The 51,422-nt window shown below is 65.2% G+C and carries 70 protein-coding genes and 2 pseudogenes (2 of these 72 only partly in view); 26 read left to right on the top strand and 46 right to left on the bottom strand.

Translation table 11 applies throughout. The annotated features are described in order from the left end of the window. The 25 genes from KYC_RS17270 to KYC_RS17155 all read right to left on the bottom strand — a co-directional run. A protein-coding gene (locus tag KYC_RS17270; RefSeq protein ID WP_008164667.1) for a hypothetical protein crosses the window boundary here: on the bottom strand, positions 1–794 show its 5' portion. Its footprint begins 250 nt before the window's first position; the window shows 794 of its 1,044 coding nt (coding positions 1–794); it begins with the start codon at positions 792–794; its stop codon lies beyond the left edge, outside the window. A gap of 3 nt (positions 795–797) precedes the next feature. Then, entirely contained in the window at positions 798–1,460 is a 663-nt protein-coding gene (locus KYC_RS17265) for a baseplate wedge 1 family protein (protein WP_008164666.1), read from the bottom strand. Beyond that, a complete protein-coding gene (locus KYC_RS17260) occupies positions 1,460–2,911 on the bottom strand; it encodes a hypothetical protein (RefSeq protein WP_008164665.1) in 1,452 nt (483 codons plus the stop codon). The genes KYC_RS17265 and KYC_RS17260 overlap by 1 nt, the downstream gene beginning before the upstream one ends. 25 nt (positions 2,912–2,936) lie before the next feature. Then, positions 2,937–3,305, bottom strand: coding sequence for a contractile injection system sheath initiator (locus KYC_RS17255; RefSeq protein ID WP_008164663.1), 369 nt, complete (start codon positions 3,303–3,305; stop codon positions 2,937–2,939). Next, on the bottom strand, positions 3,305–4,009 hold the full coding sequence (locus KYC_RS17250) for a Gp138 family membrane-puncturing spike protein (RefSeq protein WP_008164662.1): 705 nt from the start codon (positions 4,007–4,009) through the stop codon (positions 3,305–3,307). The genes KYC_RS17255 and KYC_RS17250 overlap by 1 nt, the downstream gene beginning before the upstream one ends. Beyond that, a complete protein-coding gene (locus KYC_RS17245) occupies positions 4,006–4,923 on the bottom strand; it encodes a phage protein (protein ID WP_008164661.1) in 918 nt (305 codons plus the stop codon). Before KYC_RS17245 ends, KYC_RS17250 begins: the two co-directional genes overlap by 4 nt. Next, the gene (locus tag KYC_RS17240) at positions 4,910–5,242 is read right to left on the bottom strand and encodes a phage baseplate plug family protein (protein ID WP_008164660.1); all 333 of its coding nucleotides are present in this window, start codon (positions 5,240–5,242) and stop codon (positions 4,910–4,912) included. The genes KYC_RS17245 and KYC_RS17240 overlap by 14 nt, the downstream gene beginning before the upstream one ends. A 4-nt stretch (positions 5,243–5,246) precedes the next feature. Beyond that, on the bottom strand, positions 5,247–5,864 hold the full coding sequence (locus KYC_RS17235) for a phage baseplate protein (protein WP_238531949.1): 618 nt from the start codon (positions 5,862–5,864) through the stop codon (positions 5,247–5,249). A gap of 5 nt (positions 5,865–5,869) precedes the next feature. Continuing rightward, positions 5,870–8,218 (bottom strand): tape measure protein, encoded by a 2,349-nt coding sequence (locus tag KYC_RS17230; RefSeq protein ID WP_008164658.1) that lies wholly within the window; start codon positions 8,216–8,218, stop codon positions 5,870–5,872. Continuing rightward, the gene (locus KYC_RS30070; protein ID WP_008164657.1) at positions 8,215–8,349 is read right to left on the bottom strand and encodes a hypothetical protein; all 135 of its coding nucleotides are present in this window, start codon (positions 8,347–8,349) and stop codon (positions 8,215–8,217) included. The genes KYC_RS17230 and KYC_RS30070 overlap by 4 nt, the downstream gene beginning before the upstream one ends. 14 nt (positions 8,350–8,363) lie before the next feature. Then, complete coding sequence (locus tag KYC_RS17225; RefSeq protein WP_008164656.1) at positions 8,364–8,846, bottom strand: phage tail assembly chaperone; 483 nt, start codon at positions 8,844–8,846, stop codon at positions 8,364–8,366. Continuing rightward, positions 8,846–9,274: a phage structural protein gene (locus tag KYC_RS17220; RefSeq protein WP_008164655.1), complete on the bottom strand. Its 429-nt coding sequence runs from the start codon at positions 9,272–9,274 to the stop codon at positions 8,846–8,848. The genes KYC_RS17225 and KYC_RS17220 overlap by 1 nt, the downstream gene beginning before the upstream one ends. A gap of 10 nt (positions 9,275–9,284) precedes the next feature. Next, entirely contained in the window at positions 9,285–10,643 is a 1,359-nt protein-coding gene (locus KYC_RS17215; protein WP_008164654.1) for a DUF3383 family protein, read from the bottom strand. Positions 10,644–10,700: 57 nt separating this feature from the next. Next, a complete protein-coding gene (locus KYC_RS17210; protein WP_008164653.1) occupies positions 10,701–11,225 on the bottom strand; it encodes a phage neck terminator protein in 525 nt (174 codons plus the stop codon). 167 nt (positions 11,226–11,392) lie between these two features. Then, a complete protein-coding gene (locus KYC_RS17205) occupies positions 11,393–11,758 on the bottom strand; it encodes a hypothetical protein (protein ID WP_008164652.1) in 366 nt (121 codons plus the stop codon). Between the two features lie 3 nt (positions 11,759–11,761). Beyond that, positions 11,762–12,214 carry a hypothetical protein gene (locus KYC_RS17200; RefSeq protein ID WP_008164647.1) on the bottom strand — a complete coding sequence of 151 codons (453 nt, stop codon included), beginning with the start codon at positions 12,212–12,214 and terminating at the stop codon, positions 11,762–11,764. Next, the gene (locus tag KYC_RS17195; protein WP_008164644.1) at positions 12,204–12,578 is read right to left on the bottom strand and encodes a DUF4054 domain-containing protein; all 375 of its coding nucleotides are present in this window, start codon (positions 12,576–12,578) and stop codon (positions 12,204–12,206) included. The genes KYC_RS17200 and KYC_RS17195 overlap by 11 nt, the downstream gene beginning before the upstream one ends. 2 nt (positions 12,579–12,580) lie before the next feature. Further along, complete coding sequence (locus KYC_RS17190) at positions 12,581–12,919, bottom strand: hypothetical protein (RefSeq protein ID WP_008164642.1); 339 nt, start codon at positions 12,917–12,919, stop codon at positions 12,581–12,583. Next, the gene (locus KYC_RS17185) at positions 12,919–13,878 is read right to left on the bottom strand and encodes a DUF2184 domain-containing protein (RefSeq protein ID WP_008164640.1); all 960 of its coding nucleotides are present in this window, start codon (positions 13,876–13,878) and stop codon (positions 12,919–12,921) included. Before KYC_RS17185 ends, KYC_RS17190 begins: the two co-directional genes overlap by 1 nt. Positions 13,879–13,937: 59 nt before the next feature. Then, the gene (locus KYC_RS17180; protein ID WP_008164634.1) at positions 13,938–14,393 is read right to left on the bottom strand and encodes a structural cement protein Gp24; all 456 of its coding nucleotides are present in this window, start codon (positions 14,391–14,393) and stop codon (positions 13,938–13,940) included. Further along, complete coding sequence (locus KYC_RS17175) at positions 14,393–15,472, bottom strand: DUF2213 domain-containing protein (RefSeq protein WP_008164633.1); 1,080 nt, start codon at positions 15,470–15,472, stop codon at positions 14,393–14,395. The genes KYC_RS17180 and KYC_RS17175 overlap by 1 nt, the downstream gene beginning before the upstream one ends. Before the next feature lie 16 nt (positions 15,473–15,488). Continuing rightward, the gene (locus KYC_RS17170) at positions 15,489–16,232 is read right to left on the bottom strand and encodes a phage head morphogenesis protein (protein WP_008164632.1); all 744 of its coding nucleotides are present in this window, start codon (positions 16,230–16,232) and stop codon (positions 15,489–15,491) included. A gap of 37 nt (positions 16,233–16,269) precedes the next feature. Continuing rightward, positions 16,270–17,553: a phage portal protein gene (locus tag KYC_RS17165; protein ID WP_238531948.1), complete on the bottom strand. Its 1,284-nt coding sequence runs from the start codon at positions 17,551–17,553 to the stop codon at positions 16,270–16,272. Beyond that, complete coding sequence (gene terL, locus KYC_RS17160) at positions 17,550–19,133, bottom strand: phage terminase large subunit (RefSeq protein WP_043518703.1); 1,584 nt, start codon at positions 19,131–19,133, stop codon at positions 17,550–17,552. The genes KYC_RS17165 and terL overlap by 4 nt, the downstream gene beginning before the upstream one ends. Beyond that, a complete protein-coding gene (locus KYC_RS17155) occupies positions 19,084–19,557 on the bottom strand; it encodes a DUF2280 domain-containing protein (protein WP_043518701.1) in 474 nt (157 codons plus the stop codon). The genes terL and KYC_RS17155 overlap by 50 nt, the downstream gene beginning before the upstream one ends. Positions 19,558–19,607: 50 nt before the next feature. Between KYC_RS17155 and KYC_RS17150 the strand changes: the two genes are divergently transcribed. After that, a complete protein-coding gene (locus KYC_RS17150) occupies positions 19,608–20,153 on the top strand; it encodes a hypothetical protein (protein WP_008164628.1) in 546 nt (181 codons plus the stop codon). 17 nt (positions 20,154–20,170) lie between these two features. Here KYC_RS17150 and KYC_RS17145 read toward each other — a convergent pair whose 3' ends face one another. Genes KYC_RS17145 through KYC_RS28855 form a run of 5 tightly spaced genes read right to left on the bottom strand, consistent with a single transcriptional unit; the run spans position 20,171 to position 22,899 of the window. After that, positions 20,171–20,803 (bottom strand): putative metallopeptidase, encoded by a 633-nt coding sequence (locus KYC_RS17145; RefSeq protein WP_050814899.1) that lies wholly within the window; start codon positions 20,801–20,803, stop codon positions 20,171–20,173. Positions 20,804–20,809: 6 nt separating this feature from the next. Further along, the gene (locus KYC_RS17140) at positions 20,810–21,430 is read right to left on the bottom strand and encodes a formyltransferase family protein (RefSeq protein ID WP_008164626.1); all 621 of its coding nucleotides are present in this window, start codon (positions 21,428–21,430) and stop codon (positions 20,810–20,812) included. Continuing rightward, positions 21,421–22,542, bottom strand: coding sequence for a GNAT family N-acetyltransferase (locus KYC_RS17135; protein WP_008164625.1), 1,122 nt, complete (start codon positions 22,540–22,542; stop codon positions 21,421–21,423). Before KYC_RS17135 ends, KYC_RS17140 begins: the two co-directional genes overlap by 10 nt. After that, positions 22,539–22,715, bottom strand: coding sequence for a hypothetical protein (locus tag KYC_RS29680; protein ID WP_008164624.1), 177 nt, complete (start codon positions 22,713–22,715; stop codon positions 22,539–22,541). Before KYC_RS29680 ends, KYC_RS17135 begins: the two co-directional genes overlap by 4 nt. Further along, positions 22,696–22,899 carry a Com family DNA-binding transcriptional regulator gene (locus KYC_RS28855; RefSeq protein WP_081478054.1) on the bottom strand — a complete coding sequence of 68 codons (204 nt, stop codon included), beginning with the start codon at positions 22,897–22,899 and terminating at the stop codon, positions 22,696–22,698. The genes KYC_RS29680 and KYC_RS28855 overlap by 20 nt, the downstream gene beginning before the upstream one ends. 154 nt (positions 22,900–23,053) lie before the next feature. Here KYC_RS28855 and KYC_RS17130 point away from each other — a divergent pair, with 154 nt between their 5' ends. Continuing rightward, positions 23,054–23,503, top strand: coding sequence for a hypothetical protein (locus KYC_RS17130; protein WP_008164622.1), 450 nt, complete (start codon positions 23,054–23,056; stop codon positions 23,501–23,503). Positions 23,504–23,537: 34 nt separating this feature from the next. Here KYC_RS17130 and KYC_RS17125 read toward each other — a convergent pair whose 3' ends face one another. From KYC_RS17125 to KYC_RS17105, 5 genes are read right to left on the bottom strand one after another with little or no spacing between them, the layout of a single operon-like run. Continuing rightward, the gene (locus tag KYC_RS17125; protein WP_008164620.1) at positions 23,538–24,167 is read right to left on the bottom strand and encodes a hypothetical protein; all 630 of its coding nucleotides are present in this window, start codon (positions 24,165–24,167) and stop codon (positions 23,538–23,540) included. Then, positions 24,157–24,654 carry a RusA family crossover junction endodeoxyribonuclease gene (locus tag KYC_RS17120; RefSeq protein ID WP_008164618.1) on the bottom strand — a complete coding sequence of 166 codons (498 nt, stop codon included), beginning with the start codon at positions 24,652–24,654 and terminating at the stop codon, positions 24,157–24,159. Before KYC_RS17120 ends, KYC_RS17125 begins: the two co-directional genes overlap by 11 nt. Further along, the gene (locus tag KYC_RS17115; RefSeq protein ID WP_008164617.1) at positions 24,651–24,875 is read right to left on the bottom strand and encodes a hypothetical protein; all 225 of its coding nucleotides are present in this window, start codon (positions 24,873–24,875) and stop codon (positions 24,651–24,653) included. Before KYC_RS17115 ends, KYC_RS17120 begins: the two co-directional genes overlap by 4 nt. Continuing rightward, positions 24,872–26,041 (bottom strand): DUF1376 domain-containing protein, encoded by a 1,170-nt coding sequence (locus KYC_RS17110; RefSeq protein WP_008164616.1) that lies wholly within the window; start codon positions 26,039–26,041, stop codon positions 24,872–24,874. Before KYC_RS17110 ends, KYC_RS17115 begins: the two co-directional genes overlap by 4 nt. Beyond that, positions 26,038–26,646, bottom strand: coding sequence for a hypothetical protein (locus KYC_RS17105; RefSeq protein WP_008164615.1), 609 nt, complete (start codon positions 26,644–26,646; stop codon positions 26,038–26,040). Before KYC_RS17105 ends, KYC_RS17110 begins: the two co-directional genes overlap by 4 nt. A 50-nt stretch (positions 26,647–26,696) precedes the next feature. Between KYC_RS17105 and KYC_RS17100 the strand changes: the two genes are divergently transcribed. Continuing rightward, positions 26,697–27,353 carry a hypothetical protein gene (locus KYC_RS17100; protein WP_008164614.1) on the top strand — a complete coding sequence of 219 codons (657 nt, stop codon included), beginning with the start codon at positions 26,697–26,699 and terminating at the stop codon, positions 27,351–27,353. Here KYC_RS17100 and KYC_RS17095 read toward each other — a convergent pair. Both KYC_RS17095 and KYC_RS17090 read right to left on the bottom strand, forming a co-directional pair. Then, a pseudogene (locus KYC_RS17095) lies at positions 27,346–27,870 on the bottom strand (DNA cytosine methyltransferase); the annotation flags it as partial. The gene KYC_RS17100 and the pseudogene KYC_RS17095 overlap by 8 nt on opposite strands. A 128-nt stretch (positions 27,871–27,998) precedes the next feature. Further along, entirely contained in the window at positions 27,999–28,598 is a 600-nt protein-coding gene (locus KYC_RS17090; RefSeq protein ID WP_008164605.1) for a hypothetical protein, read from the bottom strand. 59 nt (positions 28,599–28,657) lie between these two features. Between KYC_RS17090 and KYC_RS17085 the strand changes: the two genes are divergently transcribed. Then, positions 28,658–28,852 carry a hypothetical protein gene (locus KYC_RS17085; RefSeq protein ID WP_008164604.1) on the top strand — a complete coding sequence of 65 codons (195 nt, stop codon included), beginning with the start codon at positions 28,658–28,660 and terminating at the stop codon, positions 28,850–28,852. A gap of 52 nt (positions 28,853–28,904) precedes the next feature. Here KYC_RS17085 and KYC_RS17080 read toward each other — a convergent pair whose 3' ends face one another. After that, positions 28,905–29,186, bottom strand: a complete 282-nt coding sequence (locus tag KYC_RS17080) for a helix-turn-helix domain-containing protein (protein ID WP_050814898.1) — start codon at positions 29,184–29,186, stop codon at positions 28,905–28,907. Between the two features lie 102 nt (positions 29,187–29,288). Here KYC_RS17080 and KYC_RS17075 point away from each other — a divergent pair, with 102 nt between their 5' ends. The 19 genes and pseudogenes from KYC_RS17075 to KYC_RS16990 all read left to right on the top strand — a co-directional run bounded on the left by KYC_RS17075 (position 29,289) and on the right by KYC_RS16990 (position 40,202). Further along, positions 29,289–29,945, top strand: coding sequence for a LexA family protein (locus KYC_RS17075; protein WP_043518752.1), 657 nt, complete (start codon positions 29,289–29,291; stop codon positions 29,943–29,945). A 30-nt stretch (positions 29,946–29,975) separates the two neighbouring features. Next, complete coding sequence (locus tag KYC_RS17070; RefSeq protein ID WP_100148332.1) at positions 29,976–30,362, top strand: hypothetical protein; 387 nt, start codon at positions 29,976–29,978, stop codon at positions 30,360–30,362. A 144-nt stretch (positions 30,363–30,506) separates the two neighbouring features. Then, entirely contained in the window at positions 30,507–30,887 is a 381-nt protein-coding gene (locus KYC_RS17065; RefSeq protein WP_238531947.1) for a hypothetical protein, read from the top strand. 189 nt (positions 30,888–31,076) lie between these two features. Continuing rightward, positions 31,077–31,286, top strand: coding sequence for a hypothetical protein (locus tag KYC_RS17060; RefSeq protein WP_008164591.1), 210 nt, complete (start codon positions 31,077–31,079; stop codon positions 31,284–31,286). Further along, positions 31,283–31,639, top strand: a complete 357-nt coding sequence (locus KYC_RS17055; RefSeq protein ID WP_043518694.1) for a hypothetical protein — start codon at positions 31,283–31,285, stop codon at positions 31,637–31,639. Before KYC_RS17060 ends, KYC_RS17055 begins: the two co-directional genes overlap by 4 nt. Beyond that, positions 31,636–31,920 carry a DUF3846 domain-containing protein gene (locus tag KYC_RS17050; RefSeq protein WP_008164586.1) on the top strand — a complete coding sequence of 95 codons (285 nt, stop codon included), beginning with the start codon at positions 31,636–31,638 and terminating at the stop codon, positions 31,918–31,920. The genes KYC_RS17055 and KYC_RS17050 overlap by 4 nt, the downstream gene beginning before the upstream one ends. Then, entirely contained in the window at positions 31,917–32,132 is a 216-nt protein-coding gene (locus tag KYC_RS17045) for a hypothetical protein (protein WP_008164584.1), read from the top strand. The genes KYC_RS17050 and KYC_RS17045 overlap by 4 nt, the downstream gene beginning before the upstream one ends. Positions 32,133–32,148: 16 nt before the next feature. Continuing rightward, positions 32,149–32,949: a RecB family exonuclease gene (locus KYC_RS17040; protein WP_008164581.1), complete on the top strand. Its 801-nt coding sequence runs from the start codon at positions 32,149–32,151 to the stop codon at positions 32,947–32,949. 3 nt (positions 32,950–32,952) lie between these two features. Further along, a complete protein-coding gene (locus KYC_RS17035; RefSeq protein WP_008164579.1) occupies positions 32,953–33,171 on the top strand; it encodes a hypothetical protein in 219 nt (72 codons plus the stop codon). 2 nt (positions 33,172–33,173) lie between these two features. Continuing rightward, positions 33,174–34,361 (top strand): hypothetical protein, encoded by a 1,188-nt coding sequence (locus KYC_RS17030; protein ID WP_008164578.1) that lies wholly within the window; start codon positions 33,174–33,176, stop codon positions 34,359–34,361. A 10-nt stretch (positions 34,362–34,371) separates the two neighbouring features. Then, positions 34,372–35,274, top strand: a pseudogene (locus tag KYC_RS17025) (recombination-associated protein RdgC); the annotation flags it as partial. Between the two features lie 33 nt (positions 35,275–35,307). Then, entirely contained in the window at positions 35,308–35,520 is a 213-nt protein-coding gene (locus KYC_RS29905) for a DNA translocase FtsK (RefSeq protein ID WP_274428603.1), read from the top strand. 9 nt (positions 35,521–35,529) lie between these two features. Beyond that, positions 35,530–37,314 carry an AAA family ATPase gene (locus KYC_RS17020; RefSeq protein WP_008164569.1) on the top strand — a complete coding sequence of 595 codons (1,785 nt, stop codon included), beginning with the start codon at positions 35,530–35,532 and terminating at the stop codon, positions 37,312–37,314. Further along, positions 37,311–37,676: a hypothetical protein gene (locus KYC_RS17015; RefSeq protein WP_008164568.1), complete on the top strand. Its 366-nt coding sequence runs from the start codon at positions 37,311–37,313 to the stop codon at positions 37,674–37,676. The genes KYC_RS17020 and KYC_RS17015 overlap by 4 nt, the downstream gene beginning before the upstream one ends. After that, positions 37,673–38,179, top strand: coding sequence for a hypothetical protein (locus KYC_RS17010; protein WP_008164566.1), 507 nt, complete (start codon positions 37,673–37,675; stop codon positions 38,177–38,179). The genes KYC_RS17015 and KYC_RS17010 overlap by 4 nt, the downstream gene beginning before the upstream one ends. A gap of 7 nt (positions 38,180–38,186) precedes the next feature. Further along, positions 38,187–38,570 (top strand): hypothetical protein, encoded by a 384-nt coding sequence (locus KYC_RS17005; protein ID WP_008164565.1) that lies wholly within the window; start codon positions 38,187–38,189, stop codon positions 38,568–38,570. Beyond that, entirely contained in the window at positions 38,563–38,892 is a 330-nt protein-coding gene (locus tag KYC_RS17000; protein WP_008164564.1) for an ASCH domain-containing protein, read from the top strand. The genes KYC_RS17005 and KYC_RS17000 overlap by 8 nt, the downstream gene beginning before the upstream one ends. Next, positions 38,892–39,152 (top strand): helix-turn-helix domain-containing protein, encoded by a 261-nt coding sequence (locus tag KYC_RS16995; protein ID WP_008164563.1) that lies wholly within the window; start codon positions 38,892–38,894, stop codon positions 39,150–39,152. Before KYC_RS17000 ends, KYC_RS16995 begins: the two co-directional genes overlap by 1 nt. Positions 39,153–39,500: 348 nt before the next feature. Beyond that, complete coding sequence (locus tag KYC_RS16990; protein ID WP_008164562.1) at positions 39,501–40,202, top strand: DUF3053 domain-containing protein; 702 nt, start codon at positions 39,501–39,503, stop codon at positions 40,200–40,202. Between the two features lie 61 nt (positions 40,203–40,263). Here the strand turns inward: KYC_RS16990 and KYC_RS16985 are convergent, their stop codons facing one another. From KYC_RS16985 to msbA, 4 genes are all read right to left on the bottom strand, one after another. Continuing rightward, on the bottom strand, positions 40,264–41,739 hold the full coding sequence (locus KYC_RS16985; protein WP_008164561.1) for a sensor domain-containing diguanylate cyclase: 1,476 nt from the start codon (positions 41,737–41,739) through the stop codon (positions 40,264–40,266). Between the two features lie 227 nt (positions 41,740–41,966). Further along, a complete protein-coding gene (locus KYC_RS28850; protein WP_238531946.1) occupies positions 41,967–42,128 on the bottom strand; it encodes a hypothetical protein in 162 nt (53 codons plus the stop codon). 203 nt (positions 42,129–42,331) lie between these two features. Then, positions 42,332–44,137, bottom strand: a complete 1,806-nt coding sequence (locus KYC_RS16980; protein ID WP_008164560.1) for a monovalent cation:proton antiporter-2 (CPA2) family protein — start codon at positions 44,135–44,137, stop codon at positions 42,332–42,334. Positions 44,138–44,304: 167 nt separating this feature from the next. Then, on the bottom strand, positions 44,305–46,080 hold the full coding sequence (gene msbA, locus KYC_RS16975; protein WP_050814896.1) for a lipid A export permease/ATP-binding protein MsbA: 1,776 nt from the start codon (positions 46,078–46,080) through the stop codon (positions 44,305–44,307). A gap of 100 nt (positions 46,081–46,180) precedes the next feature. On the opposite strand from msbA, the gene KYC_RS16970 reads away from it, so the two are divergent. The 3 genes from KYC_RS16970 to KYC_RS16960 are packed head-to-tail and all read left to right on the top strand — an operon-like array spanning position 46,181 to position 48,211. Continuing rightward, on the top strand, positions 46,181–47,152 hold the full coding sequence (locus KYC_RS16970) for a glycosyltransferase family 9 protein (protein WP_043518691.1): 972 nt from the start codon (positions 46,181–46,183) through the stop codon (positions 47,150–47,152). Positions 47,153–47,168: 16 nt separating this feature from the next. Next, positions 47,169–47,933 carry a YdcF family protein gene (locus KYC_RS16965; RefSeq protein WP_008164557.1) on the top strand — a complete coding sequence of 255 codons (765 nt, stop codon included), beginning with the start codon at positions 47,169–47,171 and terminating at the stop codon, positions 47,931–47,933. Continuing rightward, positions 47,930–48,211, top strand: a complete 282-nt coding sequence (locus KYC_RS16960) for a YkgJ family cysteine cluster protein (RefSeq protein ID WP_420796118.1) — start codon at positions 47,930–47,932, stop codon at positions 48,209–48,211. The genes KYC_RS16965 and KYC_RS16960 overlap by 4 nt, the downstream gene beginning before the upstream one ends. A 27-nt stretch (positions 48,212–48,238) precedes the next feature. On the opposite strand, the gene KYC_RS16955 is transcribed toward KYC_RS16960, so the two are convergent. The 4 genes from KYC_RS16955 to KYC_RS16940 form a co-directional block, all read right to left on the bottom strand. Beyond that, positions 48,239–49,384 (bottom strand): glycosyltransferase family 4 protein, encoded by a 1,146-nt coding sequence (locus tag KYC_RS16955; RefSeq protein WP_008164550.1) that lies wholly within the window; start codon positions 49,382–49,384, stop codon positions 48,239–48,241. Next, a complete protein-coding gene (locus KYC_RS16950; RefSeq protein WP_008164548.1) occupies positions 49,359–50,084 on the bottom strand; it encodes a polysaccharide deacetylase family protein in 726 nt (241 codons plus the stop codon). The genes KYC_RS16955 and KYC_RS16950 overlap by 26 nt, the downstream gene beginning before the upstream one ends. A 129-nt stretch (positions 50,085–50,213) precedes the next feature. Continuing rightward, positions 50,214–51,341 carry a glycosyltransferase gene (locus KYC_RS16945; protein ID WP_008164546.1) on the bottom strand — a complete coding sequence of 376 codons (1,128 nt, stop codon included), beginning with the start codon at positions 51,339–51,341 and terminating at the stop codon, positions 50,214–50,216. 28 nt (positions 51,342–51,369) lie between these two features. Beyond that, positions 51,370–51,422, bottom strand: partial view of a glycosyltransferase family 2 protein gene (locus tag KYC_RS16940; RefSeq protein WP_008164539.1) — the end only. It continues 700 nt past the right edge of the window; only the last 53 of its 753 coding nucleotides appear in the window; its start codon lies beyond the right edge, outside the window; its stop codon occupies positions 51,370–51,372.

Genomic DNA, 51,422 nt, shown 5'->3' with positions numbered 1-51,422 from the left:
GCAGTGTCAGCGTCAGTTCCCGTGAAACGGCGGAACATATTGCGAAGATCCGGCACCCGAAACTGGTTCGCGTCGACGTCCACGAAGTAATGCGCACCCACGTTGGCGGCCCACGTGGCCTGCGTGACCACCAGGTTGTTCTCCTGGGCGTAGCCCCACAGCCGTGCATACGCCGCCTTGGGCAGCAACCCGCCCACGGCGTCCACCTCGCTAGCCAGCGGCGCCAGGGTATGCCCGTCCAAGGGTCGGCCGCAGAGCGGCGACCGGTAGCCGGTGAACGACGCCGAAGCGGACCAGATCCAGACTTCGCTGCATTCCGCCACCACGATAGGGCCAATGTTCGATGAAGGTAGCGCAGTAATTGAGCAGATCTTCGGCGCCGCAAGGATCGCCCGGGCCTCATCCGCAGTCTTGTGCGCATATTTGCCTTCATCGCCACCGACCAGGAACTGGTTTTCCGCCACCGAGCTGAACCCCGTGCCGCCGCGCGATACCGCAAGAGTGCCGGCGGCGGCGCGGTCCATGTCCAGATTTTGAAGTGCGTGAAGCAGGATATCGATAGTGTCAGGCCCCACCGACTGGCCCATGGCATCGGCCACGGATTTCACCTGCTGATACAGCCAGGCCAGCTTCTGATCGTTGAGCTGCTGCACCAGGTTGAACTGCTCCACCGTAGGAGGAATGGAGCCAATGAAGGCCCAACCGGATTTGTACTGAGGCAGGGAGATATCCCCCACGGTGCCGTTTTCGGCCCACAATGCGCCGAACAGCTCGAAAAAGGTAGGAGCAGCCATGTATTAAATCCTTCGCGCCAGCACGCCGACGCCGAAACCATAGAAACCCTGCTCGCGGAAGCCAAAGGGCCTGTCCGTCGAGCCGGAGATAAACTGCACGCCCACGCCCGCGAGTTTGGGAACCCACTTGTATGGGTTGGTCATGAGCGGGTCGTTTGGGCCCGGGATCCGATCGACCCAGATCCGGATCTTCGCGTTTCCCGCGTCCTGAACCAACACTCGCGACACGTCAAAGATGGGTTTCAACGCCGCGGCGATTTCTGGCGCCGTGCCGCGGCCATTGTTCAGGGCGATCTTCCAGTACAGGAGCTTTCTGTATTCCGGATCCAGCAGCGTGGTGGAGCCCCCGACGGCCCGTTCGAAGGCACGGCGCAGCCGCGCCACGCCGAAGCCGCCCACGTTCGGCTGGCCGTCAAAGCCGAAAAACTGGACGTAGACGGTGTCATCGATGGTGCGCGGCAGGCCCACAATCTCGCCGATGCCGTCCAGTTGCTTCCCCTCCGCGGAGTCGAGCCAGCGCTTTTCGTACAAATCGCGCAGCGCGCCCTGCAGGCCATCGGCAGGCTTGAGCAACGCCGTCACCAGCGCGCGCAACCGGGGCTTCGACTGGAACTGGCCGAGCCAGTGTCCCCACGCGATCGCGGCGTGGTTTTGTTGAAGGTCCATCAGGTCACCTTAATGCGGGAGCGATCGAACACCGCCACCTGGGCGTCCAGGATCTCGACGTTATCTTCCGAGAAGTCGGCGGGCCCGGGCACAAAGGCCGGGTCCGTTGAGGAGGCCAGGGCCAGCACCACCGACTTAATCCCCGTCGTCCTGTAGATCGCCCCGAACAGCCGCTGGCGGATGACGTCATCGCCAATCGAGAAGCCGTCACCAGCCGTGGCCAAGTTGTCCGCGACATCGTCCAGCCCCGTCGGCGGAAAAACTTGCTCCGCCGGCGGCAGCAGAGTCAGCTCCGCAGACACCCAGACGTAGACCCGTTCCGGGCGGTCGAACTTGATGGGCTGCTGGGCGCCCTCATCGTCAATGACGACCACCAGACTGCCCCCATTGGTGTCAATCCCCCCACCTTTCGTCCGAAAGATCGCCTCGGCCAGCTCCTCATCGAGGCCGCCGTCCACCACGACGTGGATGGAATGCGGCAGGCGGCCCGCCGCGTCTGGCCCGTCCGTGTCATTTTCGAACACCTTAATGGCCCGAACGCCCGGTACTCGATCTCGAATGTTGGGCGCGATGCTCGGTAGCGTGCCCGCCCCCAGCCTGAACAACCCAGACGGATAGCGGGCGCTCAGTTCAGCATCGTTTTCCGCGAGCCGCCCAGCGGTACCCGCCTGCAGGTTATCGACCCCATCCCAGCCGTCTACGGCCGTTACGATGGCGTTCAGGTCGCCCACTGCGGCAACCTCCTCCGAGGCCTCCTCGGTGACGGCCAGGCCGGGAGAGCCCAGCCGCGCCAACGAAAAATTGGCCGACCAGGCGAATGCGGACGCGACCCGCCCGCCGGTATGCATTCGAATTGACGCGCCATCGCTGGAGACGTCCAGACTGCTGGCGGAAACTGCCGCGACCAGGCCGGCCAGGATGGCGGGCAGGTTCGTCACGGCCCCGGAGGTGTACGAATACGCCTGCCCGTCTACGCTGACGGAGTACAGCGCGTTCGGCTGTACAACGGGCTGCAGCGTCACATCGGCCGCGGCGCCCGGCAGTATTCGCACGTCGCCTTCCAGCCGCCACAAGTTCTGGCTGACTCGGTGGCGGACCTGCGCCCCTTGCGCAACGGTGGTGCCGCTCTGGCCATACACAACGACATAGGCGCGCGCTTGCTCGTCCCCCAGACGCTTCACGCCTGTGAACGAAACAGCGCGATCTAGAGACACGCCATTGGCGGAGCCGGGGTACATGGCCAGATAGACTCCTTCCGCCTGCTCCCACAATGCCGCCTCGCGCTCAGCGAACGTATCGATCAGCAGCCCGGTAATGCTATCCGGCCGGGTCTCCACGGTTTCAGCCACGCCCGCGGCGAGCAGCTTCGCCCGCAGGTCTTCAATAATCTCCTGGCGAATCTCGGGCAGGCGCATGCGCACGAACCCATCCGGTGTCACACCGTAGGCCATAGGTAACCTCTTGAATTTTCTGAATTTAGGGCATGCCGAGCGTCACGATTCCGTCAGCCAGGCCTTCCGTTGTCTCGGCTTCGAACGTCACGCGAAGCGCGCGCGCGGCGCGATCGACTTCCAGGCCAAGGCGCTGGACGGCAGTCACGCTGGGGACGTCCACTATGCGCGCGCGGAGCACAGCCTCGATGGAAGCCCGGTCGGGGTTCTTGACCAGGATGTCTTCGAAATACGGCACGCCGAAGGAAGTGTCGAGAAACCATTCACCCAAGAGCACGCGGAGGGTGATCCCGATCTGCTGGCGGACGCGTTCCGCGCCCCCAACCAGGCGAGTAGCGCCCATCAAGTCCAAGGCGAGGTCGCCATCCATGGAAAGTGCAAGGTCCAGGCTCATCAGATAGGCTCCTCGGTTGTGCCGCCGGCATAAGGATGTTTGTGCGTGCTGCCAACATCCTTGCCGTTGTGGGTCAGCGAGCCGTTGCGGAAGTTCACATCCCCTTCGATGGTGATGGTCGCGCCACCGCCGCCGGCACCTCTGGAACCATGCATGCCCTGGGTATAGGTCAGCAGACCATTGACGGTCAGCGGCCCGTTGAAGGTTCCCTCATCCATGTTGACCTCCCACGTCCGCACGTTCATGGTCAGGTGCCCTTCGGGCGAGAGCTTCAGGGTGCCCGGTCCGTACTGGATGCTGACATTCTCCGTGTCGGCCGCCACGGTGCCGGGTCGCATCACCGGCGTCGCGAACGCATCGGATAGGTCGAACTGCCGAGGATCGTCTGGCGGGCCGTCGCTGCCCGCGAGCCAGTTTTCCAGCGCGCGTGCAGAAAAGGACAGCTTGACCGCGTCACCCGCCTTGAGCGGTACCGAGATCAGGGCCTCTGCACCGTTCACGTCTCCCACGGGCCAGCAGACCGGCACGCGGACGATTTGAGGGGCGCGCAGTACTTCGCCGTTGGCCAGGCGCTTTGCCAGCGCCGGCCGAGCGGTGATGGACTTGCCGTCGTAGGACACCACCACCCCGGGCAGCGTGGTGTATACCTCGGCCAGCTCGCTGGCGATCAGCGCCCTAAGCACTGCAATCGGGTTGCCGTTCATGAATCTGCCTTCTTTTTGGGCGGCGCGTACCTGTCGACCAGTTCGAGCTCAGTCTGCCAATCCCCGCCCGCGCTATCGCCCGTGCTGCGCAGCGCTTCAATTCGAAGGAACGCCTCGACCGTGCGGCTTTCCAGCTTCACCAAATCGCCCGGGTTCAGCGTGGGCAATAGCAAGGACGTGACACGCCAGCCGTCCCGCTGCTGCCGCGCGCTGACAAGGTTCACGTCGTCGCCGGTCGTCTTGTCCCTTACCTTGGCCTTTTCCCGCGCCGCCTCGCGCGTCCGCTCCGGGTACCCCAACAGTCCGGTATCCGCGGCCAGCACCACGGCGCGCCGGCGCGTCGTGCCTTTGCGTGCGATGACCTGCAATTGCTGGTTTTGAATCGACCACTCCAGGCCGGTCCCCTGGGTCACCTTGTGCAGCGCGGTGCGCGCGGCGCCATAGAACGAAAACCCCTGCTGCCAGCGCCGATCCGGCACATCATCGGCCATAACCAAGGAGAGGCCCATCTGGCGCGCTATGTTCTGAATGATGGATGACGCCTGAGCGCCTGGTCCGAGGCCGATAGAAACCGCCGTGTCTCGCACCTCCGCGTAGCCGTCTTTCACAATCAACTCGGTCACCACATCCGGCTGTTCGAACTTGGTATAGGCGAAGACCACACTGCCGGCCGCCAGCAACAGCGGCCCGTCCTCTTCCGCGTATCCCGCATACAGGACGCACATGAGCCCAGGCTCTTCGAGCGCGCGGCGCGTGGGCTCGGCCAGGTTGTAGACGCGGATCACATGCTCGTTCGGCTCTTCGGCGGCGTCCTTGGTGACGTCGAAGGTAATGCGCATGGGCTGAACAATTTCCACCCCCTGCTGGTTCGGCTTGCCCACCAGCAGCCGGTACACACGATCAAACCGCGCCATCAGCTACCTCCGCCGACTCCACATAGATAAGTGCCACCTGGCCGGCGGGCAGCGCCTCGCGGCTGATAGTGTTGCGCCTGTCCGGGGCCAAGGCGACCAGCTCGCCCGGAGGCACGGCCAAATGGCGGTACCAGGCCAGTAGTGGCCGGTCCGGTACGACGGCGATGCCCGAGACAATTACTTCGTTGTAGGCGTTTTCGATTGAAAGCGTCCACTGTTCGGCTTCGCTGTTCCAGGACACCTGGAAAAAATAGGTCAGCCCATCCAGCTCGACCTCGATGAGGCTGTCGTTGGAATCGATAACGGGAATTTTCAGCATTGGGCTACCTCTGGAAAATCGACCCAACCTTGCCCTTCAGCTCCGATTGCTCGCGCGGCGTTGGCTCGGCCCCGTTTGTCTTGCCGGCGTTGGTCTTTGTACCTCCGGCCTTACCGGAAGCGGTGCCGCTGGTCTTCTCGGGCGGGATATCCCCCTGTCGCAACGCCACCTTCCGGATCTTTCGGAATTCGGCCGTGATAGAGAAGCGGTCGCCCGCGTCATTGGAGCGCCCGATCGAGCACCGGGTCATTGCAAAGTCCACGTACACGTCAAGGCCAGTCGTGATGGTGATGGGCAGCCGGTCGGCGTGGATCTTGCGCAGCGCCGCCTTGGCACTAATCAGCTTCTGGCGCCCCGTGCCCAGCGAGTTCGCCCCGCTTGTCCGCTGCCCACCTACTCCCCCCAGCAGGGACGCCTCGGCCGCAGTCACCCAGCCGTCCATCTGCAGACGTTCAGACTCTTGCGCAATGTGGTCCGTCACGGGAGGCCCCTCCTCCACCGCGTAGCTGGTGGCCTGGCTTTCCAGCTCAGTCGCCTCGGTAATGAGCGCATCGAGCGGAATGACGCCGATGCTGCTGCCGCCCCCCAACCGAACAACATCGAAACAAAGCTCATCGCACACCCCCTTTACGGCGCAACTTCGACCCCTGTGGGAGTACCGAGAATGCGCGCCATCTGATCAATGCTGCGGCGCTGCGTGCTTTCCATGCCGCGCCTGGTGGCGCCTGCGACGGCGTTGGGGTCGGCGCCCGGCGCATTGACCGTGACTTCGTTGTGAATATCGACCTGGCCCAGGCCACCGAGCCCGCCCGCGCCCGCTCGAAGTGCGGTGCCGGCCGACACGGAAGGAATGCCCGCACCATATGCGAACGCCTGCCATTGAGGCAGCGCGCCCAGAGCGCCACGCGGGCCGGTCATGAGCGCCTTCTGGTCATCGGTCAGCATTTTTCCGGGGAGCAGGTCTTTCAGCACCTTTGCGGCCGCCTCCACCTTGTCGGTGATCCACTTCCCAATCGCGCTGCCGATTTCCTGGATCTTCGCGATCATCCGCCCGCCGATGTCATCGAAGAAGCCCAGAAGGCCGTCGAGCGCCTCCTTCCCCTTCTTCTTGAACGCGTCCCAGGTTTCACCAAAGAACTTGCTGATGCGGTCCCAGTTCTGCCATACCAGCAGTAGGCCGCCCAGGACGAGGCTGATGATGCGACCTACCGGGTGCGCGGCGAACGCAGCCCACAGCATCGGCACCGCGCGCAAGGCCAGAAAGGTGATCAGCCCGCGAATCGGCGAAAGAATTGCCCATACCCCATAGAGCAAGACAGCGATAGTGCCCCACTTGGTGACCCACGGCCCCAGCGCCTGCCCCGCCCCGCCCAGCATGTCCTTGATCTGGACGAGGAAGTTCTTGACCGCTTCGATCTCCCCCTTCCATTCTCCGACCGGCCCGATCAGGTCGCCGAAAACCGAATCGCCGCCCCGGAACCACACACCGATGTCATCCACCAGCAGGTAGATGGAATACAGGATCGCTGCCATGCGCAGGAGGGGCGCCAGCGAACGATTCCACAAGGTCAGCATGCGCAGCGCACCGGCCGGCCCGCGTCGCAGGGCCATTGCGCTGTCCAGGCCGATGGCTGTCCGAGTGGCCGTGACCATTGAGCGGATCAGGCCGCCGGACTGGACGGTCGCCAAGGCCATCCAGTTGCGCAGCCGGACCAACCCCCAGGCAGCCCCTACGAGCGCCAGCAGCTTGACGACGGCGCCGATGTTATCGGCCAGCAACTCGATGCTCTTCGTCACCCCACCCACCGCCGCCTTCCCGAGCGCCATTTGGCCAAAGAAGCGCTGGAAGGCGTCGCTCCACACCGTCATCGCATCCGCGATCGTGACCGGCATGGATTCGGCCTCAACCCGCATTTTTGCGAGCTGAGTTTGCAGCGCCGGCAAGAACTGGTCCGTTGTAACCTTGCCGGCCTTCACCTGCTCGAGCAGCTTGTCGGTGGTCGTGCCGAGGCCATCGGCCAGGGCCACCTGCAGGCGGGGCGCCGCGCGCATCAGCGTGGCGTATTGCTCCATTCCCAGCTTGCCCTGCATGATGGCGGCCGTCAGGGCAGAAATGACCGATTCCTGGTCCTGGACTTTGGTGCTGGACAGTGCCATGCCCAGCGACAGCCCCTCCGTCACATCAACCGTGTCCTGGGTGGACTTGCCCAGGTCGGACATCGTCCGCCTGGTGCGCACGAACAGCTCTGCATTGTCGGCGTAGGCCTTGTACGTCAGGCGGGAAATCCGCGCCAGGTCCTGATCCACCTCCCCGTATTCCTGTGCCGACGCGGTGACCTGACGCATACGGGCTTCCAATTGCCCCCACGCGTCGATATCCCCCGAAATTCGGTGAAGGATCGACACGCCGAAGACAGCGCTCAGGACGCCCCGCAAGCCGCTGAACGCGCCCGCCTGCTCGCGGGCAAGCCGCGCACCGCGTGCAACGTTGCGATTGAAACCGTCTTGCGCGCCGCGAGCGTCTTGGATGGCCAGGCGGACGCCCTCCCATGCGCCAATCCCGGCCTCACGGACAGTGCGCATGCCAACCCGCGCGCGCGCCATGAGCGCGCCGTAGGCGGCCTGAACTTGCCCGATCCTGGCGCGGCTTTCCCCAACGTCAACGGGGAACGCCGCAGGCCTGCCCACGCCTGCGGCACCGGCGGCCGCTCCGGCGCGCACCGCCAGTGGTTGCGGCGCTGGCAACGGTCCGCCGACCGGCGGCGCCACCGGCGACCGCGGCCCCGCGGCGCGCGATCCCCATGCACCGGGCTGATAGACCGACCCAGTCAGCGCCTGGCGCATGGCCTGCACGGTCTTCGTGCTGGCCTTCTGCAGAGAGTCTTGGGTTGCCTGGTACGTTTCCTGGTACCGCTTTAGGCCCGATTCATCCACCTGATAGCGCAGGAGGGTGACCAGCTCACGGACTATGGTCATTGCGTGTTCTTCCTACTTGCGTGTGCCCGCGCCGCGTCCTGGGCGTCCATCAGTGCATTCAGCTTCATGATGTCCAGCAGGTCGACGTCGGCACGGCGCACGGCGTCCAGGCTGACGTGCCCCGCCAGCACGGGACGCCAGACGATCAGCTCTCGCTCGAAGGCGGGATCAAACTTCCCGACAGCGTCGCCAGCTTCTCGCGGACCGGACCAAAGCGGCCGGCCCATTGAACGAAAGGGCCGGCGAAGTTGTGCTTGAGGATGTGAAACAACAGCTCCAGGATCTGGGAGAAGTCCTCGAAGGCCAGGCCCCGATGCGCCGCGGTCAGTTTCTGCGGGTCGCGGCCCGCCAGTTCGAAGCTCACCAGTTCGGCATCGATCAACTTTTCGGACCACGCTTTCATCGCGGCGCCGCCCAGGCGCGCCGAAAGGTCCTGAAGCGCCAGTCGCATCGCCTGCTCGTCGCGCTCCTGAGCGCCGTCCGCGCTGAACACCGCCGACAGCAGGGCTCCGGCGGCGGGCAGAACTTCCTTCTGCAGGTCACCCAGCAACTCCAGCTGCCGGAAGGCGTCGAACCTGGTGATGTGAAACGTGGTGGTGCCAATCAGCACCTTGAGATTGCGGCTCATCAGCTATTACCCCCAACGACGTTGATGGATTGCCCGGTTTCGATGACCCATTCGCGGTTGCCAACCTTCGCGGCGTAGCCGGCGTCCGGCGTCTTGACGACCCAGGCGGAGTCGGCCGCGTGAAGCGACTTTCCGCGCAGGTCGGTAACCGCCACCGGAACGGCTCCAAGGCCGTCGGTGGACTTGTCGGCTTGATGCAGGGCCGTCAGCAGTGCGTTGCTGGCGCTGGTCTGCAGCAGCGTCACCACGATGCGAAGGCGCGAATCGCGCGACATCGATCGCGCGACTTCGCCGTCGGCGCCGGAGACGGAGGAAATTCCCTCCCCGATCTCGGACACCGTCACGAAAGTGTCTTCGGCCAGGCCGCTCAAGGCGATGGCGCCCATCACGATCTTGATCTGGCCAGGTGCGTAAGTTTTCACGGACATGGTGGCTCCGTTAGATTTGTTGGTAGGTCAGGTTGCCCTTGATCTCGGCAACGTGGATGGCACCGGCCAGGCGCGCGCTGAACTTCAGGTCGCGCAGGATCCGGTTGGCCTTGTCGTTGGCGGAAATGTCCATAGAGCGCGGCGCGGAAATGACAAAGCCCGGGATCCGGATGCCTGCGCTGTCGATCTCGTCCGGTGCGATCAAGCCCCGCGCCTGGCCCAGCAGCAGCGCCTGGCGTACGCCATTGACGATGATCTGAATGCCGTCGTCGGTGTACGGGACTTTGCCGTCGGCATTGATCATTTGCGTGGCGACGTTGATCTTGATCTGCTCCGCCAGCCAGTCTCGTCCACGGATCACGTCAATCCATTCGCCCGCCGCGACCTTGCCGTTCTGCGTGATGGCGAAGTTCCGCATCTGCTCAAACGTGTTGGCGTTCTTGGCATGCGCGGCGAGGGCTTGGCCCTCGGCCAGGTTGTCGTAGGTGATCCCCGACAGCCGGGCATTAGCCCACGTTTCGCCCCCGGGGTAGTAGGTAAAGCGGTTGGCCATCACAGCCGATTCCAGCGCTTCGCTTGCCGCTTTGCTGTGGAACCAGACGTGCGTGCGGAAGTACTGCTTTTGCTGGCACTTGGATGCGACATCCGTATCAATTGCGGCGTCAATGATGCCCGCCTGGGCACTGGACACGCCGAACAGGCAGCCGTTCGATTCCACCCACTCTGCGGCATCCAGCACGTCTGCTTCCACGCGGCTGGCCAGCGCAACGCCGTACCAGTCCGCGCTTTCCCGGCGGCATGCGGTGAGCGCTGCCGTTGGTGTCTCGGAACTGGTCGGAATCGAAATCGAAAGGTTGCCCTTTACAGACACCGCGACCGCCGCGTCGGCGGCGTTCGCCGTAATGGACACTTCGGCGCCGACAGCGGTAGCTTCGACCGGTGCAGCGGTCGCCGCGATGGCCGCCACCAGGCCAGCGGCGATGGTGGTAGTGGTGCTGTCGGCCAAGCCGGAAAAACTCACCTGCGCGGATTGGACACTTCCGTCGGCCGCGCGCCACTGCAGGTTCACGCCGTATGCGGACATGCTCGCGCGCGTGACGGTGACGCGCGAAGTCTCCACATGGCGGCGCCCCACAAAGACGCGTTGTACCGTGGGAATCTGCTTGAACGCGTCCCGGACAGCGACGTAAAGCGGGTCGGATTGGCTGACGCCCAACTCCAGCAGTTCCGACGCTTCGGTGACCACCAGGATGCGGTTGACGGCCACGGAGTGGGCGCCCAGCACCAGGACATCGGAGAAGTTCTGCTCCTTGATGGCCGTGGTGCTCAGGGAGATCGCCACATTGACGATCCGATCGATGTTTGCCATTTGCGGCTCCAAAAGAAAAACCGCCCACAGGCGGCTGGATGGCGAGGGACAGGCGCACTAAGGCGCGGGCGTTGCTGTCACTGTGAAAGAAGTTTCGGGCAGATCCGTCGCGCCCCCGGACGCACTGAATTCCACTTTGACGGCGTCCACCCGGCCAACGGGCGCGGCGAAAGAGCGGGCGTACCGGATGCCCAGCTCCAATACGCCGCGGCGCTCATAGCGCACAGCGTCACGCAGGACCGGGATGTTTTGAAGACGCCCTATCTCGAAGACGGCCAGGCCAAGTGCCTCGGCGCGCTCCTCATAAAGCGCGTGCCTCAGCTTGAGCCCCAACTCGCCCAGGCGTTCAAATGCGGAGGGCCCGTAGGCCTGCAGCTCCACCGAGGCGTCATCGTGCTGGCGCACAGACTGCATGCCGTCATCCAAGACTGGGCCCGCTTCGACGCTGCTGGCTTGATCCCAGCGGACCGCCAGCGCGATGTAGGGCGGGCGCGGACGAGGCCCGTTTTCATCCGCGAAGACCACCAGCACCCCGCCGGCGGCCGCCTCGATCAATTCGAAGATTGCGTCCTGTGGATCCATCCCTACACCTCCTAAATTTCGGGCCGATGGGACATCTACGCGCGCTCGCGCCGACTCGGCACTGCCCTCCCCGGTAGCCTGGAACGCCCAGCCGGGCCTGGTGAGTCCTTCCGGACGTTTTGCCCCGTCCGGCCCCGGTCCAGGCAGCCGGGGAACTCTCGGGCGTACTACTGCTCTGCGTCCGCCAGCAGGACGGCCAGATATCGAAAATGCGGAATCACCCCCGACTGCCAAGGCGCCACGCCCACGAGGAGATACTCGCCGGCCATCGGGCCGGCGCCCCACACCAGGCGGTCCCCGTTGCGCCAATCCTGACCCGCGACATTCATTTGCGCGTTGGTATAAATGCGCACGGCGGCGCGCACACGCCGCCCTTCGGCATGAGCCTGCAGCAGGTCGTAGTCGCCCGCCTTCGCGGGCTGAACCGAAGCGCTGATCGTCAGATCCGGCCCCTGGGCGCCTTCCGCCCACCGACCTCGAACGTGCTGCCCAGGCTCTCGCGTACGGACCACATGCGGCTTACGGAAGCTCATTTCCTAGACCTTTTCGTATCGGATAGCGCCAACCATCAAGCCGTCATCGATCAGAGGCACATCGCTGCCTTTCTTCTTGACCGTGGCGGGGGCATTGGGCTCCGCCCACTTCTTCGACTGCTGCACGTGCGCTTTCTGATGCTTTTCGGCGAACGTGCCCAGCTGGCCCAGCGCGGCATCGATATCCAGGCGCCCGTCTTGAAGGGCTTCGGCCATCCGGCCCATGGCCTGGCCGAGGACATCGGCGTTCTTCTCAGCAAAGTCGCGCATGGCCGGCCGTGCCGGAACACGCTCTGTTCCGAATTCGTTAAAAATCGCGATATCGAGCAGGTCCGCGCCGGATTCGGGGTCCTTTCCGGCGCCCGCCTGGATCCCGAACTTCACGCCCCGCCCGTTGATCGCCTTGGCCAGGCGCACCTGCTCGCCCAGGCCCTTGTCGATGGATTTAACAGACACGCGGCGTACTCCTCACGGTGGCCGCGCCCACCCGGCAGACGCGCGCCAGGCGTTCGTACCTCTCATAGAACCCCGCCGGATCGGCGGCACCCTCCACCTTGCCGTACGTGCGCTGCAGGTCGCCTTCCTTCTCGCTGACAATCCCTGGCCGCACCAGGACTCCGTCTGCCTCGGCCGACCGTTGCTGCTTGATCTGGTAGAGCAGCCAGGCGGCGTACCAAAGCTGGGCCTCGTCCTGCTTTTTGCTGGGTAGGCACAGGGGCCGGTACTCGGCGGCCATGGCCAGGGCCCGGTCCTTGTCGGAACTCGGCATGGAAGCCACCGCCGGCGCCAGAAAGTCCAGATCGTCGACAGTGGCCGCCATGGCTACTGCTCCGCGCTGGCCTTCAAGGCCTCGTACAGCCCCTGCAGCTCGGCCTTGTTGGCGGACGCGTCGTACTGCGCGCCCTGGCCATCGAGCCACTTCTTCAGTTCCACGACCGTCGACGGCTCCTTCTCGTCGGCGGTGCCGTTGCTGGCCTGCCCGCGCTTCTTGCCGGCCGGTCGGCCGTCGGCCGGCACTTCTGCCTCGACCAGCATGCCGCGCTTGATCAGGTCCTGAACGCCGCGCGTTTCCGGATCGACCTGGGCCGACTTGGTCGGCGCGATCACGGTATGGCCGCCGATGTTGATCACGGCCTTGGTGGTGTTGGTGTAGTAAGGCATCAGATTTCCCCCTTCGCCAGCGACAGCGGGTAATAAACGACCACCCCACCGGCACGCGCCAGGCAGGGAACCACCAGCTCGAGGCCACGCGCCTGCGCGGCCAGCTGGTTGAACGGCATGGGCAGCTCCATGGCCAGGTTTTCCTCGCTGTATTCGTAGGCCAGGATCAGATCTTTGCCGCCGGCGCCCGCGCCCTTGAATTCAGCCGCGCCCATGATCTGCAGGCCCGGATGCTTGTCCTGGAAGAACTGCCCCACCGTTTTGCCGTTGGTGTCAGGCACGCGGAGCGAAAAGATGCGGCTGCGGTGGTCCGTCGACATGACGACGCGTGTGGGCGTGTGCACGTCCTTGGACTGGTTGACCACCCCGTCGTAAATCATGTCCAGGTCGGCCAGGATCTGATCAGCGGTCGTCGTTGGATTCAGCCAATCGCCATGCAGGCCGACCACCAGCGGGACGTTGGGGTGATTCACCAGGCCGTACAGGCCATATTTGGTGTCGCCGATCAGCGCCATCTGGTTCAACTTGATCTCGACAGCCTTGCGGGCCGCCATCGACTTGCGTGTGGGCAGGTCGGTACGGTTGGCCGCCGCCGCGCGCAGTTCCATCACGCTGTAGCCGTAGGAGTCGCCGATGTTCTTGATCTGGGCGACCTTCTCTTCGCCCTTGACATCGGCGCGCGGCAGATCGTCGGCATAGTTCGCCACGATCTTCGCCATGCCGACCTCGTCGTACATGAAGTACGTGAAGGTCTCGGCCCACTCGGGCACTTCGGTGGAAATCGGCACCAATTGCAGACCGACCATCGGCGGCAGCTTCTTGTCGTACGTGCGCGTCTTGACGTAGTCCAGCTGGCGAGCGGTGAAGAGGCCTTCATCCTCGCGCATGCCAGCCAGCGCCACGACAATCTTCTTGACGGCCGGCAGATCGGCCTCGTCGTAATGCTCGTGTTGGTCCATGGTTTTCCCAATGAAAAAGGCCCCTCCGGGGCCTTGGGTTGATCAGTCGTCGCGGACGATTAGGGAGTAGCGGGGGCTTGCGCGAACGGCGCGTGCAGTTCGATCAGCGCGATCTTGCCGCCGGCCACGTCGACCACGCCCGAGCGGAAGACGGCATTCGGCACCGCCGTGGCGCCGGCGTCCGACACCGTGCCGTCGGCCGCGCACTTCACCGGGCCGTCCTTGGTGACGGCGCCGCCGCTGGTGACCAGCGCCCAGCCGCGGCGCACGCGCAGCACGCTGACGGCGTCGAACTCGCGGTAGCCGCCGTCGCGGGGGATGGTGTGCGTGTGCAGGGCCAGGCCGCGGATGCGGGAGCCAGGCCCTGCAACGATGCGCTCGTTCGTCGTGTCGCCCACGATCACGCCCGGCGGGATGGCGCCGGCGGCGGCGCAAGTTTCAACGTCGTCGTAGCCAAGGTCCGCCTTCATGCCGGCGTAGGCAACGTCCATGCGGTCGTCATAAACGGGGGGCATTATTCGCCTCCTTGCTTCAGGTTCGAAAGATAGGATTGGCGGGCCGAGCGGGCCGAGGTCGGCGGCTCGACGCCGTCAGCGCGTTCCTTGCCGGTGGGCGCCGGCTTTTGGCCACCGCCCAGCTCGCGGCGCTGATTCGCGACGGCATCCTGGCGGGCCTGGGCGTCGTTGACGGCCAGGTCAAAGGCCGCCTCCACGTAGCCGTCGGACTTGCCAGCCATGTCGAAGGAATCGCCGCGGATGGCCTTGATGACGCCCTCGCGCAGCACGCGGTCGGCAGTGCCCGCCTTGAATTCCACCTTATGCTGGGCGGCGGTGGCTTCCAGCTTCACACGCGCCAAGGCCGCGCCCTGCGCATCCTCGCGGGCCTTGGCGATGCCCGCCTCAGCCGCGTCGGCACGCGCCTTTTCACTGTCTGCCCGCGCGGCTTCGGTGTCCACCTTGGCAGTGGTTGCCTTCAGCTCGGTACGCAGGCGGTTCAACTCCTGCTCGACTTCCGGCGCGGCGTCATACGACAGGCCGGAATCGAGGCGGATCTTGACCATGCTCATGTCATTTTCCTCTTCGGTTTTCGTTACGGCGTCTGCCGCGTCAAGGTTGAGCCGCGCGTTGCCGGCGCGGCCACGTTTCACCACCGCCAGGTGGTTGTATCGGATGTTTCGCTGGACGGCGTCGTAGCGCTCACCGTTGGGCGAGACGCCGGGCGTTTCGTCCAGCTCGAGCTCGTAGCCGAGCGACAATTCCTTGTTTCCCGCGTCCACCGGAGCGGTGTCGAAGATGTGGATATCTCCAACCATGTCATCGCCGTCCTGGCGCCCCCCGGAAAGCGCGGTCCCGACGATATGCTGACGCACGTTCTTGGCGGTCACCTTGCCCGGGTGGCCGTCCGTGACCGGCTTGCCGCGCAGGCTGGCCATGGAATCGGCGTTGAAAACTTCATCAGGGGGCCGGTACTCGCGCCGGGTTCTCCCTCCGCCATCGCGGTATTCGAAAACGCCCGTGCGGGTCAGCACCGGCGTATCAACGAGGTAGCCCTCGTCTGTGCGGGTGGCCTTCAAAGGCGCCCGGTCGTATCGCATAACCATGGTTCTATCCTCAGTGGACTATCAGCCCGTCCAGGTCATCTAGCGCGGGCAAGACCGCCTCAGCCCAACACCGGCAGCGGATCGGCTTGCCCGGGTGCCCGTCGGGCGGCGGCTTGTCCCATTCGAATTCTTGCCCCTCGCGCGCAATGTGCTCGTCGCGCTCACGCTCGTCCAGCACGCCGCGCCAGCGGTATTTCTTGACGCCGATGTTGGTCTGCCGGTACTCGGTAAGATCCCCGTTCAGCTTGCCGATCTGGTCCCGGGCGATCAGCTCGGCGCGCTTGCGTGGCAGATCGTAGGTCTGCCGAACTTCTCGGGACATGTCGCGCAGGGACGTACCTTTGCGCACCGCCGCCACCACGCGCCCGTGGAGAGTGTCCAGATACTGCTCAGGAATGGACTTGATCAGACCGATGTTTTCGGATTCCCACGGGCGCAGTACCTTAGCCAAGCCAGGTTCGGCCTTGAACACGTCGACACCGTACGCGCGGCGCAGCAGCCTGTGGTACTGCTCCTTGTTGTACTTCTCGACCCGCTGGGCGACCATCGCCGCAAGGCCCTGCGCGTTCCCGTCATCGACAGCCGCGGCGCCCAGCGCTTCCATGAAGGCACGGCGCAGTGACTCAAACCACCCGTCGTCGCCTGCGGGCGTGTTGCGAAGATCGTCCTCGCGCAACACGCGAGGCAGAACCGGCAGCACGTGGCGTTCGACGGCCAGGATGGTCGCCTCCGCCAGCGTGCGCAACGCGCGCATGTAGTCGCGCTCGTTGCCCAGGGGAAACCGCCATTGCTTAGGTTTCCGCGGCGTACGACTTCGCCGACTGGCCGCTGGGATTGGGGATGAGGCCATAGCGCCCGTTCTCCTTCATGTACGCAAACGCCTGCTCCGGGCTCAGACCGTTGTCCACCGCCGCGCTCAGCGCGTCCATTTCCCGGGCTTCAGCTTCGGCGTTGACCTTCCGGACTTCCGCCGTCTCCTTCGCCGTGGCTGGTTTGAGGGCCGGCCAGGAGATGGACCAGGCCTCTCCCTGGCCCTTGCCTTGGCGTTCCAGGCCCCTCTGCGCGCGTATCAACGACACCACGCGCTCAAGGGCGGGGTTGATCTTCACTTCGCGGCCCATGGCCACAGTGTTGTAAAAGCCCTCGAGGTCGCCGTCCCCTGTGGCGTTCAACCCCGCGGCAGACCGCCCAAAAAGCGAAGTCACCGGGTACCCGCTTTCCGAGGCCACCGCGACCTGGAACTCCGCCAGCGCGTCCTTCACCCCGCTCATGTCCGTACTCAGGACCTGGTAATCATCCTCGGAGTCCACGGCCACGCCATTGAGCGCGTTGCGGACGGCATCGACCATTTCCACGCGCTTTCGAACCACATCCTCCAGCTGCGCCTCGATCGCTTCAGCCAGGCCTTTCATCTTGTGCACTGCCTGCTGCTTTTTCTCCAACAGGCGCAGCGACCAGCGCAGACCTTCGCCGTAGCGTCGAATCGCGCGAAAGGCCCGGGTGACGGCGGGCCGCCCCGCCCAGGGGATTCCTTTGCGGTTGAGCTTCGCCGGCAGCGGATCCCCTGGAACCTCGATCAGCCGGCTTTCGTGGACCAGGAATTCGGCGGAGGGCACGCCGGCGGCCTGGGTGCGCACGCGGTAAAGTTCCGGCATGCCATAGTTGGCCTCGTTCGGGTCGGAATAACGCTTCTCGGTCGCCGACACGTCGTCCAGGGTGAACACCTTCAGCTCCAGCAGCTGCACCAACCCTTCCAGGTCCAGCGGCTCACGCAGAGAGCGCCCGTCCTTGGCTACGATCACGATCGCCCCGCCTCCGGTCAAACGCGCCCAGCGCCAAGCGTCGGCGAGCGCCGGCAGCGCCTTCAGGCGGTCCAACTCCCCGCGCACGCGGTCATCGCCCGTGATTTCCACGCCGCGCGACACCGCCGTGTCCGGGATCATGTCCACCACGCGCGCCGGCAGGCCGCCCTCGGCGTACATCGCCAGGTCATCCAGCCCACTCAAGCCCGCGGCGCCTGCGTCGAGCATCGCAGATCCCAGCACCGCGCTGAGGTAGCCGTCTTCGTTCATCATTTGCTTGCCAGCGCCTGGAAGCGCCCTAGGTTGCTGCCCGCCGTGGCGAGCATGTCGTTGATGGCATCGACCATCGGGTCGACCTGATCGTCGTGCGCGTGCGTGTCATCCGCCGTGAAGGCCTCGCACTCGGCCACGAAGTCGGCCACCCAAGGCGCCTCTTCCGGGATGCAGACCAGGCCCGCCTCGATGTAGCTCTGCACGTCCATGAGCCGCGTTAGCTTGTCCCGGTCGCGCTGCACGCCCTTGACGGGGATCTTGCCGTCCGCGCCCACGTCCTGAATCAGACCGGTCCCGCTTGACTTGTCCTCGATGACGAGCTGGCGCAGCGGCGCCGACAGCTTCGGGTTGAACGGCTTGTTCTTGACCCAGAAGTCCACGGCGCGCCGCTTGAGTTCCGGCGCCTGCCATTTCCCACGCAGCAGGTCCAGCAGGTAGATCTTGCCGTCGTCACCCAGGCCCCAGCATTCGAAAACGCTGTAGTCATTCCGTTCGGCCGTTTTCTGGGCCGTGTCGGCGAACACCTTGCGGGCCGTGAGCCTCGGCGCCACGATGTACCGCCCGAACCAGGCGCCCTGGATCAAATCGCCGCCTAGCGGCGCCGGGCGCTGCTGATACTGCGCCGAGAAGACGTAGCGACTGATGCGCCCGCCTTCCTTGTCGGCGCCCGCGCCCGCCTCCATGGCGAGCAGCTCCGCCAGCGGCTCCTTGTAGGGCCAGTAGCTGAACCGCCCCTTTTCATCCCGGGCGCTGCTGTCGACCTTCGCCTGCAGCTCGGCCGGCAAGCCGGTCACATACGCGTCGTCGATGAGCGCCGGGATGACGACCTGTTCCCAGTCCGGCCCGAGGTTCCCGGCCTCAATGAAGCCAGTCACATCCTCCTGCGCCAGGCGCTGCATGATCACGATGATCGGCGTGTCGGGGTTCGCCCGACGGCTTTTCACCGTTGCGATCAGATCGCGGTTTGCCTTGGCCCGGCGCGGCTTGCTGTAGGCGTCGCCGACCTTGAGCGGATCGTCGATGACGATGGCGCCCTGCCAGCCTTCCGCCATGTGGCCGGCGCGAAAGCCGGTAATCTGGCCGCCAAGCGACACCGCGTAGACGCCGCCGGCCTTCCGGCCGTTGACCTCGATGTTCCAGCGTTTCTTGCTCTTCGCGTCCGCGGCGACCTTCAGCGGCCACAGTTCCTGGAACTCCTCAGACTGGACCAGCTCCTTGGCCGTCTGCGAGTTCAGCAGCGCCAGATCGTCGGAGTAGCTGATGTGCAGGAACCGAGCGCGCGGGTTCAGCGCCAGGCCGCGCGCCATCAGGTTGATGGCGACCAGCTCGGTCTTCGACGAGCCCGGGGGCACGTTGATGACCAGGTTCTTAATACGGCCGTCGATGACCGCCTGCACCTTCTCGGCGATCAGTTCGTGGTGCCAGTTGACCCGGAACTTGATGGCCTGGCGGTGCTTGAAGAAATACCGACTGAAGAACAGGTGGTCCTGCTCGCACATGGCCTTTGCCGTGGCGCGCAGGACAGCGGGGTCAATAGTCGCGGTTGAGCTCGGCGACGGCGGCGGCGACTTCTTTTCCATCGACCACCACCGCTTTCTGTTCTATGGGGCCGCCGCCGGCGCCCGTGTGCTCCCGCCTGTTCGTGAATGCGCCGCCCACCTCCTTGGCGGCCTGCTCCAGCACGCCGGCCGCGCCGACGACGTTGCCCCGGCTGATATGCCGTTCGTAGATCTTGCCGAGGGCGCGAAGCCGGAAGGCCTGGTCCGCGATGGGAATCTCGGCCACCTCCTCCCGGAAGCGCTTGCGCGTCGCTTCGAACAGGTCCGCCCACTTCTTCGCCAGTTTCTGGCCGGCGACCTTCGTCGGGTCGTACTGTGCGACCTGCATGCGAGGGACGTCCAGGCCGAATTCCTCCCTGACTGCTTCCGAAACCTGCGACGGTGTGTCGTAACATGCCAAGGCTTGCACAATGAAGCGCTTGGCTGGTTCGGAAAGCGTTGTCATTGCGCAAGGTCCTAGATGCAGCCAAGTTTTTGGGCGGAGGAGACAAAATTATGGACACCGTCTGGGTGAGCCTTGCAGGCGCCGCGTTTGGCGGCATCATCGCGGCGGGCAGCGCGTGGTTGACTAATTCGGGGCATACGCGTCGGTTGAGAATTCAACTCGAACATGACCGCGAGAAGTTAGCGCGCGAGCTTCGGCGCACCTGCGGGGAGGATCTCTATCAACTGGTGGACGCGTGGCAGAGGAACGTTACCCAATACCATTTAGTTCATTGGCGCGTCCTAGCAGGAAAGCTAACGCCGGACGATGCGCACGAACTCCTGCGCGACGAACTCAAATCGAGTCCTAGCAATCTCGGTCGTATTGAGATGCTGATCAAGGTGTACTTCCCAATGGTCGAACCCGCATACACGGCAACCCTATCCGCTCGGGGGGCAATCAATGACGTGATTTTCGCCTTCGAGCGCAGTTTCAAGGCCACGGGGAAAGCGTCACGAGAGCACTTTGAAAACCTGGAAAGATTGCAGCCTGGGTATGACGCCGCGGTCAATCAATTGAATAAGGCCATCATCGACGAGATACGCGCCACCAGGTGATCGCCCTAGCCCGCCGCTTAACAACATCCACAAGCCCGCCCAATATCCAGCCGCGACGCGGCCGGCGCGGCGCTGGCGGCGGCGGCCAGCCGCTGAACATCTGTCGACGGCCCATACTTGGCCACAACACCCAAGAATTCCTCAACGTCGTGCCCTACGATGCGCAGCTTCGGCCGGCCGAGCTTGTCGAAGGCAGGCGCGCCGTAAGGATCAGATGCATGTCCGATATGGTAGAGCTCATGCTCCACCAGCGCGCAGAATTCCGCGTCGCTACAGGTCGCGCAGTAGTCTGCGGCAAGGGTAATCAGGAAGGCGGGCACGCGGCCGAACCACTCGATCATCTGCTGTTCCTGGCGGGCTTTCTGCCAGCCTCCGGCGCGAAACATCACTTGCTCGGCCTGGCCCAGCACCACGCGCCCGGCCTTCAGGAAGCCTGACGACGCCCACAGGAACGCCAGATCAGCGTCAACCAGGTGAGCGTGGTCTGGGTTGTGGAGGGGGCCGCCAGAGTCGAGTATCACCCCCTCGGCCCATTCCAGTAGCTCGGGCGCCGGTGCCAGCAAGCCGCCGGCGGCCTCCGCGCGCGCCAGCCAATTGGCAGGCGGCCGCGGCCGCTGTTGCACCCCCGCCTGCCCCCGCCTTCCTTTCATGCCGTATCACCCTGATGTGTCTGCCAGCCTTGCACCGCTGAATGCTGGCTCCCAGCTGGCCAGGTCTTCATCTTGTGCCAGCCCGGCCAACTCCTGACCGCGCGCCAGGCGCTCCAGCGCCTCGGAGAACAGCCGTAGGCCCAGCGGCGCCAGGTCGCGGCGCCAAAGGGCTGCAGGGGTGTCCCCCGGCCGGACGTGGCACCAGTCCTGGGAGACAATCGGGCCCGTGTCGGCGCCATCGTCCATCCGATACAGCGTGCCGCCGGTGACAGCCTCGCGCATATGCACGGCCCACCGTATGGCGTCGCGCCCGCGGTGGCGCGGCAACAGCGACGGGTGGTAACCCAGCGCGCCGTGCCTTGCCCGCGCCCGCGCTGCCGCGTCGATGAAGCAATGGGCGTGCGCTGCAAGCAGCACGTCGCAGCCGGGCGGGACGTCTTGCGCAACAAGCCGGCCGCGCACCGCGCGCGCCGGCACCCCCAGCTGCTGCGCGGTCGCGTAGAGGCGGTCGTATTCTTCGCCCACAGAGGGCGGCGCTGCGACGGCCAACACCTGGTGGCCCTCCGCGATGCACTGGCGCAGCAACGCCGCGCCCAGCCACTTCTGGCCCACGATCATCACGCGCATGTCGGCTCCCCCAGGTAACGGAAGCCCTGCACGGCGCGGAAGTGGCCACCGTACCCGCTGCCCGCCGTCGTCCGGCCCTTGCGCTCCGCGCTCCGCAGCTGGGATGCCGCGGCGCGCGCCTTTTGGCCGCCATACAGCGAGCCGGATACCTGCGTCCACCGCGCGTCTCGGCGCAACGCCGCAGCGAGGCCCGGGTGACTGGTATGGAATAGCGACCGCAGCGGCAGGCCGTACCGGTTCTGTCCTGCCAGCCAGGCCGCGCAAACGGCGTTCAGGAAGCGCATGCCCACGCCGGCGCCCTGCCACTCCGGCATGACTACCAGGCGGCACGCCCGGGCCTCTACCAGGCCCGGCCTGGTGCTGACTGCCAGGTGTGCGACCGGCTCGCCGCCGATCCACGCGACGTAGTTGCTGGCGGCGATCATCTTGGGCAGCTTCAGATAGTGATGCGGCTCAAAATGTGGCCACCAGCGCCAGTCGGTCTGCTCGATTTCCACGTCCAGGCGGGGCCGGCGTCGAACCGCCCCCCGATCAAACTGGCCGGTGGCGGTGTCGAACACCCAATCGGGTTGTAGCCAATCCAGCACGTCATAGTGGCAGGACAGCAGCACAACGCGGCCACCCGTGCGGCGCCACGCCTTGGCGAAAGCGCCCGCGCCGACGCGCGCAATCTGCCGGTCGACCACCGAACTGAACTCGTCAATGACGGTCAGCGACGGCGCTTCGACGACCAGGCGGGCCAGGTTGGCGCGGAACTGCTCACCGTTGGATAGAACGCCATAGGGCCGCAGCCATGCGGGCACGCTGCCCAGGCCGACCGCAGACAGCGCGGCCGTCACCTCGTCGAAAGCGCCAGCGGGCGCGATCGCGTCGATGATTGGCATGTCCGCCGGCCACGCCGGCGCGTACAGCGGGGCCACGGCGCGGCCGATGCTGGTCTTGCCCGACCCCGATGGGCCAACGACAACGCCAATGCGCCAATCGCCGTCGTCTATCGGCAGATCCACGTCCAGGTCGAACGCGGCGCCGGAATCGACGTTGAAAAGCGATTTCACCCTCTCGGCGCGGTAGCTGCCGGCGTCGACGCACCGATGCTGAATGGAAACTTTCATACGGCTACCACCTTCAGGCGATAGCCCTGCGCGCGCAGCTCGTCGAACACGCGCTGCTGATGACTTTCGTCATCGCACAGCACGATCACGCCGAAGCGCGGTTTGTACTTGAAACCGTTGGCGCCCGGCTGCTTTCGCGCCGGCGCCGCGGTGTTATGGCCGCTGGCCTCCATGCTTGCCTACCTCATCGCTGGATGCTCGGTGGCATGCTGGATTGTGGCTCTGGGCGCTCTCGGCGCTCTGGGCCATCGAAAATGAATTCACGGTCTTGCACCGTGAACACTTGATGTTGAGCCGGACATACCCGGTCGATTCCGCGAGCTTGCGCCCGCAGCTCGTGCAGCGTAGTTCTTCCATGAGTGACTTTGCAGGTGTGGTACCGTAGCCCCCGCCTGTACAGGTGGGACGGCCTCGGGTCGCTCACGGCCTTTACCCGTGGGTCGGCTGTCGGCGAAGCGGTTGCCGCCGCTTTGCCGTCGCCGTCTTCTTTCAAATCTCGAAGGATCTCGCCATGCGCAAGTTCTGGATGACTGCCGCGTTCGCGCTCCTGATCGCCACCACCGCCCAGGCCGCTGAAGAGGATTCCCGGGCGCGTGCGGCCCGCGGCCATGCCGTATGGGCTGCGTTTGAATGTAGCGTGCTTGCGGCGCACCTAAAGAACGGCGCCGAGCAAAGCAGGCTTTTCGCTTACGGCCTGGCCCAAGGACGACAGTTCATTCAGGACATGCAGGAGAAGCGCATTAGCCCCGCCGATATCAACACCACGGTGCCAATGGGCGTGCTCAACAACCTCGAGGGCCCATCCCCCGATTTCATGCTTGGCCGGATTTATTCGGCGGCATCCGAATTCGCCCTCAAGGACGTGTTCAGCCTGGGCGGGCAGTGGCTGGATGACGCCGGGCAGCGGTCGCGCGCCAGCGCGAAGTTCGCAAGCCAGAACTGCAACCTCGTCGGCCGATAGCAAAACGCCCCGACCAAAAGGCCGGGGCGTTTCTTCAGGGCGTACTTGCTACGAGTCTGGGCGAATTCTGCTCATCTTGTCCCACATTGTCAAGCGCGGTGGGCGTGGCACCGCCCTCCAGGTCCACCACAATATCCGCATCCCGCATCTGCACGTCCAGGCGATTCAAGGCCGCGCGGCGGGCGCCCTCTACCAGCACGCGATAGGCCGACGACAGCCGGCCAATATTCGACTTCGGTAGGTCGAAGCGGTCGGACAGGTCCCTGATTCGAGGCCGCCCGCGCAGAATGTTCGTCACCAGCAGGTCCACCAGCTCGCGCATGGGACTGTCGGCCGGCGCGTCGGGGTTCAGCCACTCCGATACCCGCCGTGCGCTGGCCGCGCCCTCTTCGCCGGCGCCATACTGCGCCCGCAGGATGTGGAAGCCAACGCCATCCCCCAGCGTGCGCCCCAGCACCTTGGAGATAAACACGGCCTGCGCGTGCCAGTCGTGCGGCGTGAGCCCCGACAGCGCCTTGCGCTCGTAGTTCACGTCGAAGCGATCCTGCAGCGCTTCGCAGATCAGCTGCGTGGGGTTCTTGGGTTCGATGGGATAGGCCAGCATGAGGTAGGCCACCGCGATGGCGTGCTCGGGGCACGAAAAGGTTCCGGCTTCACGGCGCATGCTTTTTCGCTCCTTGGGCGGGTTCCAGGTGTTCAAGAAAGGTCACCACGACCTTGACGCCCGGCACGGCGCCGTAGGCTTTGGATTTGCTGTCCTGTACGACCTGGACGTCGTCGCGGTACACGACGCCGTTCAAGCCGTCCTTGATGGCCTTCTCGACGTTGTCGGCGTCCGGCTTCACGGTGGGCGCAATCTCGCCGGCGGCAGCGCGGCGCTGACGCACGCCGGACCAGGACTGCGGAATCGGCATCACGATGTCCAGCTCCAACCGTATCGGCCCGGTATAGGCTTCGCGCCCTGCCATAGCCTTGGCCGCGGCCAGCTTCACCAGGCTTTCGTATGCCGCGGTTGCCTCCGGTGTGTAGTGGCGCGTGAACACCCGCGCCGCGCCTGTCTTCGGGTCCCGGCCAATACGCGAACTGGACTTCGCGCGGCCCTTTCCCTTGGGCACGCCGGGGACGGTAAATACGATCGGTTCCAACATCATGCTTCCTCGCTGCACTGAACGCGCAGCCATTCGATACGCGCGGCGGCCTTTGCCTCCGGCGCGGGTTGGTATTCCGGGCACTGCCGGGGGTAGTTCGGGCTGACGAAACTGCCGGGGCGGTCGACCATGAGGGCGCAGCGGCCCAGCCCCAGCTCGGCGAACTTCGTGGATTCGCGCAGGGTGAAGCGCTCGCAGCAAACGCACTGGACGGCAACGGTCATGCGTGCACCCCGAAATCGGCGCGCAAACGGGCCTTGTCCTGGTCGGAAAGGTTCGCAGCGGCATGGACGCGGAGCTTGAACGCGGGAAACGGCTCGCCCTCGTCCTGCACAATGCCCAACGCAGCGCCCTTGGCTGAGATGCCCGATGCCGTAGTCGCCCAGGCCAGCGGATCTGCAAGGCCAGCACCGGTGGCGGGTCTGGTGCCGGCGGCGCTTTGACCTTCGGGCGGGTTCAGCACCTTGGCGACGAAGACGTCCAGGAACCCCGCGTTCACCGGGCTCTGGTCTTCTGCCGCGTCCCGCTCGGCCACGGCCAGGTGGTACGCCTCGACCAGCTTCGCGCGGGTCAAGCCCAGGCGCTCCCAGGCAATCAGCCGGGCGTCGGTGCTAACAAACTTCGACCGTTTGCCACGCACCTGTTCCAGGCTGTTCAGCAGCTTGGCATAGCCAGCCGCACACTCTTCCTGAGCGGCAAGCCATTGGGCTTCCGACGGCGGCGGGTCGTCTGCAGGGTCGCGTGCGCCCGCGAGAGACGCCGCTGCCGCTATATCTTTTTTATTTCCTTCTCCCTGTCCCTGTCCCTTAAGAGGGTTTTCCGGTGGATTTCCAGCGCGCTGCTTTTGGCTCTTCCGGATTCTTCCGCCGGAATCGGTCAGACTTTCCGCCGGAAAGAGTTCGCTTTCCAGCGGAAGTCCGGCGGCTATCCAGTCCTCAAGCGAGGGAACAATCCAGGGTGAAAGTTGCTGCTGCTCGCGCTGCTTGTTGGCCTTCCGGACACGGTCCACCAGCTTGTCATGGGCGTGCTTATGCTTGGCTTGCCAAGCGTCGCGAGCCTTCTCCGCCACCACGGGGTGGTACAGGCGCCCGTCGTCGCATTTCACCCAGCCGTACAGCGCCCCCTCGCGGTTCTTGCGCCACTCGGCCACCACGCGGCCGTACCCGGCAAGTGCCGCAAGTGCCTTGTCGTCGTCCGGCAGGCTTGCCGCCGGCACCTGGTGCCACGCTGCGCACCACAGCAGGACGGCCGCGCGGAATTCTTCGGCCCCCAGCTGGATGGCCAGGTCGCTGTCACGTAGGCGCGCCACATCCAATGGCATGAAGGCGAAATCGCGGAGGTCGCAGTCGGGCGGTGTCAAAGGCGCGGGCAGCTGCTCGAAATCTGTCATGCGGCCCCCATCTGCTCAAGACGCGCGAACGCGTCCCACATGCGCAGGCTGGCCAAGCGCGCGATATCCACGGCCGCGGCGGGAGTGACGGGTGTGGCCTCACGGTTCGGCGAGGCACGGCGCACACATTCCACCCGCATAGCGTCGCCGACCGGACGGGGGTAGCCGCCGCGGTCCAACAATAGGACACCGCTCTTGGCGCTGGGCAGCGCCGCGAGCAGATCCGGATGCCATATCTCTTTGGGCAGCGCGTAATAGTGCTTCCAGACCTTGCGGGGCCAGTCTTTGGGCGTGCTCTTGTAACGCGCTGGCCGGTAGATCCGCTCGGGCCGCAGATCGTTCGACCAATCGCTGTAGCGCATCTCAGTGACGGTCGGCCAATAGCCGAGGCGCTCGCGGTGCCACCACTTTTCCTTCTTGGCATCGGCTTTCAGATCCGACCGGCTGATCTTGATCTCGACGTCAATGACCCGCAGGTTCTCCGTCACCACCAGCAGATCGCATTCATGCCCGGTCCAGGTGCAATTCGGCACGACAACCAGGTACTTCCTGTTGAACGTCTGGCGCGCCAACGCGCCGGCGATGACATTTTCAGACCAAGTCATGTCGCCTCCCTAGCCGCGCTAATATGGCGCCGCACCATAGGAGACGAGCTATGAAAGCAACGACTGCCGTTCGCTACTGCGTCTGGGGCATCGCCCTTGCGTCCGTATCGTTCTTCGCCACCATCGGGGTTGTAACGGTGGCGTTCGCGCCAAAAGGCGCCGCCCTTACCCCCACCAACACCGCCTCGGACATCGCGGCGTGGATCCAGGCGGTAGGGTCGATCGCAGCCATCATCGGAGCTTTCCTTATTGGCGAGCGACAGGCGAACAGAGCGCGCTACGATGCGGAGGACGCTCGCGCTAAGGACGAAAAAAATAAGCAAGATGCCCAACTTGCGGTAATCATCCTCCTCCACCGCTTCGGCACGCGCTTTGAAGCTGCGAGTGAACCGGGCATGTATAGCCTGCGGTATGAATGGGAAAGAACCTTGAAGAACAATGTTCGAGCCGCTCTCACCGCATTCGATGCGATGCCTTTGCACGAATTGAATTGCAGCGCCCGTGTACTCGCCGCAGCCCGAATACGAAGCGCCGTCCAATCGATCTATGACGTTACCGCAAGCAATGTAGAAGACATCGTCGCGATGAGCGATCCAGATTCGGACGCGGCCTTCCAAGCTATTTCCGATGAAATAGAAACGCAATCCCTCGAGCTTGAAGACGCATGGACCGACATCGCAATCCTGTGGAAAGTTCTTCCTAAATGACATACTCAACTCCTCCGCGTACCGCCAATGCCATCGCGATCGGCCGTACCCAAATGGGTGTTGACGACAACTGGAACGATTCGCCGGCACGTGACAGCAGGATGGCCCGGCCGATTTCCTCGGCCATGGCAGTCGCCGCTTTCTTCGGCACGGCGTTGCCGATACGCTCACGATGGGCGCTGTCCGACGAGCCTTCCATCTGGAACGGCGCTCCCTGCTCCTCGACTTCGGCGTAGTCGTCCGGGTCGTACAGGCTCTGCAGGGCGGCCAGCTCCAGCGTGGTGAAAGGCCGGTGCCAGGTGCCGTCCTCGGCGATGATGCGGCACACCAGCTTGTCGTTCGCCGCCGGCAGCGAGCGCGGATCAGCAACCGACCATGACCCGTTGTCGTGGCAGGCGGACGCCGATACGGCGCCGATGTGCTTGTCCCAGGCGGCCACGCCGTATTGCCCCGCGGTCAGGTAGTGATCGCCGCGCTCGCGCGCCAGGCCGGGCCGCGGATCGGCCACGCCGGCCGCATCCACGTCGATGCCGCCGAGACATACCATGCGCCCGCGCAGGCCGGGGATTTCCGGCTTGGCGTCCTGCATGCCCGCTGCACCGACGCCGGCGCCCGAGAACAGGTGAAAGTGGTGGATATCGGAAATCATGACGGGTCAGCCTCCTTTGCCGGCACGTCGACGCCGGCGTGCGCCATCTGGCGCTCGATCGACGCGCGGACGTTGCGCGCTGCCACGATGGACTCGGACACCTCGCGGTGCGCCGTGACCATCTGCGCCGGCGTCGGATCCACGTGCAGCAGCGCCACTGCCGCGGCCGCCGCCTCGGTTTGCTCACGCATGAGATTGGTCACCTGCCCTTGGGCCAGCCCCTCGCCAGCCTCGAGCGCCAGCGTGCGCACGGCCAGGCCCAGCGGGCGCAGGATATCGTCGACGCAATGCCGGCGCCGGTCGTGCGGCATTCCGGCCAGCACGGACGGAATGAAATTGGATGGCAGCAGGTTCGAGTCCTTGGACTCGTCGTCCAGCCAACGGAACACGCGGTCAGCGTTCACCTTCAGGCGCCCGAAGGTGTCCTGGGTGTTCGGCTCGAAGCGAATGCCGGTGCTGGCCGGCCCGTTCAGGCGTTCGTGAGCCGCGACTATGTGCTCTGCCATCGTCTCGCGGGACCAGTCCATGGACTTGCGCCAGGCCGACGTGTGTTCCCGCAGGATGGCGATCAGGGTTTTGTGCGATTCATGTCGCATGCGTCAGATACTCCGGGCAGTTACATTCCCACCACAGCAGCGAACACCGGGAGAGAAAGATGGCAATCGGGGAAAGAGGGAGAGCGGAGCGGGCCACGCAGGCGCTGCTGAAATTGGCAAAGGAAATCGCCGACAGCGTCATCGGCGAGGCGGATCAAGCCACCGTACGTGCGGTGTTCGACCGGCTGTGCATGGAAACCGACACCGGACCAGATCTGGAGCCCGCCGCCCAGCAGACGACTACGTACCACTAGCAACGAGGCGGCTTGCGCCGATGCCCGACCGCGGCGGCGCACGAGGGCGCGGCTACGCATGCCCGGCCCCACTCCCGCCAAGGCCGGCCGCAACGACAGGCGGGCGATCAGCCTGGAAGGGCTCAGCGGTTACGAAACGTTCGGGATAGATAATCTGCGTCTCGCTGACCTGACCGCCATATACCTGGGACAGCTTCTCAGCGAGATCCTTGGACGGCACCTGCTTGCCGCGCTCGATGCGGCTCAGATTGCCGGGGTCAATGCCTACCGACGTGGCAACTTGTTGGATCGTCAGGCCGCGCTTCTCGCGCGCCATGCGCAAAGGAGTGGTCATGAATTCAGTCCATAAATTATGCGTGTGACGCATATTAATCCCAATGGCATATATGCGCAATGCGCTTTGCGCCACACGCAGCTGCAACGGGACAATTCCGCCATGAGCCTCGGGGATAACATTCGCCAGCGACGCAAAGCGTTGGGCTGGACGATCTTGGAACTTGCGAACCGCATCGGTAGCGATGTCGGGAACGTGTCTCGCCTCGAGCGCGGGAAGCAGGGCTATAGCGATGAGATCCTCGGCAAGATTGCCGCGGCCCTCGGCTGCCCCGTCTCAGAACTGTTCCTGAACGTCCCCAGCGAATCCAACAATGTGGAACTGACTGCCATAGGCAGCCGCCGCATCCCCGTGCTGAGCTATGTTCAGGCGGGCGCCTTAACGGAATCTGTGGTCCCCTACACCAACCCCGACGACTGGCTACTTACCGACCTAGACCTATCCCGCTCGGCGTTTGCCCTTCGGATAAAAGGGCTGTCGATGTACAGCCCGATGAGTGAAGAATCTTTCAACGAAGGCGACCTGGTCGTCATCGATCCGTCCGTGGAGCCACTGCCCGGCGATTTCGTCGTGGCCAAGAACGGCGACCACGAAGCGACGTTCAAGAAGTACCGGCCCCGCGGCCTCAATGAGAAGGGCGCAGTGGTGTTCGAGCTGGTGCCCCTGAACGCCGACTACCCGTCGATCAGGTCCGATTACACTCAGGTTCAGATCATCGGCACTATGGTGGAACACCGCCGGTACCGGAAGCGCCGTTGACTTCACGGCAGCGAGGGCATGCGACAAAAAATGAAGAAACCGACCAGCATGGCGGATCGCCGCAAACAGACTCAGCGCAAATTCATCGCTGGCCTCGCCCTGGCCGTAGTCGCCGCGGCGATCGCGACCATGGCCGGCAACAATAAGGCCGACAAAGCGCCGACCGGCCCCACGCCGGCATTGTCCGAAAACGCCGCCATGGCGGACTGCCAAGCCGCCACCAGGCAAAGCGCAAAATTCCCGTCATCCGTGAGCTTCGGCACGTTCGGCGGGGCGGCACAAACCAGGAATGACGCGACTGTCGTGGTGCGCCTGGATTTCGAAGCGAAGAACGGATTCGGCAACCTCCTGCCGCAACGCGCAATCTGCGTTTACCCCCCTTCTGCTGCGCGCTCCGTATCCATCGAAGATAGATAGCCGGCCGTCACACAGCCCGCCGCGCGCCAAGGCCGCCCTCTAGGGGCGGCCTTTTTGCTTTCCCTGCAAAAAATGCGCTTGACGCATTTATAAATTTGCGTATCATGCACTTCCATGTATGCGTATTACGCAAATTCGGAGATCATGATGCAAGCCCAGACTGTTCTGCCCGAAGCCGCGCGCCGGGACGACGCAACCCGGACGGCCGACCGCGGGTATCTCGCCCGCGAGGACCGTGTCAAACGCATTCCCCTGAACGACGCCGACATCCTCAGCGTTCTCTTTGACCTGTTCGCCGGTCGCACTTCGGCCGCCTTCGGCGAGACGCTGGAATGGTGGAACGAAACCCTGCAGTGCGACCTGGGGCCCCGTGCCACCGCCGGCGTCGCTCTCTCGGCATTGAGCAAGTGGACCTTCGACCAGCGCGCGGGCACCGATGGGGTCGCCGCGCTGCGCGCCCAGCTCCTGCAGCGCGCCCACATGCTGATCACGCGCTCCGCGTCGCACAACGGGGAGGCCGCCTGATGCTCGGATTCCTTGTCGTCGGCGTCCTGGTCCTCTACGCCGAAGCGCGTGGGTTCATCGCGGCCCGCCGGAAGGGACGCAAATGATCGCCGCCGCCCTCTTTCTTATCCCCCTCGCATACGTCCTGGCGCGCGCCGGCGACGCCGTCATGGCACGCCTGCGCAAGGCCGATTCTTGGAGCGCACAAGCATGACTGCCGCAACCCTTTGGGTGCTGCTCGCCTTTCTCCCAACCGACCACGGCCGACCGCCTGTCATGGTGCTCGAACGCTTCGCCAGCCAGGCCGAATGCCTCGACGTGCTCGCCGTCTTCCCGCCTACCACCCGCGTCACCTTCGACTGCATGCCCAGCCGGCAGATCCACGCTGGCGCCCTCACCACGGAGAACCGCCTCCTATGAATGCACCCCAGCAACTTCCAAGGACGAGCGATGTCCAGCAGGATGCGCTTGACCACATCATGCGCACCGCGCGCGCCAGCACAACGCAGACGCGACGCCTGCGCTGGATCGCGAGCCGCGCTGAAGCCGCGCTGCAGGGCCGGCCCTACATCGCGGCCGAACACGATCAGCCCAAGATGGCCAACGAGGCAGCGCTGCAGACGAAGAACCACCAGCTGCGCTTGGCCAACACTCGAATGCGCGTCGCGCTGGCGCAGATCGCCGGCGGCTCCATGGGCATCCTGGACCGCGACTTCGAGTTGGCGCAGATCGCCCAAGCCGCGCTCGACGCCGAGCGGGAGGTCCGAGCATGAAACCCACCCGCAAGCTACTCCGCGCCGACGGCGCCGAAACCGAGCTGCACGGGCCGCATGCCATCCAGGACGTCTGCCAGATGATCGGCGCTGACGCTCTGGACACAGTCCGCCTCGCCGACCGCGTACACGTGATGCTAGTCGACGACGAAGGAATTCTGAAAGACCTGCCCGTCAATCCGGCGGCCACGCGCCTCTACCAGGACGCCCGCGGCATTCCCCACCAGATCCGCGGTGACGTCGTGATCGTGCCCGACTCCGACTACGCGAGGTGCGCATGAGCATCCGGCGCATAGCCGCCCGCTGGCGCCGCGCACGGCGCGCCGGTCGGGATTTGGACCTGGTCGCGTATGCGGCCGCGCTTGTCGGCGGCACGGTTTACCTGGCCGCGATGACCGGGGTGCTGGGCCCCACGCTCGACGCCGCGCCGCAGGCGATCCCCGCCTCCCACTATTCAGCAGACGCCGCCTCCGCGGCACACGCCCCCTACTGACCCCGGAGTTCCCACAATGCAACGAATTATCCCAATCCGGGCGTCCAGCCTGGCCGAGCTTTTCGACTGCCCCGCCCGCTGGGAAGCCAAGAACCTGCTGGGCATGCGCATGCCGTCTTCCGGCGCCGCGCGCCTCGGCACGGCCATCCACGCTGGCACAGCCGCATTTGACCAAGCCAAACTGGACGGCAACCCCATCTCCCCCGACGATGCCGCCGGCGAACTGATCAAGGCCCTCTACGACACCGATGAGGAGGTCGATTGGGAAGACGCGCAGCCAAGTGACGCCGAACGCATCGGTCTGGCGCTGCACACGCGCTACTGCGCGCAGATCGCGCCACACCAGAACTACGTCGCCGTGGAGCTTACCTGCGACCGCATGGAGATATCGGATCTGGGCATCGCGCTCACCGGCACAACCGACCGCGTCCGCCGTACCGCCAGTGGCGAGCTGGGCATCGCCGACCTCAAGAGCGGCGCCCGTGCGGTCGGCTCGGACGGCACGGTCACCACCGCCGGCCACGGCCCGCAAATGGGTGTCTATGAAATCCTCGCCCAGCACGCCCTTGGTGAGCCGGTCACCGCGCCGGCCCAGATCGTGGGGCTGCAAACGGGAAAGACTGCAGCCGCGCAGCGCGTGGGCACAGGCGAAATCACCGGCGCGCGAGTGGCGCTCGTAGGGGACGAAAGCAGCCCCGGTCTGCTCCAGCACGCCTCCCACCTCGTCCACAGCGGCAGCTTCTACGGCAATCCCAAGTCCGTGCTCTGTTCGGGCAAGTACTGCCCGCGCCACCCCTCCTGCAAATTCAAAGGCTGAACTATGCCCCTCCACCCCGTCAGCCGCGACGTGTTCGTCCGGCGCACCGACCCCGCCGGCAAGCGTCCACCGGTCATCACCCAGCATCTGGCATGGGACGCCACGCTTTTCCTGGCCAGCCAGGTCAAGCAATACGACACCGACGCGAAGCCCGAAGAACGCCAGAGCATTTCCATCGCAACCGCCGCGGACTACCGCGCCCACCAGCAGAAAGGACGCTGATCATGACCCAGACCACCACGCTTGAGCAGGTCCGCCAGCCTGCGCCCTCGACGGAAGTCGTCAACATGTTTTCGGCGGCGGGCTTCGCCCTGGCCCAGCGCATTGCCCAGGCCTACCAGACTGCGAACGCCGTGCCCGCCGCATTCCGTTCCACCATTACCAAGCGGGAAAAGCAGGGCAACGAGTACTACGACGTCGAAGTGCCAAACCCGGCCGCGCTCGGGAATTGCATCGTGGCCATCGAAACCGCCCAGGCGGTTGGCATGTCCATCACGGCCGTCATGCAAAACGCCAATGTCATTGAAGGCCGGCTGTCCTGGAGCGGCAAGTTCGTGATTGCTGCCATCAACGCATCGCGCCGGTTTTCCCCGCTGCGGTTCCGCATCAAGAACCGCGGGCGCATTACCGCCTCGTACAAGGAAAAAGGCCAATGGAACAGGGACCAGCGCCGGTACGACATGGTCGAAAAATCTGTCGAGATCGACGACATTGAATGTGTCGCCTGGGCCTATGTCATGGAAGGCGGGCGCCGTACCGAAGAGATCATCGAAGGCACGCCCGTCAGCATCAAGATGGCGGTCGAGGAAGGGTGGTACAGCAAGCCGGGCAGCAAATGGCAGACCGAACTGAAGCATCTCATGCTGCAGTACCGCGCCGGCTCGTTTTTCGGAAACATCCACGCCCCCGACATCGTAATGGGCATGGGCCGCTCCACTGAGGAGATCGAAGACGTCATCGACGCCGTACCAAACACCGGCGACAGCATCGAAGTCAGCGTCGAGGAGCTACGCCGTGCGCAAGCGGCCCGGCCCGCAAGCAGGCCTGCGCCCGCCGACGTCACCGACGTGGAGCCTCGCGACGCCCAGCCTGAGGCCACCCATACGAATGCTAAGGCCGAGGCCGATGCGCTGGCGCAGGGCGCGGCGGCTGATGCCACCACCCCTCAACCGGGGCAACCAGATCCCGCGGCCGAGGATGTGGGCCTGGACGCTGCCAAGGTGGAAGCGCAGATAAATGCGGCCAAGGACATCCAGGTCCTCGACCTGGCCGGCGACTCCATCGATGGAGTCGCGGACCTTAGCGAGCGGGCTCGCCTCCAACAGATCTACCAGGCACGCCGCTTGTCCATGACTTCGCAGCAACAGCGCGCCGCCGTCACGACGCGCCGCCGCATGGCCGCGCCGGAATAAGGGAACAGCCATGTTTAAGAACGCCAAGATTTATCGGCTCACTTCTGCTCAGCCCTTCTGGAACATTGACGCCCTCAACGAACACCTGGCGGCCCGGGCGTACGTACCGGCGGGCGAACTGCAGCGCGAATCGGTCGGCTGGGTACCGCCGCGCGAAGGTGCCGAACTGGCGCACGCGGTCAGCGGCAAGCTGCTCCTGTCGCTGCGCGTCGAATCCAAGTTGCTGCCCGGCAAAGCCATCAACCAGGCCACGGCCGCCCGGGCCCGTGAGTTCGAGGAGAAGGAGGGTTACAAGCCGGGCAGGAAGCTTGTGAAAGAGATCCGTGAGCGCATCGTCGACGAGAAGCTGCCCACGGCCCTGACGCAGTATGACGACATCCGCCTCTGGATTGACCCGATCGAGCGCTGGCTCATCATCGACACCAGCACACCGTCGAAGGCGGACGCAGTCATCGGACTTCTGGCCAAGTCCATCGAACCGTTCCCGCTCGAGAACCTGTATGTCGCCATGTCGCCGGCCTCCGCTATGACCGGCTGGCTGGCCGAGGACGAAGCACCGGCGAACTTCACTATCGACCAGGACGCCGAGCTGCGCGCCTCGGGCGCCAGCGCCGCGGTCGTGCGCTACGTCCATCACTCGATCGACGCCGACGAAGTGCGCCGTCACATCCAGGGAGGCAAGCAGTGCACCCGCCTGGCCATGACCTGGAACGATCGCATTTCGTTCGAGCTAACCGAGGACCTGGACATCCGCAAGATCCGGCCGCTAGACACGCTCAAGGAGAACCACCCGGCCGAAGACACGGACGCCGAGGTTTTCGATGCGGAATTCCTGCTGATGGCCGGCGAGATCGCCAAGCTGTTGGCCGAGCTCGTCTACGCGCTCGGCGGCGAGAAGCAGATCCCCGAATCAGCTTCTGCGGCCGCTGCGCCGACGGCGGGCCACTTGCCGCTCGAAGGCGACAGCGACGACGCCATCGACCCGCTCTACACCGACGCCGTCATGGTGGTGCGCAAACATCGCCGCGCCTCCATTTCCCTTGTTCAGCGCCACCTGCGCATCGGCTACAACCGGGCCGCCCGTCTCCTCGAATCCATGGAAACGGCTGGCCTGGTGTCCGCCATGACGTCCAGCGGCAGCCGCGAGCTGCGCGCCTAAGGAGCCCCCATGCGAATCAACCGCATTACCATCGAAAATTTCCAAGGCGCTCGCGCCGTTGATCTTGACCTGGGCACTCCCGTCGCCCTTATCGCCGGCCCGAACGGTGCCGGCAAATCCAGCATCGCGGAGGCCGTGCGCCTGGCCATGCTGGGCACCCCAGAACGTGTCGGCCTCAAGAAGGAATTCTCGGCGCTCGTCACCGATGGTGCGAAGCTTGGCGCAGTCACGCTGGACCTGGACGAAGGCGCCATCGGCATCGGTTTGCCGAAAGGCACGCAGTCGGGCGAGGCACTGGTGCCGCAGTCCCCCGCCCTGCCCTTCGTGCTGGCCCCCGATCGCTTCGCTGCTGCCAAGCCGGACGAGCGTCGCACGCTGCTGTTCACGCTCATGGGCACGAAGGTCAAGCCCGACGATATCGAACGTCGTTTGGTGGCGCGCGGCTGCGCAGCAACCCCGGTGACGCAAATCAAGCCCATCCTGCGCAGCGGCTTTGCCGCCGGCGCGGAACATGCCAAGCAGGAGGCAACTCAGGCCAAGGGCGCATGGAAGGCCGCCACCGGCGAACAATGGGGAAGCCAGAAGGCAGAAGGATGGGCCGCCGAGATTCCGCCGTTCGACCAGGCCGCGCTGGTAGCCGAGCGCGCGACGCTGGCCGGCGTCGACGCGAAGCTGGAGCAGCACACCAAAGCCCTGGGCACTCTCGAGCAAAAGGCCAACGCCTATGCGGCCGCACGCGATCAGATCGCGGCCCGGCAGGCGCAGGCCGCAAAGCTGCCGGCGCTGCGCCAGAAACTGGAATTCGACCAGGCCGAATGCGCCAACCTGGCGGCCAAGATCGAAGCCCTGCAGGCCAAGGCCGGATCTGGCGCGCGCGAAGGCCTCATCCATGAGCTGGCCGACTGGCTGTACAGCGCCCTGAATTTCATTGAGGCGGAGGGCGGCGGCTTCGAAGCGTATGACGTGGCCGATGCCGCCCTGGGCAAGTATGTCGCGCAGTATGGCCCCATTGACGGCAAGGGCGATCCGGAGGCCGTCGCGGCCCTGCCGAAGGCGATCGAGGCCCGCGACCTGATGGCGCGCAGCGTCGAGAACGACCGGCGCGACATCGCCGCGGCAGAGGCCACTGAAGCACAACTGCAGGATGCGGCCGCACCGGAGGCGATCCAGCCCGCCGACGTGGAGGCCGCACGAGCCAAGGTGGCCGCACTGCGCGCTGAACGCAAGGCCGTCGACGACCGCGTCCAGGCCCTGCTGAACGCCAAGCAGGCCGCCGCCGGCGCAACCGAGCGGACGCAGAACGCTACGCGCTACCACCGCGAGGTGCTGGCCTGGCTGGCAATCGGCGACGCGCTGTCGCCCGATGGCATACCGGGCGAGATCCTGTCCGAGGCATTGCAGCCCTTCAACGACAAGCTGGCCGAGCTGGCCACTATCGCCGGCTGGCGCGTGCCCGAGATCGGCGCCGACATGGGAATCACCTGGGAGGGCCGCCCATATCGCCTGCTTTCGGAATCCGAGCGCTGGCGTGTTGACGCTCTCGTCGGTGCCGCGCTGGCCGTGGTTTCCGGCCTGCGCTGCCTGATCCTGGACCGCTTCGACTGCCTGGACCTGCCGGGCCGCGCCGACGCGCTGGCCCTGGTCGACGCGTTGGGCGCCGACGGTCACCTGGACACCATCCTGGTGCTGGGCACGCTCAAGGCGGCACCGCAGGCCCCTTCCGATGCCTTCACGGTTCATTGGCTCGACCAAGGCCATTCTTCCGGCCCCGCCAGGCTGAAGGAGGCCGCATGACCACCATCCGCCACCATTCCAGCGAAATGCAGACGGCACGGCGCATGGCCGCCGAGCAGTTGCGCCTTCTGGGGGTTCCCCTGAAGCAGTCCACCAGCAGCGCGCAGATGGCCGAATTGATCGCCGAGCGCATGGGATGGGCAGTCCCGGACTTTGACGCCGGTGCGCTGCTGCCCTTCCTCACGCGCTTCCTGGACGTCAGCCGCACTGGCGTTACCCCGCCGCCCTATCGTCCGGTCGTCCGGCGGCCCGTGCGCTTCGACCTGGCGATGCGCACGATTGCGGCCCGGGCGGCCGGCGCACAGCCGCACCTGACGCATGCCGCCAGCAACGTGATCACCTGGAGGGAACTCGCAGCATGAGCTTTCATACGACAATTGCCCGCCTGCGCGAAGCGACGGCCAGTCACGTCCGAGGAGAGGCGCCGGAAACCTGCCGCGTTCAGCGCGAAGACCTGCACATCGCCCTGCACGTTATTGATCGGCTTGATAGCGATCTGCGGCAAGCCGGCGCCCTGGTTCATGGCGCCGTACATGCCACACGCCCCCCCGTAGTCGGAGAGGCGCAGGCGGTAGCGTGGGAGACGAACGGGATCAGCCCAACGAAAGACCCCGCGCTGGTAGAAACTTGGCGCGGGCTAGGTTGGGACGTGCGCCCGCTCTATGCCACGCCCCTGGCCAGCGAGGCGGTGCGCGATGCGGCGCTGGAGGAAGCGGCCCACGCTTGCGAGTACCGAGCCGGAATGCGTGGGCCGGGCGCATATACCGCCCTAACGGCTGTCGCTGAATCCATCCGCGCCCTGAAGTCCCGCGCCGCTCTGTCCGCGCAACCGGGTGCGCAGAAGACGGGAGGTAGCGATGCGTAGTGCCGCCATGCAGGCCGAACTGTTTTCGGCGGCCAACCTGGCGCCCACGGTCAAAATCCCGCCGGCGCCGTCGTTGGTCCCTCACTACGATTGGCCGTTCCCAGGAATGTCACCCTCAGACTCGGCCAGGGCCGGCATTGCCATGAGCAGCGCGTTCATCGAGACCATCATCGCCACCATCAAGGCCTACCCCGACCGAGCAGGCACAGATGCCCAAGTGCTGGCACTGATTCCGGAGGACTGGAAAGCACTGCTTGGCCCCTGGGCGCACGGCAGCATCGAGGCCAGGCATGGCCGTCCTCACGGCACCAAGGTCACGCACGTGACGCACGAAGGACCCGGCGGCGGCTTCCATCTGGAGTATCGAATCGAAGAGGCTCAGCATGGCTGACCTTCACTTGGCCCTGAAGGGCGAATACTTCGACGCCATCAGGGCCGGCACGAAGACCGAGGAATACCGGCTTTGCACTGCCTACTGGTCAAGGCGCCTCGAGGACCGCGACCTGGCGGACAGCCTGGAGCATGGCTTCGGCCGCTACAAAAACATCGTGCTGACCCGCGGCTACCCGCGCCGCGACGACACTGAGCGCCGGCTCGTCGTGCCCTGGAACGGCTTCACCATCAAGACGATCACGCACCCGCACTTCGGGCCGGACCCTGTGGGGGTCTACGCCATCGACGTGCGCGCCGCCACCGACAACAAGGAGCAGTAATGGCACACGCAGCCCAACACCAAGCACCGGCCGCAGCCATGCCACCCAAGCTCATCTACCGAGTCCATGAGGCTACCAAGACCCTGGGCGTGTCCGTGGCGACTGTCTATCGCATGTGCGACCGTGGCGAGCTGGTCAAGGTCAATATCGGCAAAACGCGCGCGGTCGGCATAACTGCCGCTTCGCTCAATGCTATGCTGGCTCGCATGACGGCATCGGCCGATGAGGACGAGCCCAGCACCCCAGAAGTGGGTAGCTAAGTGGGTAGCCAGGGGCAATTAGAAAATCAGAAACGCCCCCTGAAGGCCGCACCAATGCTAGATTTGAACCAGCACACCCGAGCAATACGACATCATTCTGGTCTGAGCCCGCGGCGCCGCGCACCGGGCCGCCGCAACCGGCCCTCGCACGCGTCGCGCCCGCTCGCGTACCCGAATCGCAGGCGTCATTCAAGCCGATATGTATGGAATGTGTGTCTTAACGATTCGTTTGAAATGAAGTTTGAAACCGATGGCGGCGCCGCAAGGTTGCCGATAAGCTGCGGGCGCTTTTTGCCGGGTGAGCAGTACCCGGCGTCAATTCCCCAAGCTTTTCCGGAGGTCAATGCAATGAAGTCCCTATTTCGTCCGTTCCTGGCGCTGGCCGTGGCCCTGCCGCTGGTGCTGGCCGCATGCGGCGACAAGGAACCTGAACAGCGCGCCGCTTTCACGCAATTCCTGCAGACGCGCATCGTCGACAAGCCGGGTGTGCGCGTGCCCCAGCTGACGGACGAAGAGAAGAAATCCTTCGGCGACTACGCGGCCCAGTATGCCGTGATCACCGATTTCAATGCGGGCATGGATGCCTCGGTCAAGCCGCTTTCGGGCATCATGCAAAAGGGCGCCATGCGCTCGGTGAACGATATCGTGACCCGCCGCGACGATCTGAAGACCGTGCAGGCCGCGCTGAACGACATGAACGCGGCGCTGAAAGAGCAGCAAGACAAGGCCGATGCAGCCCGCGCGCAACTGAAGCAGCCGGAAGACCTGAAGGCGGTCTACGACAAGGCCTACGAAAAGACCGTAAGCCTGCCCGCCGACACGTTCCGGGATGTGCTGCCCCAATTGAACGCCACGTTCGACAGCAGCCTGAAGATCGCCGATTACGTCGAGGCGCACAAGGCGCAGATCGACATCGCCGGCCCCATCGTAAAGGTGAACGATCCTGCCGTGCAGGCTGAGCTGAATCAGCTGCTGCAAGACCTGAATAGCCAGGCGAAGAATGTGCAGCAGGCGCAGACGCGGCTTCAGGCCGTGATGCTGGGCCGCTAAGCCCCGCCGAGACGCCCCGCCGCACGGATGTGCGGCGGGGTTTTTTTTTGCCCCAGCCCTGTCAGGCGGCCGCGGCGGCAACGCGGTTGCGGCCGGACTCCTTGGCTTCGTAGACCGCGGCGTCGGCGGCCTCGACCAGGGTGGCCGCTGCATCGCTGTCGCCGTTGGGGATAGCGGTCGCCACGCCGATGCTGACCGTCACGATGCCGCCCTCGTTGCCTTCGTGCGGAACGCGCAACTCCGCAATGGCCCGCCGGATGGTTTCGGCAACCGCGATAGCGCGCTGGCGGCTGGTATTGGGCAACAGCACCACGAATTCCTCGCCCCCGTAGCGCGCCGCCAGGTCACGCGGCCGCCGCGCCTTGTTTTTGAGCGCCAACGCGAGCATCTTGAGCAGCTCATCGCCCTCCTGGTGGCCATAACGATCGTTGTAGAGTTTGAAGTGGTCGGCATCCAGGAACAGCAGCGACAGCGGCGTGCGATCGCGGCGCGCGGCTTCCCACTCGCGATTCAGCACTTCGTCGAACGTGCGCCGGTTGGCCAGGCCAGTCAGTCCATCGGTATGCGCCTGGTTTGCCAGATGCTCTTCGAAAGCGCGCCGCCAACGCATTTCGCGGCGGAACAGGATGATCTGCGCCATGACCGACATGAACAGCGCAAGCGTGACGGGGACGATCAACGCGGCCCGCCGCATCCAGGGTTGCAGAAGGTCATCTACGGCCAAGGCCACGTCGATCACGAGCGGCGTGCCTTCGATGGCGTCGAATGCGTAGAGGCGGTTGACGCCATCGTGCGACAGAATGCCGACAAACGAACCTTCCCGGCCGATCAGGTACTGCTGGAAGTCCAGCGGCACGTCGAACTCGCGGTTCATGTCGGCGCTTGAATAGGGATCCCGCAGCAGCACGATGCCGTCATTGCGGAACACGGTGATGGCGTCGTGCACGCCGATGGACACGTCCGCGAAGCGGTCGCGGAAATAGGCCATCCGCAGGGATCCGGCAACGACACCGCCAAAACTGCCATCCGGTAATGTAATTCGCCGGCTGATGGCGATGCTTTCATCCCCGCCGCGCAACCGGCTATGGTACGGACGGCTGACAAATAGGCCGGCATTGTGCGCTTCGCGATGAACCTGGAAGTAATCCCTATCCGAGAAATTGAGCTTGGGCGGGACGATGGAGGTCGAGTCGTAGACCACGTTGCCGTCCTTGTCGAGCACGACGATAGCGCCAAGGTACTCGGCCGTGGCGGAACGGTCGAACAAAAAGCGATGGAGGGTTTCCGGTTCGACCCGTGCGATGCCCGGCTCACGCAGGCGTTCGACAACACCTTGCAGCGACAGATCGTAGACATGCAGCGTGCGGCCGATATCTGCCGCCAACACGCCGGCAAGGTTGCGGGCCGAGACGTAGGCGGACTCCCAGGTGACCCGGCGGTCCATCCATAGCAACGCCACTGAGGCCGTACAGATACCGATGGCGACCAGCCCAGCCAGCGCGTACAGGGTGCGATGCACGATCCCACGGGACTTCAATACGGCGCTCCTTCGCATCGGCGTTCAGGGGGACGCATTTAATGGCAATGTCAGCGAGATAATGCCGGTCCCCGCGTCCAGGCGCAAGGCAGCGGCAGCCGGGGCGCAGGGCAGCGGCCGGGCCAGGCGGGATACGTGCGGGAGAGTCGATGTGCGGCGTCCGCCGGCGCGCCCGGACGGACGCGACTTGGCTGGCACTCCGGGCGCGCGGCGCCCGGAGCGGAACTTCAGGATGCCGCGCTGGCGGCGATGCGGAAGGGAAATGCCTTGGCGCCCCTAGCCTTGTCGGTTTCGCGATGGGCGCTGATGGCCCACGCCGGCCCCACCGATCCGGTGTGCGACAAGAGCTGGCGTGTCAGCCGCCCCGAGAAACCGCAACGCAGGGTCAAGGCCTGTCGCCGCGCGAGCTCAATTCCGATTGCGTGCGGCGTAGTCGAATTCCGGTCCGATTGCAGCATGGCAGCCCCCTGGCAAATGCGCTTCGTGAGTGAAGCGTCGGTACGGATTAATCTACCTTAGCCGTCCGGCTTTGCGCGTGAAATGATGCGTAAAGTAATGCAAAGATACCGAAATGCAGCGCGAAGCCTGGCCATCAGGAGGATGGACTGGCCGCCGTCTCCTCCGTTTCGCGGTTCGGATCGTCGTTCTTGCCATCCGGTTGACTCGTCATATTTCCGTAAAGCAGCGACCTTCCCGCAAACAGCCCCCCGGCTACCTCCAGGTCAAAGCGCTCGTTGTCCCGCTGGCGGACGTCTTCCAGAACCTCCTGCGCCTCTTCGGCCGGGACGCCTATGGCGCGCAGCGCCGCTTCGCCAAATACCAGCGCGGATTCCAGGGTTTCCCGCACCTGGAACTCCACTCCCTCCTTGGCGAGCGCCAGCGAATGGATGCGGTCATAGGCGCGCACCACCACCTTTACCAGCGGGAACTCTGACTTGATCAGCTTGACCATTTGGGTGGCTGCCCGCGGATCGTCAATACAGATGAGGATGGCGCAGGCATTTTCCGCCCCGGCGGAGCGCAACATGTCCACCCGCGTACCGTCCCCATAATAGACTTTCACGCCCCATTTCGCGGCGGCCCGGATCGCGTCGGTATCCGTGTCCAGGATGGACACCTTCAGCCCCCTCGCCAGCATGGCTTGCGTCACGATCTGGCCGAACCGGCCAAAACCCACGATCAGGGCGCAGCCGTCCAGATCGCGGGCGACATCCACGCCTTCCATGGATGGCGCCGGCTTGGGAAGCAGCCAGCGCAGGGACAGGACGCACAAGGGAGTTACCGCCATGGAAATAATGACGATGGCCGTCAGCACGGCCCCCGTATGCGCATCGAAAATGCCTTTGTCGGCCGCCGCGCTGTACAGCACGAAAGCGAATTCGCCGCCCTGCGCCAGCAGCGCCGCGCGCGTAACTGCTTCCGCCCGGCTTGCGCGCAGCAGCCGCGCCACTGCGTAGACGCCCACGGACTTGACGAGCATGAAGACCGCGACGCCCGCCAGGATGAGCGGCCATTCGCGCGCCACGGCCGCGAGATCCAGGGACATGCCCACGCCCAGGAAAAACAGGCCGAGCAGAATGCCTCGAAACGGCTCGATCTCTGCTTCGAGCTGATGGCGGAACGTGGATTCGGACAGCAGCACGCCGGCGAGGAAGGCGCCCATGGCCATCGACAGCCCGCCAAATTCCATCAGCAGCGCCGCCCCCAGCACGACGAGCAGCGCGGCGGCGGTCATCACTTCGCGGGCGTGGGCGTTGGCCAGCAGGCGGAACAGCGGGTTGAGCAGCCAGCGGCCCGCCGCCAGCAGCGCCAGGATGCAGCCCAGCGCAATGGCCGACTGCAGCCACGGATCGCCTTGGCCGGTGTTTCCGGCCGGCGCCAGCAACGCCGCCAGGGCAAGCAACGGGACGATGGCCAGGTCTTCGAGCAGCAGGATGGACACGATGCGCTGCCCTTGCGCGCTGGCGGTCTCGTCGCGTTCGGCCAGGATCTGCATCACGATGGCGGTGGAAGACAGCACAAAACCCATCGCCGCCATGAATGCTGCTGGGCCGGACATGCCCGCCAGCAGGCCCACGCCAGTCAACAGCGCACCACAGGCCAGCACCTGCGCGACGCCCAGGCCAAAGATTTCGCCACGCAGCCTCCACAGGCGCGACGGCTGCATTTCCAGGCCGATGATGAACAGGAACATCACCACGCCCAGTTCGGCTACGTGCAGGATGGCTTTGGGATCGGAGAAAAGACCGATGCCGAATGGCCCGATTACCAGGCCAGCCGCCAGGTAGCCCAGAACCGAGCCGAGCCCGAGCCGCTTGAACAGCGGGACGGCGATGACCGCCGCGCCCAGCAGAACGACGACGTTGATGAGTTGATTGCCTTCGGAAGGCAGGGCCATGGCGTGCTCCTGGTTGCATGGCGGGCCTGGGCGCCCGGGACGCGGCCCTGCCCGCTACACGCAGGCTGGGGCCATTTTCCGGCAATCCGCAGGATTGGCAAACAGGAACTTCGACAAAAAAAAGCCGCCATGAATGGCGGCGGCCTGGAAAAATCGCGCGTGGCGGGTCAGTCGTCGCGGAACTGCATCTTGTACAGCGAGGCGTACAGGCCGTCCGCCGCCAGCAGATCCGCGTGCGGCCCCTGTTCGACGATCTTGCCTCCATCCAGGACGATGATGCGGTCGGCGTTCTGGACGGTGGACAGGCGGTGGGCGATGACGAGCGTGGTGCGTCCCTTCATCAGGCGCTCGAGCGAGGCCTGGACTTGGCGCTCGGACTCGTTGTCCAGCGCGGACGTGGCCTCGTCCAGGATCAGGATGGGCGCGTTCTTGATGAGCGCGCGCGCGATCGCCAGGCGCTGACGCTGGCCGCCCGACAGGCGGGCGGCGTTTTCGCCCACCGGTGTCTCGATGCCCTGCGGCAGGCCCTCGACGAATTCCAGCAGATTGGCCGCCTCCAGGGCGTCGCGCACCTTTTGGTCGCTGGATTTTCCCAGGGCTCCATAGCCGACGTTGGCGGCGATGGTGTCGTCGAACAGCACCACGTCCTGGCTGACCAGCGACAGATGCGAGCGCAGGCTGCGCAGCGTCAAGTCGTCGATCGGCACGTCGTCCACGAGGATCTGGCCGCTGTCGGCCAGGACGAACCGCGGGAGCATGTTGACCAGCGTAGTCTTGCCGCTGCCCGAACGCCCGACCAGGGCGACGGTCTGCCCGGGCTCTACGACGAACGAAATGTCGTTGACCGTATCGCGCTCGGCGTCGGGAAAGCGATGGAACACGTTACGGAATTCGACCTTGCCGCGCACGGGCTCGGGCAATTCCTTGGTGCCCGTGTCCTTTTCAGGCACCTGGTCGATCAGGGTGAACACGCTTTCGGCCGACACCAGCATCTTCTGCATCCGGGCGGCCACGTTGGTGAGGCGCTTGATGGGATCGAAGATCTGGGCCAGCGCGGCCATGAAGGAGGCGAAGCTGCCCACCGTAAGGGAGCCGCTGTTGGCCTGGCTAAGCGCCACGGCGATGACGGCCCCGACGGAAATGGAGATGCAGACCTGGGTCAGCGGCGTCAGCGCCGCATCGGCCGTGGCCGTGCGCATCGCGAAGCGGCGCAGGCGCCGGCTGACGAAATCGAACCGGCCGCGCTCGACGTCGTAGCCGTCGAACAGCTTGATGACGCGCTGGCCGTCGATGCCTTCACCGACCACGCGGGTCAGTTCGGCGTTCATGTTGACCGTTTCGCGGTTGATGCGGCGCAGGCGCTTGATGAAAAAGCGGGAAATCATTACCGACACCGGCAGCATCACCAGGATGATCAGCGTCAGCACCCACGACATGTACAGCAGCACGCAAATCAGGGCGAGAACCACCAGGGTCTCGCGCACCAGCACGGTAATGACGTCGGTGGCGTAGCCGGTGACGTTGCCGGCGTCGATCGTGAAGCGATTAAGCAGGCGGCCGGTGTCGCCGCGCTTGAAATCGGCGTCGGGCAGGCCCAGCAGGCGCTCGAACATGTCCCGGCGCATGCCCAGCAGCACGTTGTTCGCCACCCAGGCCAGCAGATAGTCGCTGAAGAAGTTGCAGATGCCGCGCAACATGATCAGGCCCACGACCGCCAGCGGCAGCGCCCAGACGTAGTAAGGTTTGGCGCCCGAGAACCCGCCGTCCAGCAGGGGCTTCATGATGACGGCCAGGACGGGCTGCGTGGCCGCGGCCCCGGCCATCAGCAGAATTGCCGCCGCCAGGCCCTTCCAATAGGAACCCACTCGGCTGTAGATCCGGCTCCAGAGTTCGGATTTGACGGGTTGGGAACCCGCGGGCGCATTGCGTGCGGCAGAATTCAAAGGGATCACTCGCTTTTATACAATTGTGCCCAGGATTGTACCGGCTGCGCGTCCGCGCGCCGCCCGGCCCCTTCATCCCCAACGCGCCCAGCGCCTTTCCATGTCCGATATCAGTTGCTTGTACGTCCGGTTGCCCAATTGGGTGGGCGATGTCTGCATGAGCCTGCCCAGCCTGCGCGCCCTGCACGCCAGCGGCCTCCCCTTGGTGATCTGTGCCCGCCCCTGGGCCCGCGACCTGCTCGACGGCGTGGAAAAACAGGATTTCATACCCATGCGCGGCAAGGTGGGGCCCGACCGGGCCGCCGTCAGCGCGCACCGGCGCAGCCTGGGCGCCCAGGGACGGCACGCCCGCGGCCTGCTGCTTCCGGATTCGCTGTCCAGCGCCCTGGTGTTCCGGCTGGCGGGCCTGCCGTCGGCAGGCTACCGGGACGACGGCCGCAGCTTCCTGCTGCGCTGGCCTTTCGCCAAGCCGGCCGATTCCCTGCACGCCGTCGAGTCCTGGCACCACCTGACCCGCGTAGCGCTGACCCGCTGGGGGCTGCCCTCCGGCCCCGCGCAGCCCGGCCCGACGCTGGACCTGCCCCTGACGCCCGCGCACGAGCAGGCGGCCGGCCAGGCGCTGGAACAGGCTGGCCTGGCGGATCAGCGCTTTGTGCTGATCGCTCCCACTGCCACCGGGCTGCACAAGGGCAAGATCAAGGTTTGGCCAGGATTCGATACACTTACCCGCGCCTTGCAGGCCCGCGGCCATACCGTGGTAATGTGCCCCCCTCCGGCCGAAACCGACGAGGCCCGCCGCAATGCGCCGACGGCGCAATTGCTGCCGCCGCTGTCGTTGGGCGCCTTCGCGGCCCTGACGGCCAAGGCGGCGCTGGTGGTTTGTAACGATTCCGGCGTGTCGCATGTCGCCGCGGCCGCCTCGGCCCGGGAGCTCACGCTGTTTGGCGTGACACGGCCGGGCAGGACCGGCCCCTGGTCTCCGCGCGCGGTGTGCGTGGGATCCGAACAGGCCTGGCCATCGACCGACGAAGTAGAACGGCAGGCCAATCGCCTGCTGGACGGTACGCAGTAATCAGGACTGTCTTGAAATGACCTTTTCCAGCTATCTCACGAATCTGATCATTCCCTACAACTTGTGCATCACCCTGGTCATCATCGGCTTGTTGCTGGGGTGGTTCCGGCTGCGCAAGGCCGGCAGCGTCATCATCGCCGCGGGTCTGCTGTGGGCGCTGGCCTGGTCGTTGCCGGCCACGTCGCTATGGGCCGGCGGCGCGTTGGAGCACCGCTACCCCCACCTGCCGCCGGAACAGTCGCCCATGGCCGACGCGATCGTGGTGCTGGGCGGCAATACCGCCAATGGGCGCGCCAACTGGTTCCTGCCCTATGACAAGGACACCGCCGTCGTGCGCGTGGACACCGCCGCCCAGCTCTATCTGGCGGGGCGTGCGCCCAAGGTGTTGCTGTCGGGCGGCGCGCTTGAAGGCGACGTCAGCGAGGCGCGGGGCATGGCCCACGCGATCCGCCAGCAAGGCGTGCCGGAAACGGCGCTGATCCTGGAAAACGCCAGCCGCACCACCTACGAAAACGCGACCCTGACGGAAGACCAGCTCAAGGCGCGCGGCATCGGCAAAGTCCTGCTGGTGACCTCGGCCCTGCACATGCCGCGGGCCATGGCAGCCTTTTCCAAGCAGGGCGTGGAAGTCATCGCCGCCCCGGCGCCCCCGCAAATCGTGGCGCCGGCGGACGGATCCCTGCCCCTGTGGCTGCCCGACCAGCGCACCTTCGACGCAAGCCGTTCCATCCTGAAGGAATATGCCGGCCTCTTCGTGTACTGGCTGCGCGGATGGGTATGAGCATGACGGCGGCCGGGATGGATTGCCGGGCGGGATGCGGCGCCTGTTGCATCGCGCCGTCGATAACCCGGCCCCTGCCCGGAATGCCGCAGGGCAAGCCCGCCGGCGTACCGTGTATCCAGTTGCTGCCCGACATGCGCTGCGCGGTTTTCGGCCAGCCGTCCCGGCCCGATTTCTGCGGGGGGCTGCAGCCGCAACAGGAAATGTGCGGCCCGGACCGCGAACACGCGATCCTGTGGCTGGGCGACCTGGAGCGCGCGACGGCGCCCGGCCATTGAAAACGGGGTAGCGGCCCGCCCCGCTCTTCAGCCACGCTCCCGCAGCACGCTTTTGTACAGGGCCTCGTACCGCGACGCCACCATCTCCCAGCTCTGGTCCCGGGCGATCTGCAGCCCGCGTTCGGTCAGCGCCGCGCGCAACTCGGGCTCCGACCCCAGGCGCTCCAGCGCTTGCGCCAATTGGGCGCCGTCGCGCGGATCCTGCAGGATGAGCGCGTCCTTCCCCGCCTCCAGGTATTGCGCAAAGCCGCAATAGACGGGCGAACTGACCACCACCGGCAGACCGTAGGACATGGCTTCAAGCGGCGCCATGCCGTAGCTGTCGTTCAGGGTCGGGTGGGCATAGATGTCCGCCGCCTCGAAGTACTGCCCCACTTCTGGGGTGGGATCGACCAGGGTGACACGGCCGATGAGTCCGGCGGCAAGCACTCGGTCGCGGCTGCGTTCGTCGGCCCCCACAACCAGCAGCCTGTAACGCGGCGGCAATAGCGCCAGGGCGTCCAGCAACGCCGGCAAGCCCTTGCGCAACGGATTGCGCGCGACCAACAGACAGCCGATGGTGTCCGCGTCCCAGCCCAGCCGGGCGCGCGTCGCATCGCGTCCGCCCCCCTGGCCCGTGGCGGGCAGCTTGACGCCGGGCGCGATGATATCGACAGGCAAGTGCTCGCCGTAGCTGCGGTGCAGCTGATCCATGATCAGCCCGGACACTGCCACCACGCGCCGCCTGGGCGTCTTGCGCACGCGCAGCTTTTCCAGCATCAGGTAGGTAATCAGGCGCGGGCTCAGCCAGGCCGTCACGCGCTGCAGCGGCTTGACGCGGGTAACGCGGTTGTAGCGCACCGGCGTTACGTGCATGACCTGGATCTCGCCCGCCCAGCCATTCATGTGCGAATGCACGATGTCGTAGCGGCCCCGGGTTAGCCGGTCAGCGCGCCAGGCGAAGTACAGCACGCGCATCCAACTGGGCAGCCAGCCGGGAAAGCGCACGGGCAGGAAATCGAACTGCAGGTCGCTGTCGTAGTCGCGCGCGACAACGACCACTTTGTGCCGCTGTCCCAGCACCCTCATCAGTTCCACGCCGTAGGCTTCCGCGCCTCCGAAACGATTGCCGAAGCGGTCGACCAGCAGCGCAATGCGGAGCCGTTGTTCACGGCCGCCGGCGGTGGTCTTCATACCGGGTGAGGCACTTCTGGAGGAAGCGGATGATGTTGGTGGAGCGCGCCACCGTCACCCGCGGCAGTCCGAAGGGATCGTCGGACGCAGCCGCCAGGCCGCGCTGGGTCAGCGTGGCATTGTCGTAGCCTGCCTCCCGGGCCATGGCGCGGTGCTCGGGGCCTTGGTGTCCATAGGGATAACAGAAGGCAGTGACGGGCGCGCCCAGCGCCTGTTCAAGCTCGGACTTGGATTCGACGATCTGGCGCCGTGCTTCTTCAGGAGAAAGTTCAGGCAGATGGACGTGGTCAAGCGTGTGCGAGCCGACCTCGTTGCCAGCCGCGGCCCATTCCCGCATTTCCTGCACAGTCATCAGCGCCGAAAACGGGATGCCCTTTTGCAGATCCCAGACATTGCCGCCGTCGAACTGGCGCGCCACGAAATAATTGGTGGCGGTGAATCCCAATTCGCTCAGCACCGGCATCGCGTTGTGGTGCACGTTGCGATAGCCGTCGTCGAACGTGATGCCAAATACCTTCCCCTTGCGGTCGCCTCGCACGTACGGCATCAGGTCGCGCATCGACAGCCCGCGATAGCCGAGCCTGCGCATCCAGCGCATCTGGCGGGCGAAGCTGTCGGGATGTACCGTGAGTCCACGAAACGGTGTGCCCTTGGGATTGGGCTTGCCGATCTGGTGATACATGAGAATCGGTATGGGCATGTGACAGATTATATAGGGTCGGCGTGCCGCAAAAATGCCCGCTCTACCGCCAGGTGGCGGGCGCCCCGGACCCGGCGCCTACCGGCCGAACACGCGCCGGACCGGACGGGTCTCTGCCCCCTTGCCCGATCAATGAGCCGCGTGCGCCAGGCTCAGGTAAACCTGTTCCGTGCGCCGCGCGAATTGGTCGATACCGAATTCCGACACGCTCTTGGCCCGCGCCGCCACGCGCATGCGCGCGATGCAGCCAGGATCATCCAATATACCCGCCAGCACACGAGCCACGGCATCGGGGGTCCGCTTCGGCACGATCCAGCCGTCGACGCCCTCGGAGATGTTCTCGGGCAGCCCGCCCTGGTCCGACACGATGACCGGCAGTCCCATGGACATCATTTCGCGGCAGGCGAACGAAATGGTCTCAACCCGGTAGGAAAGCACGAAGCCGATATCCAGCGCAGCCAGAAACGGACGGACGTCGTCCAGCATGCCGGCAAAGATGACGCGATCGGCCATGCCCAGTGCCTGCACTTCCTGCATCTGCCCGGCCTCGGGCTCGGCGCCGGCCAAGGCAATGTAGACGCCTTGCGCACGCGCGCCCAATTGGGCCACGGCCCGCACCATGTCCATCCAGCCCTTGTAGGAGTTCGTGCCCGCATTGCTGCCGAGCAACAGCGTGCATTTGGCCGCATGGGCGCCCAGCAGGCGCGCGCGCTCGGCCCGGGCCCGGTCTTCGGGCCAGGGGGCATAACGCTCGATGTCCACGCCGTTGGCGATGGTGGAGACCGGCCGGGCGGCGTAGGGAGATGCTCGCAGCATGCGCTCGACGAAGTTGCATACGCCGATGACGTGGTCAGTGCCGATACGCGTGCGCAATGCCGCCCCGATGTACGAAATGGGGATGTCATTGTGCTTGGTCAACACGATGCGCGGACGGCTTTTTCCCAGTCCCATGCACGCCAGAATGACAGTGCGGTGATCGGACGATCCATTGACGTGAACTACGTCGATCTTCCCGGCAATGATGACGCGCCGCAAGTCGCGCGCGGCCGCCAGGCGCTTGCCCAGCCGGCTCGGATATTCCTGGGCCACCACATGCACGCCCGGGACGTCGCCGGCCAGGCGGTGCAGGCTGCTGCCTCCGGGCACGGCAACCGTAATGCGATGGCGCTGCGCCAATGCGCGCAGCAGCGAGACAACGTAAATGGTGTGGCCACCAATCGTGGTGTTGCTGTGGTAGTTCGTGTACAGAATGTTCATCGGATCGGAGCGCAATGGCGCGTGGGTGTCACTTGCGGCTGGCGGAAAGGAACATGAGCTTGGCGTAGCGCAGGAAACTGC

This window comes from Achromobacter arsenitoxydans SY8 (genome assembly GCF_000236785.1).
GTDB lineage: Bacteria > Pseudomonadota > Gammaproteobacteria > Burkholderiales > Burkholderiaceae_B > Achromobacter > Achromobacter arsenitoxydans.
This window is presented reverse-complemented; position numbering and strand designations above follow the sequence as displayed.

What these genes read in the sequence shown, in the direction of transcription:
- KYC_RS17265 (WP_008164666.1), bottom strand. Translation starts at nt 1,460, where the DNA reads ATGGACCTTCAACAAAACCACGCCGCGATCGCGTGGGGACACTGGCTC.
- KYC_RS17260 (WP_008164665.1), bottom strand. Translation starts at nt 2,911, where the DNA reads ATGGCCTACGGTGTGACACCGGATGGGTTCGTGCGCATGCGCCTGCCC.
- KYC_RS17255 (WP_008164663.1), bottom strand. Translation starts at nt 3,305, where the DNA reads ATGAGCCTGGACCTTGCACTTTCCATGGATGGCGACCTCGCCTTGGAC.
- KYC_RS17250 (WP_008164662.1), bottom strand. Translation starts at nt 4,009, where the DNA reads ATGAACGGCAACCCGATTGCAGTGCTTAGGGCGCTGATCGCCAGCGAG.
- KYC_RS17245 (WP_008164661.1), bottom strand. Translation starts at nt 4,923, where the DNA reads ATGGCGCGGTTTGATCGTGTGTACCGGCTGCTGGTGGGCAAGCCGAAC.
- KYC_RS17240 (WP_008164660.1), bottom strand. Translation starts at nt 5,242, where the DNA reads ATGCTGAAAATTCCCGTTATCGATTCCAACGACAGCCTCATCGAGGTC.
- KYC_RS17230 (WP_008164658.1), bottom strand. Translation starts at nt 8,218, where the DNA reads ATGACCATAGTCCGTGAGCTGGTCACCCTCCTGCGCTATCAGGTGGAT.
- KYC_RS17225 (WP_008164656.1), bottom strand. Translation starts at nt 8,846, where the DNA reads ATGAGCCGCAATCTCAAGGTGCTGATTGGCACCACCACGTTTCACATC.
- KYC_RS17220 (WP_008164655.1), bottom strand. Translation starts at nt 9,274, where the DNA reads ATGTCCGTGAAAACTTACGCACCTGGCCAGATCAAGATCGTGATGGGC.
- KYC_RS17215 (WP_008164654.1), bottom strand. Translation starts at nt 10,643, where the DNA reads ATGGCAAACATCGATCGGATCGTCAATGTGGCGATCTCCCTGAGCACC.
- KYC_RS17210 (WP_008164653.1), bottom strand. Translation starts at nt 11,225, where the DNA reads ATGGATCCACAGGACGCAATCTTCGAATTGATCGAGGCGGCCGCCGGC.
- KYC_RS17205 (WP_008164652.1), bottom strand. Translation starts at nt 11,758, where the DNA reads ATGAGCTTCCGTAAGCCGCATGTGGTCCGTACGCGAGAGCCTGGGCAG.
- KYC_RS17195 (WP_008164644.1), bottom strand. Translation starts at nt 12,578, where the DNA reads ATGGCGGCCACTGTCGACGATCTGGACTTTCTGGCGCCGGCGGTGGCT.
- KYC_RS17190 (WP_008164642.1), bottom strand. Translation starts at nt 12,919, where the DNA reads ATGCCTTACTACACCAACACCACCAAGGCCGTGATCAACATCGGCGGC.
- KYC_RS17185 (WP_008164640.1), bottom strand. Translation starts at nt 13,878, where the DNA reads ATGGACCAACACGAGCATTACGACGAGGCCGATCTGCCGGCCGTCAAG.
- KYC_RS17180 (WP_008164634.1), bottom strand. Translation starts at nt 14,393, where the DNA reads ATGCCCCCCGTTTATGACGACCGCATGGACGTTGCCTACGCCGGCATG.
- KYC_RS17175 (WP_008164633.1), bottom strand. Translation starts at nt 15,472, where the DNA reads ATGCGATACGACCGGGCGCCTTTGAAGGCCACCCGCACAGACGAGGGC.
- KYC_RS17170 (WP_008164632.1), bottom strand. Translation starts at nt 16,232, where the DNA reads ATGCGCGCGTTGCGCACGCTGGCGGAGGCGACCATCCTGGCCGTCGAA.
- KYC_RS17165 (WP_238531948.1), bottom strand. Translation starts at nt 17,553, where the DNA reads ATGATGAACGAAGACGGCTACCTCAGCGCGGTGCTGGGATCTGCGATG.
- terL (WP_043518703.1), bottom strand. Translation starts at nt 19,133, where the DNA reads ATGGAAAAGAAGTCGCCGCCGCCGTCGCCGAGCTCAACCGCGACTATT.
- KYC_RS17155 (WP_043518701.1), bottom strand. Translation starts at nt 19,557, where the DNA reads ATGACAACGCTTTCCGAACCAGCCAAGCGCTTCATTGTGCAAGCCTTG.
- KYC_RS17150 (WP_008164628.1), top strand. Translation starts at nt 19,608, where the DNA reads ATGGACACCGTCTGGGTGAGCCTTGCAGGCGCCGCGTTTGGCGGCATC.
- KYC_RS17145 (WP_050814899.1), bottom strand. Translation starts at nt 20,803, where the DNA reads ATGAAAGGAAGGCGGGGGCAGGCGGGGGTGCAACAGCGGCCGCGGCCG.
- KYC_RS17140 (WP_008164626.1), bottom strand. Translation starts at nt 21,430, where the DNA reads ATGCGCGTGATGATCGTGGGCCAGAAGTGGCTGGGCGCGGCGTTGCTG.
- KYC_RS17135 (WP_008164625.1), bottom strand. Translation starts at nt 22,542, where the DNA reads ATGAAAGTTTCCATTCAGCATCGGTGCGTCGACGCCGGCAGCTACCGC.
- KYC_RS29680 (WP_008164624.1), bottom strand. Translation starts at nt 22,715, where the DNA reads ATGGAGGCCAGCGGCCATAACACCGCGGCGCCGGCGCGAAAGCAGCCG.
- KYC_RS28855 (WP_081478054.1), bottom strand. Translation starts at nt 22,899, where the DNA reads ATGGAAGAACTACGCTGCACGAGCTGCGGGCGCAAGCTCGCGGAATCG.
- KYC_RS17130 (WP_008164622.1), top strand. Translation starts at nt 23,054, where the DNA reads ATGCGCAAGTTCTGGATGACTGCCGCGTTCGCGCTCCTGATCGCCACC.
- KYC_RS17125 (WP_008164620.1), bottom strand. Translation starts at nt 24,167, where the DNA reads ATGCGCCGTGAAGCCGGAACCTTTTCGTGCCCCGAGCACGCCATCGCG.
- KYC_RS17120 (WP_008164618.1), bottom strand. Translation starts at nt 24,654, where the DNA reads ATGATGTTGGAACCGATCGTATTTACCGTCCCCGGCGTGCCCAAGGGA.
- KYC_RS17115 (WP_008164617.1), bottom strand. Translation starts at nt 24,875, where the DNA reads ATGACCGTTGCCGTCCAGTGCGTTTGCTGCGAGCGCTTCACCCTGCGC.
- KYC_RS17110 (WP_008164616.1), bottom strand. Translation starts at nt 26,041, where the DNA reads ATGACAGATTTCGAGCAGCTGCCCGCGCCTTTGACACCGCCCGACTGC.
- KYC_RS17105 (WP_008164615.1), bottom strand. Translation starts at nt 26,646, where the DNA reads ATGACTTGGTCTGAAAATGTCATCGCCGGCGCGTTGGCGCGCCAGACG.
- KYC_RS17100 (WP_008164614.1), top strand. Translation starts at nt 26,697, where the DNA reads ATGAAAGCAACGACTGCCGTTCGCTACTGCGTCTGGGGCATCGCCCTT.
- KYC_RS17090 (WP_008164605.1), bottom strand. Translation starts at nt 28,598, where the DNA reads ATGCGACATGAATCGCACAAAACCCTGATCGCCATCCTGCGGGAACAC.
- KYC_RS17085 (WP_008164604.1), top strand. Translation starts at nt 28,658, where the DNA reads ATGGCAATCGGGGAAAGAGGGAGAGCGGAGCGGGCCACGCAGGCGCTG.
- KYC_RS17080 (WP_050814898.1), bottom strand. Translation starts at nt 29,186, where the DNA reads ATGACCACTCCTTTGCGCATGGCGCGCGAGAAGCGCGGCCTGACGATC.
- KYC_RS17075 (WP_043518752.1), top strand. Translation starts at nt 29,289, where the DNA reads ATGAGCCTCGGGGATAACATTCGCCAGCGACGCAAAGCGTTGGGCTGG.
- KYC_RS17070 (WP_100148332.1), top strand. Translation starts at nt 29,976, where the DNA reads ATGAAGAAACCGACCAGCATGGCGGATCGCCGCAAACAGACTCAGCGC.
- KYC_RS17065 (WP_238531947.1), top strand. Translation starts at nt 30,507, where the DNA reads ATGATGCAAGCCCAGACTGTTCTGCCCGAAGCCGCGCGCCGGGACGAC.
- KYC_RS17060 (WP_008164591.1), top strand. Translation starts at nt 31,077, where the DNA reads ATGACTGCCGCAACCCTTTGGGTGCTGCTCGCCTTTCTCCCAACCGAC.
- KYC_RS17055 (WP_043518694.1), top strand. Translation starts at nt 31,283, where the DNA reads ATGAATGCACCCCAGCAACTTCCAAGGACGAGCGATGTCCAGCAGGAT.
- KYC_RS17050 (WP_008164586.1), top strand. Translation starts at nt 31,636, where the DNA reads ATGAAACCCACCCGCAAGCTACTCCGCGCCGACGGCGCCGAAACCGAG.
- KYC_RS17045 (WP_008164584.1), top strand. Translation starts at nt 31,917, where the DNA reads ATGAGCATCCGGCGCATAGCCGCCCGCTGGCGCCGCGCACGGCGCGCC.
- KYC_RS17040 (WP_008164581.1), top strand. Translation starts at nt 32,149, where the DNA reads ATGCAACGAATTATCCCAATCCGGGCGTCCAGCCTGGCCGAGCTTTTC.
- KYC_RS17035 (WP_008164579.1), top strand. Translation starts at nt 32,953, where the DNA reads ATGCCCCTCCACCCCGTCAGCCGCGACGTGTTCGTCCGGCGCACCGAC.
- KYC_RS17030 (WP_008164578.1), top strand. Translation starts at nt 33,174, where the DNA reads ATGACCCAGACCACCACGCTTGAGCAGGTCCGCCAGCCTGCGCCCTCG.
- KYC_RS17020 (WP_008164569.1), top strand. Translation starts at nt 35,530, where the DNA reads ATGCGAATCAACCGCATTACCATCGAAAATTTCCAAGGCGCTCGCGCC.
- KYC_RS17015 (WP_008164568.1), top strand. Translation starts at nt 37,311, where the DNA reads ATGACCACCATCCGCCACCATTCCAGCGAAATGCAGACGGCACGGCGC.
- KYC_RS17010 (WP_008164566.1), top strand. Translation starts at nt 37,673, where the DNA reads ATGAGCTTTCATACGACAATTGCCCGCCTGCGCGAAGCGACGGCCAGT.
- KYC_RS17005 (WP_008164565.1), top strand. Translation starts at nt 38,187, where the DNA reads ATGCAGGCCGAACTGTTTTCGGCGGCCAACCTGGCGCCCACGGTCAAA.
- KYC_RS17000 (WP_008164564.1), top strand. Translation starts at nt 38,563, where the DNA reads ATGGCTGACCTTCACTTGGCCCTGAAGGGCGAATACTTCGACGCCATC.
- KYC_RS16995 (WP_008164563.1), top strand. Translation starts at nt 38,892, where the DNA reads ATGGCACACGCAGCCCAACACCAAGCACCGGCCGCAGCCATGCCACCC.
- KYC_RS16990 (WP_008164562.1), top strand. Translation starts at nt 39,501, where the DNA reads ATGAAGTCCCTATTTCGTCCGTTCCTGGCGCTGGCCGTGGCCCTGCCG.
- KYC_RS16980 (WP_008164560.1), bottom strand. Translation starts at nt 44,137, where the DNA reads ATGGCCCTGCCTTCCGAAGGCAATCAACTCATCAACGTCGTCGTTCTG.
- KYC_RS16970 (WP_043518691.1), top strand. Translation starts at nt 46,181, where the DNA reads ATGTCCGATATCAGTTGCTTGTACGTCCGGTTGCCCAATTGGGTGGGC.
- KYC_RS16965 (WP_008164557.1), top strand. Translation starts at nt 47,169, where the DNA reads ATGACCTTTTCCAGCTATCTCACGAATCTGATCATTCCCTACAACTTG.
- KYC_RS16960 (WP_420796118.1), top strand. Translation starts at nt 47,930, where the DNA reads ATGAGCATGACGGCGGCCGGGATGGATTGCCGGGCGGGATGCGGCGCC.
- KYC_RS16955 (WP_008164550.1), bottom strand. Translation starts at nt 49,384, where the DNA reads ATGAAGACCACCGCCGGCGGCCGTGAACAACGGCTCCGCATTGCGCTG.
- KYC_RS16950 (WP_008164548.1), bottom strand. Translation starts at nt 50,084, where the DNA reads ATGCCCATACCGATTCTCATGTATCACCAGATCGGCAAGCCCAATCCC.
- KYC_RS16945 (WP_008164546.1), bottom strand. Translation starts at nt 51,341, where the DNA reads ATGAACATTCTGTACACGAACTACCACAGCAACACCACGATTGGTGGC.